This window comes from Vibrio sp. Of14-4 (genome assembly GCF_022347625.1).
GTDB classification, from domain to species: Bacteria; Pseudomonadota; Gammaproteobacteria; order Enterobacterales; family Vibrionaceae; genus Vibrio; species Vibrio pristinus.
Genome location: NZ_JAKRGI010000015.1, coordinates 1 through 57671 on the forward strand (window position 1 = coordinate 1; position 57671 = coordinate 57671).

52 protein-coding genes and 1 riboswitch are annotated in these 57671 nt (G+C 41.7%); of the genes, 28 read left to right on the top strand and 24 right to left on the bottom strand.

Annotated elements, in window-relative coordinates; translation table 11 throughout:
- From MHN79_RS14600 to MHN79_RS14615, 4 genes are all read left to right on the top strand, one after another.
- The coding region (locus MHN79_RS14600) for a BspA family leucine-rich repeat surface protein (protein ID WP_239173475.1) at positions 1-942 on the top strand (942 nt) is incomplete at its 5' end.
- A 225-nt stretch (positions 943-1167) separates the two neighbouring features.
- Entirely contained in the window at positions 1168-2349 is a 1182-nt protein-coding gene (locus MHN79_RS14605) for an amino acid aminotransferase (protein ID WP_239173476.1), read from the top strand.
- A gap of 72 nt (positions 2350-2421) precedes the next feature.
- Positions 2422-3057, top strand: coding sequence for an ATP-dependent zinc protease (locus tag MHN79_RS14610; RefSeq protein ID WP_239173477.1), 636 nt, complete (start codon positions 2422-2424; stop codon positions 3055-3057).
- Positions 3058-3278: 221 nt separating this feature from the next.
- Positions 3279-3689, top strand: a complete 411-nt coding sequence (locus MHN79_RS14615; protein ID WP_239173478.1) for an NUDIX hydrolase — start codon at positions 3279-3281, stop codon at positions 3687-3689.
- A gap of 62 nt (positions 3690-3751) precedes the next feature.
- On the opposite strand, the gene MHN79_RS14620 is transcribed toward MHN79_RS14615, so the two are convergent.
- Positions 3752-4225 carry an FKBP-type peptidyl-prolyl cis-trans isomerase gene (locus MHN79_RS14620; RefSeq protein ID WP_239173479.1) on the bottom strand — a complete coding sequence of 158 codons (474 nt, stop codon included), beginning with the start codon at positions 4223-4225 and terminating at the stop codon, positions 3752-3754.
- A gap of 18 nt (positions 4226-4243) precedes the next feature.
- Entirely contained in the window at positions 4244-4861 is a 618-nt protein-coding gene (locus MHN79_RS14625; RefSeq protein ID WP_239173480.1) for a thiol:disulfide interchange protein DsbA/DsbL, read from the bottom strand.
- A gap of 184 nt (positions 4862-5045) precedes the next feature.
- On the opposite strand from MHN79_RS14625, the gene MHN79_RS14630 reads away from it, so the two are divergent.
- From MHN79_RS14630 to glpK, 4 genes are all read left to right on the top strand, one after another.
- The gene (locus MHN79_RS14630; RefSeq protein WP_239173481.1) at positions 5046-5663 is read left to right on the top strand and encodes an OmpA family protein; all 618 of its coding nucleotides are present in this window, start codon (positions 5046-5048) and stop codon (positions 5661-5663) included.
- A 79-nt stretch (positions 5664-5742) separates the two neighbouring features.
- Positions 5743-6516 (top strand): transporter substrate-binding domain-containing protein, encoded by a 774-nt coding sequence (locus MHN79_RS14635; RefSeq protein ID WP_239173482.1) that lies wholly within the window; start codon positions 5743-5745, stop codon positions 6514-6516.
- Positions 6517-6944: 428 nt separating this feature from the next.
- Positions 6945-7796, top strand: a complete 852-nt coding sequence (locus MHN79_RS14640) for an MIP/aquaporin family protein (RefSeq protein ID WP_275436415.1) — start codon at positions 6945-6947, stop codon at positions 7794-7796.
- Positions 7797-7840: 44 nt separating this feature from the next.
- Complete coding sequence (gene glpK, locus MHN79_RS14645; protein ID WP_239173483.1) at positions 7841-9358, top strand: glycerol kinase GlpK; 1518 nt, start codon at positions 7841-7843, stop codon at positions 9356-9358.
- 67 nt (positions 9359-9425) lie between these two features.
- Here the strand turns inward: glpK and MHN79_RS14650 are convergent, their stop codons facing one another.
- Positions 9426-9746, bottom strand: coding sequence for a DUF496 family protein (locus MHN79_RS14650; protein WP_114786348.1), 321 nt, complete (start codon positions 9744-9746; stop codon positions 9426-9428).
- Between the two features lie 190 nt (positions 9747-9936).
- Between MHN79_RS14650 and MHN79_RS14655 the strand changes: the two genes are divergently transcribed.
- The 6 genes from MHN79_RS14655 to luxQ all read left to right on the top strand — a co-directional run bounded on the left by MHN79_RS14655 (position 9937) and on the right by luxQ (position 16296).
- A complete protein-coding gene (locus MHN79_RS14655; protein WP_152432018.1) occupies positions 9937-10131 on the top strand; it encodes a hypothetical protein in 195 nt (64 codons plus the stop codon).
- Between the two features lie 30 nt (positions 10132-10161).
- The gene (locus MHN79_RS14660; protein ID WP_239173484.1) at positions 10162-10818 is read left to right on the top strand and encodes a YceH family protein; all 657 of its coding nucleotides are present in this window, start codon (positions 10162-10164) and stop codon (positions 10816-10818) included.
- Complete coding sequence (locus MHN79_RS14665; RefSeq protein WP_239173485.1) at positions 10819-11133, top strand: GIY-YIG nuclease family protein; 315 nt, start codon at positions 10819-10821, stop codon at positions 11131-11133.
- A gap of 200 nt (positions 11134-11333) precedes the next feature.
- Positions 11334-12446, top strand: coding sequence for a conjugal transfer protein TraF (locus MHN79_RS14670; RefSeq protein ID WP_239173562.1), 1113 nt, complete (start codon positions 11334-11336; stop codon positions 12444-12446).
- A gap of 185 nt (positions 12447-12631) precedes the next feature.
- Positions 12632-13729, top strand: coding sequence for a substrate-binding domain-containing protein (locus MHN79_RS14675; protein WP_239173486.1), 1098 nt, complete (start codon positions 12632-12634; stop codon positions 13727-13729).
- The gene (luxQ, locus tag MHN79_RS14680; RefSeq protein WP_239173487.1) at positions 13729-16296 is read left to right on the top strand and encodes a quorum-sensing autoinducer 2 sensor kinase/phosphatase LuxQ; all 2568 of its coding nucleotides are present in this window, start codon (positions 13729-13731) and stop codon (positions 16294-16296) included. Before MHN79_RS14675 ends, luxQ begins: the two co-directional genes overlap by 1 nt.
- Before the next feature lie 57 nt (positions 16297-16353).
- On the opposite strand, the gene glpD is transcribed toward luxQ, so the two are convergent.
- From glpD to yccS, 5 genes are all read right to left on the bottom strand, one after another.
- A complete protein-coding gene (gene glpD / locus MHN79_RS14685; protein ID WP_239173488.1) occupies positions 16354-17886 on the bottom strand; it encodes a glycerol-3-phosphate dehydrogenase in 1533 nt (510 codons plus the stop codon).
- A 359-nt stretch (positions 17887-18245) separates the two neighbouring features.
- The gene (locus MHN79_RS14690; protein ID WP_239173489.1) at positions 18246-19505 is read right to left on the bottom strand and encodes a hydroxymethylglutaryl-CoA reductase; all 1260 of its coding nucleotides are present in this window, start codon (positions 19503-19505) and stop codon (positions 18246-18248) included.
- A gap of 88 nt (positions 19506-19593) precedes the next feature.
- Entirely contained in the window at positions 19594-19872 is a 279-nt protein-coding gene (locus MHN79_RS14695; protein ID WP_239173490.1) for a hypothetical protein, read from the bottom strand.
- A 58-nt stretch (positions 19873-19930) separates the two neighbouring features.
- Complete coding sequence (locus MHN79_RS14700; RefSeq protein WP_239173491.1) at positions 19931-20155, bottom strand: hypothetical protein; 225 nt, start codon at positions 20153-20155, stop codon at positions 19931-19933.
- A 146-nt stretch (positions 20156-20301) separates the two neighbouring features.
- Positions 20302-22458 (bottom strand): YccS family putative transporter, encoded by a 2157-nt coding sequence (yccS, locus tag MHN79_RS14705; protein ID WP_239173492.1) that lies wholly within the window; start codon positions 22456-22458, stop codon positions 20302-20304.
- A 192-nt stretch (positions 22459-22650) separates the two neighbouring features.
- Here yccS and helD point away from each other — a divergent pair, with 192 nt between their 5' ends.
- Both helD and cutA read left to right on the top strand, forming a co-directional pair.
- On the top strand, positions 22651-24732 hold the full coding sequence (helD, locus tag MHN79_RS14710; protein WP_239173493.1) for a DNA helicase IV: 2082 nt from the start codon (positions 22651-22653) through the stop codon (positions 24730-24732).
- Between the two features lie 4 nt (positions 24733-24736).
- Complete coding sequence (gene cutA, locus MHN79_RS14715; RefSeq protein ID WP_239173494.1) at positions 24737-25057, top strand: divalent-cation tolerance protein CutA; 321 nt, start codon at positions 24737-24739, stop codon at positions 25055-25057.
- On the opposite strand, the gene MHN79_RS14720 is transcribed toward cutA, so the two are convergent.
- On the bottom strand, positions 25021-25638 hold the full coding sequence (locus MHN79_RS14720; protein WP_239173495.1) for a DUF2238 domain-containing protein: 618 nt from the start codon (positions 25636-25638) through the stop codon (positions 25021-25023). The genes cutA and MHN79_RS14720 overlap by 37 nt on opposite strands.
- Before the next feature lie 236 nt (positions 25639-25874).
- Between MHN79_RS14720 and MHN79_RS14725 the strand changes: the two genes are divergently transcribed.
- Both MHN79_RS14725 and MHN79_RS14730 read left to right on the top strand, forming a co-directional pair.
- On the top strand, positions 25875-26714 hold the full coding sequence (locus MHN79_RS14725) for a 2OG-Fe(II) oxygenase family protein (protein WP_239173496.1): 840 nt from the start codon (positions 25875-25877) through the stop codon (positions 26712-26714).
- A 129-nt stretch (positions 26715-26843) separates the two neighbouring features.
- On the top strand, positions 26844-27461 hold the full coding sequence (locus tag MHN79_RS14730; protein WP_239173497.1) for a DNA-J related domain-containing protein: 618 nt from the start codon (positions 26844-26846) through the stop codon (positions 27459-27461).
- A gap of 52 nt (positions 27462-27513) precedes the next feature.
- Here MHN79_RS14730 and MHN79_RS14735 read toward each other — a convergent pair whose 3' ends face one another.
- The 3 genes from MHN79_RS14735 to MHN79_RS14745 all read right to left on the bottom strand — a co-directional run bounded on the left by MHN79_RS14735 (position 27514) and on the right by MHN79_RS14745 (position 32003).
- Positions 27514-29169 carry an ABC-ATPase domain-containing protein gene (locus MHN79_RS14735; RefSeq protein WP_239173498.1) on the bottom strand — a complete coding sequence of 552 codons (1656 nt, stop codon included), beginning with the start codon at positions 29167-29169 and terminating at the stop codon, positions 27514-27516.
- Positions 29170-29238: 69 nt separating this feature from the next.
- The gene (locus tag MHN79_RS14740) at positions 29239-31128 is read right to left on the bottom strand and encodes a bifunctional diguanylate cyclase/phosphodiesterase (RefSeq protein ID WP_239173499.1); all 1890 of its coding nucleotides are present in this window, start codon (positions 31126-31128) and stop codon (positions 29239-29241) included.
- A 275-nt stretch (positions 31129-31403) separates the two neighbouring features.
- Entirely contained in the window at positions 31404-32003 is a 600-nt protein-coding gene (locus MHN79_RS14745) for an arylesterase (RefSeq protein ID WP_160930836.1), read from the bottom strand.
- Here MHN79_RS14745 and MHN79_RS14750 point away from each other — a divergent pair.
- From MHN79_RS14750 to MHN79_RS14760, 3 genes are all read left to right on the top strand, one after another.
- Positions 32002-32676 (top strand): ABC transporter ATP-binding protein, encoded by a 675-nt coding sequence (locus MHN79_RS14750; RefSeq protein ID WP_239173500.1) that lies wholly within the window; start codon positions 32002-32004, stop codon positions 32674-32676. The two genes, MHN79_RS14745 and MHN79_RS14750, sit on opposite strands and share 2 nt — an antisense overlap.
- Positions 32676-35117, top strand: a complete 2442-nt coding sequence (locus MHN79_RS14755) for an ABC transporter permease (RefSeq protein WP_239173501.1) — start codon at positions 32676-32678, stop codon at positions 35115-35117. The genes MHN79_RS14750 and MHN79_RS14755 overlap by 1 nt, the downstream gene beginning before the upstream one ends.
- Positions 35118-35384: 267 nt before the next feature.
- Positions 35385-36845, top strand: coding sequence for an FAD-dependent oxidoreductase (locus MHN79_RS14760; RefSeq protein WP_239173502.1), 1461 nt, complete (start codon positions 35385-35387; stop codon positions 36843-36845).
- Positions 36846-36935: 90 nt separating this feature from the next.
- On the opposite strand, the gene MHN79_RS14765 is transcribed toward MHN79_RS14760, so the two are convergent.
- The 3 genes from MHN79_RS14765 to MHN79_RS14775 are packed head-to-tail and all read right to left on the bottom strand — an operon-like array spanning position 36936 to position 39318.
- Positions 36936-37868 carry a biotin-dependent carboxyltransferase family protein gene (locus MHN79_RS14765; RefSeq protein ID WP_239173503.1) on the bottom strand — a complete coding sequence of 311 codons (933 nt, stop codon included), beginning with the start codon at positions 37866-37868 and terminating at the stop codon, positions 36936-36938.
- The gene (locus MHN79_RS14770; RefSeq protein ID WP_239173504.1) at positions 37865-38572 is read right to left on the bottom strand and encodes a carboxyltransferase domain-containing protein; all 708 of its coding nucleotides are present in this window, start codon (positions 38570-38572) and stop codon (positions 37865-37867) included. The genes MHN79_RS14765 and MHN79_RS14770 overlap by 4 nt, the downstream gene beginning before the upstream one ends.
- On the bottom strand, positions 38569-39318 hold the full coding sequence (locus MHN79_RS14775; RefSeq protein WP_239173505.1) for a 5-oxoprolinase subunit PxpA: 750 nt from the start codon (positions 39316-39318) through the stop codon (positions 38569-38571). The genes MHN79_RS14770 and MHN79_RS14775 overlap by 4 nt, the downstream gene beginning before the upstream one ends.
- Before the next feature lie 212 nt (positions 39319-39530).
- Here MHN79_RS14775 and galE point away from each other — a divergent pair, with 212 nt between their 5' ends.
- Positions 39531-40541, top strand: coding sequence for a UDP-glucose 4-epimerase GalE (galE, locus tag MHN79_RS14780; RefSeq protein WP_239173506.1), 1011 nt, complete (start codon positions 39531-39533; stop codon positions 40539-40541).
- Positions 40542-40617: 76 nt separating this feature from the next.
- On the opposite strand, the gene MHN79_RS14785 is transcribed toward galE, so the two are convergent.
- The gene (locus MHN79_RS14785) at positions 40618-41253 is read right to left on the bottom strand and encodes a hypothetical protein (protein WP_239173507.1); all 636 of its coding nucleotides are present in this window, start codon (positions 41251-41253) and stop codon (positions 40618-40620) included.
- Positions 41254-41650: 397 nt separating this feature from the next.
- Here MHN79_RS14785 and MHN79_RS14790 point away from each other — a divergent pair, with 397 nt between their 5' ends.
- Positions 41651-42190, top strand: coding sequence for a cytochrome b (locus tag MHN79_RS14790; RefSeq protein WP_239173508.1), 540 nt, complete (start codon positions 41651-41653; stop codon positions 42188-42190).
- Positions 42187-42759: a YceI family protein gene (locus MHN79_RS14795; RefSeq protein ID WP_239173509.1), complete on the top strand. Its 573-nt coding sequence runs from the start codon at positions 42187-42189 to the stop codon at positions 42757-42759. The genes MHN79_RS14790 and MHN79_RS14795 overlap by 4 nt, the downstream gene beginning before the upstream one ends.
- A gap of 40 nt (positions 42760-42799) precedes the next feature.
- Here the strand turns inward: MHN79_RS14795 and MHN79_RS14800 are convergent, their stop codons facing one another.
- On the bottom strand, positions 42800-44431 hold the full coding sequence (locus tag MHN79_RS14800; protein ID WP_239173510.1) for an ATP-dependent endonuclease: 1632 nt from the start codon (positions 44429-44431) through the stop codon (positions 42800-42802).
- A 197-nt stretch (positions 44432-44628) separates the two neighbouring features.
- Between MHN79_RS14800 and MHN79_RS14805 the strand changes: the two genes are divergently transcribed.
- Both MHN79_RS14805 and MHN79_RS14810 read left to right on the top strand, forming a co-directional pair.
- Positions 44629-46374: a bifunctional UDP-sugar hydrolase/5'-nucleotidase gene (locus MHN79_RS14805; protein WP_239173511.1), complete on the top strand. Its 1746-nt coding sequence runs from the start codon at positions 44629-44631 to the stop codon at positions 46372-46374.
- A 651-nt stretch (positions 46375-47025) separates the two neighbouring features.
- Positions 47026-47214, top strand: coding sequence for a hypothetical protein (locus MHN79_RS14810; protein ID WP_114786377.1), 189 nt, complete (start codon positions 47026-47028; stop codon positions 47212-47214).
- A gap of 70 nt (positions 47215-47284) precedes the next feature.
- Here MHN79_RS14810 and MHN79_RS14815 read toward each other — a convergent pair whose 3' ends face one another.
- From MHN79_RS14815 to moeA, 4 genes are all read right to left on the bottom strand, one after another.
- Positions 47285-47998, bottom strand: a complete 714-nt coding sequence (locus tag MHN79_RS14815; RefSeq protein WP_239173512.1) for a riboflavin synthase subunit alpha — start codon at positions 47996-47998, stop codon at positions 47285-47287.
- Between the two features lie 215 nt (positions 47999-48213).
- Positions 48214-48355: riboswitch (FMN riboswitch) on the bottom strand.
- An 80-nt stretch (positions 48356-48435) separates the two neighbouring features.
- Positions 48436-49266, bottom strand: coding sequence for a sulfurtransferase (locus tag MHN79_RS14820; RefSeq protein WP_239173513.1), 831 nt, complete (start codon positions 49264-49266; stop codon positions 48436-48438).
- Between the two features lie 51 nt (positions 49267-49317).
- Positions 49318-50067, bottom strand: a complete 750-nt coding sequence (gene moeB / locus MHN79_RS14825; RefSeq protein WP_239173514.1) for a molybdopterin-synthase adenylyltransferase MoeB — start codon at positions 50065-50067, stop codon at positions 49318-49320.
- Positions 50068-50075: 8 nt separating this feature from the next.
- Positions 50076-51311, bottom strand: a complete 1236-nt coding sequence (gene moeA, locus MHN79_RS14830; protein ID WP_239173515.1) for a molybdopterin molybdotransferase MoeA — start codon at positions 51309-51311, stop codon at positions 50076-50078.
- Between the two features lie 253 nt (positions 51312-51564).
- Here moeA and folE point away from each other — a divergent pair, with 253 nt between their 5' ends.
- Both folE and dbpA read left to right on the top strand, forming a co-directional pair.
- Positions 51565-52218: a GTP cyclohydrolase I FolE gene (gene folE / locus MHN79_RS14835; protein ID WP_152431986.1), complete on the top strand. Its 654-nt coding sequence runs from the start codon at positions 51565-51567 to the stop codon at positions 52216-52218.
- Between the two features lie 108 nt (positions 52219-52326).
- Positions 52327-53703 (top strand): ATP-dependent RNA helicase DbpA, encoded by a 1377-nt coding sequence (dbpA, locus tag MHN79_RS14840; RefSeq protein ID WP_239173516.1) that lies wholly within the window; start codon positions 52327-52329, stop codon positions 53701-53703.
- A 70-nt stretch (positions 53704-53773) separates the two neighbouring features.
- Here dbpA and MHN79_RS14845 read toward each other — a convergent pair whose 3' ends face one another.
- The 3 genes from MHN79_RS14845 to MHN79_RS14855 all read right to left on the bottom strand — a co-directional run bounded on the left by MHN79_RS14845 (position 53774) and on the right by MHN79_RS14855 (position 57156).
- Positions 53774-54514, bottom strand: coding sequence for a MipA/OmpV family protein (locus tag MHN79_RS14845; protein WP_239173517.1), 741 nt, complete (start codon positions 54512-54514; stop codon positions 53774-53776).
- A gap of 155 nt (positions 54515-54669) precedes the next feature.
- Positions 54670-55803 carry a peptide-methionine (R)-S-oxide reductase MsrB gene (gene msrB / locus MHN79_RS14850; protein WP_239173518.1) on the bottom strand — a complete coding sequence of 378 codons (1134 nt, stop codon included), beginning with the start codon at positions 55801-55803 and terminating at the stop codon, positions 54670-54672.
- A 147-nt stretch (positions 55804-55950) separates the two neighbouring features.
- On the bottom strand, positions 55951-57156 hold the full coding sequence (locus MHN79_RS14855; protein WP_239173519.1) for an aromatic amino acid transport family protein: 1206 nt from the start codon (positions 57154-57156) through the stop codon (positions 55951-55953).
- Positions 57157-57671: the final 515 nt, after the last annotated feature.

A 57671-nucleotide genomic window follows, 5' to 3' on the forward strand; every position in this document is an offset into this window, starting at 1 on the left:
CCTGTCAATTCCGTGCTAATGGAAAATGGTAAAGTCTATGTGGTGGTCGACAACGATTTGATTAGAAACCAAACTCTGCTCGATAACCTAGAGCAAGGCTATATTGGCTTTTGTACCACCCAAGTCACCAATATGGATGGCGTGTTCTACGAAAGAACCACCTTTAATGCCGATATCAGCGATTGGGATACCTCAAATGTCACCTCAATGCACGGGATGTTTTCTGGTGCAAAGGCCTTTGATCAAGATATCGGTTACTGGGATACGTCTAATGTGACTGATATGGGGGCTATGTTTTATCTTGCAAAGGCTTTTAATCAAGATATCGGCCATTGGGATACTTCGAAACTTACCAGTATGCATAGCATGTTTATGAATGCCAAGGCCTTTAATCAAGATATCGGTCATTGGGATACATCTAATGTTACTAGAATGGTTCAGGTGTTTGCCTACAATAGCGCGTTTAACCAAGATATAGGGTATTGGGATACCTCAAAAGTAATTGATATGCATGCTATGTTTAGAGGTTCTGTATTTAACCAGGATATAAGCCATTGGAACACTTCGAGCGTGGTCAAGATGTCTTATATGTTCAATAACGCACGTGCTTTTGACCAGGATATCGGTAACTGGGATACCTCAAAGGTCAATAGTATGTTTGCCATGTTTGAATGGACTAGTGCGTTTAATCAAAATATAGGCCTTTGGGATACCGCTAATGTAACTGATATGACTAGGATGTTTAATGGTGCAAAAGCTTTTAACCAGGATATTGGCAATTGGGATACGTCAAGTGTTACCAATATGAAACAGATGTTTAAAGGCAATGCCATCTTTTCACAAGACCTAAGCAATTGGAATGTTAGCCAAGTGACTGAGCATACCGATTTTGCTAAAGACAGCGTGTTGACTGAGGAGCAGCTGCCGATATTTACCCAGTAGCGGGTGATCCTTTTAGATTTATGACTTAGCTTTGAGCCTCGCACAAGCGAGGCTTTTTACTTGGAACAGTAGAAAGAGAGAATGCTTAACTGATAACCTTCATTGTACTATGACAGTGATTTTTCCTCGGTAATGTGAGTCGAGGTTAAAATTTTATTTCGACATTTTTAGGTTCAATGCTAAGTTGAGCGTTGCAATCAAAATAGCAAAGGATTATTTCGTCACATGTTTTCTCATCTACCGACACCCGCTTTAGACCCTATTCTTTCTTTATCTGGTATTTTTCGCAGTGATCCTCGCGAACACAAGGTGGATTTAGGGGTTGGCGTGTATAAAAACAGCGCTGGCCAAACCCCGATAATGCAGGCTATTTCTCAAGCTCAAGATATTGTTGTCGCATCGCAAACAACCAAAGCTTATGTTGGCCCTGCGGGATGTGAGGAGTTTAACCAAGGTATGATTGACCTGCTCCTATCGGGTACTTCTGCGATGGAGAGAGTGGCGGCCATACAGACTCCTGGCGCAAGTGGGGCGCTAAGAATGTTGGGCGATTTAATCAAAGTTGCTCAGCGAGATACTTGCGTGTGGCTGTCCAACCCAAGTTATGTCAATCACAGACCAGTAATGGAAGCGGCGGGCTTGAAGGTTAAACAGTACACCTACTTTAGCCCGCAAACCAAGCAAGTCGATACGAGTCGTATGTTGGAAGAGTTGTCTCAGGCTGGCCCAAATGACGTGGTTTTATTGCATGGCTGCTGCCATAACCCAACGGGCGCAGATATTGATTTTGCTACGTGGCAAGCCATCACTGAGCTTGCACAGAAAAATGGGTTCGTGCCTTTTGTCGATGTGGCTTATCAAGGTTTTGGTGATGGCTTAGAGCAAGATGTTCAGGGGCTGCGCTTTATGGCCGATAATGTTGAAGAAATGCTTGTTACGACCTCTTGCTCGAAGAATTTCAGCCTCTACAGAGAAAGAACAGGGGCAGCGCTTGTGGTGGGTAAATCATTGGAAGAAGTGGGCAATGCCAAAGGGCGATTGCTCACACTAGCTCGTGCGACATACACCACACCACCAGATCATGGTGCGGCACTGGTTAGAACTGTATTACAAAACCAAGAGTTGACTAAGCTTTGGAAACAAGAGCTTAGCGAAATGCAACAAAGATTGGTGAGCTTGAGAAAGAGTTTATGCCAAGAGTTTCGAAATACTCATAACACGTCACAGTTTGATTTTATCGAAAACCACAAAGGTATGTTTACTATGCTAGGATTTAGCCAACAGCAGATGGTACAACTGCGCGAAGACTATGGCATTTATGGGGTTGCTGACGGGCGAATCAATATCGCTGGTTTAGCAGAAAAAGACATGGCATATGTTGCCGATGCGATAGTGAAAGTTTGTTAGGTTTTGTGTTAAGGCTCACACTAAAGTGGGCCTTTCTGTCAAAGACACGTTGTTAGAAAGTTAGGTGATCGAATGGATAAAGCGTCAAAAGCTTTGGTAGCTATGCTACTTAGTGGAGGATTGATGGCTTGTTCAACCACAAGTCAGAAGCCTGAGGAACCACAACCTAAACCCGCAATTGAAGAACCCAAAGACAAGCCTGATGGCTCTGAGGTAGATAAAGATAAGCAAATTGCTGAAAAGCCCGAACCCGTCAAACCCAAGCCTCAGCCAAAGAAAACTGGCGATGGCAAGCTGATTTTGGGTCAGCAAGAGTGGGTCTATGTTCCGGGGCTTGAAGAGAACTTTAAGGCGCGGATTGATACTGGTGCTACAACGTCTTCAATCAGTGCCACTGACATTGTCGAATTCGAGCGCGACGGACAAGATTGGGTCAAGTTTACCATTGAACATGATGGTAAAAAGAGTAAGCAGATGGCACTGCCTGTGGTGCGATGGGTTAAGGTTCGCCAGTCCAGCTCTGAAGAATCTCAGCGCCGTGCTGTGGTGGAATCTTGGGTTCAACTGGGCGATCTAAAAGAAAAAACCGAGTTTACTCTGGCCGACCGCACTCATCTCAACTACCCGTTACTTTTGGGTAGAAGTTTTGTCACCGACGTGGCGATTGTGGATGTGAGTAAAGAATTTGTGCAGAAAAAGCACAAGTAGGCAGTTTGAAAGTAAAACTCATCATTTAACGGCACCTTAAGGTGCCGTTTTTGTTATGGATATCGTGTTTTTTGAACGCAGTATCAGAACTCAGTAATATATTTCGCTAACCTTGCGGCTTGGATTTAGATGCAACGTCATAACGGCAGTATATTACTCGTCGTTTGTTCCCGTTTTTGTCGCTCAGCCGATAGTGTCTGCTTATTCTCAAGGAGTCTTTAATGAAGTATTTATCGATGGCGGTGGTCATCAAACAAGGTAAAGTTTTGATCCAAGAACGTTATCGCTCGAACCAAGGTATGGTGTTTGAGTTTCCCGGCGGGGAAGTAGAAACCAATGAGTCGGGCACTAACGCTGCTATCCGCGAGCTATACGAAGAAACGAACATGAGCGGCTTATCTCACGTTGCAACTTATAGCGATATTAATGAATACGGCGGTCGTATCTACTACGTGGTGTTACATGCCAGTCATCATGATGAGCCAAGCGCAAACGACTCAAGCCGCCAGCAGACTTTTCATTGGCTTTGCTTGGATAATTTACCCATTGATGAATTTCACAAAGCCGATGTGAGCTTCATTCGCCAACATTTAGCTAAGCATTTACAAAGAGAAGTAGGAGAGATGGCCTAGTAGGCGCATTATTGAGTTTTGGTGTGACCCTTCCACTTTGCCATGAAAGGGTCATAAGCCTTTTACTGGATCTCGAGTAGTTCTACATCAAAGATCAACGTTGATGCAGGTGGGATAGGGCCTGTGCCTTTTTTTCCATAAGCTAGGGTGCTAGGAATAAATAGGCGGAATTTATCGCCCTCAACCATATAAGTTAAACCTTCTTGCCAGCCTTTGATCACTTGATTTAAACCAAATGAAATCGGCTCACCTCGCTCCACTGAACTATCAAAGACAGTGCCGTCGATAAGTGTGCCATGGTAATGCACTTTTACCTTACTTTTGGGACTAGGGTTGCTTGTACCTTCGCCTTTCGAAAGCACTTTATACTGCAGGCCACTTTCGGTGGTAATAACACCTTCTTGTTTGCCATTTTCGAGCAAAAAGGCTTGACCCGCCGCGAAGTTCTCTTCTCCCGCTTTGCTTGTCACTAAAGTGCGGTAAATCATAAAGCCCGCGAGAACCAAGATGACGATAGGAATAATAATTTTAGACATAAGGTCTTTCCATAATTGTTAGGGTTGTTGGATAAGATAGTTGATAGTGTTTGCAATGCCATCGAGATCTTTGTGTCCGGCAAGGAGTACCATGTACTTGCCGTTAACAATAAAGGTAGGGACAGCATTTATCTGGCCTTTTTGAGATATTTCAGCAGCTTGCTGCATTTCGGCGAATAAGGTTCTTCGCTGATCCTCTGTTAATTTATCAGGGCTGGATAGATCTTGGTCGGTAAATGCTTTGTTGATGGCCTGCTTTTGTTGCTGCGCAGTTGCGCCTTCTATTTGCACCGCATTAAACATCGCATTCATCAAGTCATGGCTTGGGGTTGTTCCTAGTTGGGTTTGCGCGCTGTAATAGATCATGGCACTGACTTGGGCACTTTGATTAAAAATGACATGGACCTTACCAAATGTCTGATTGGTCGCGGCTTCAAGCTGGGGGATCGCAGACTCCATATTAGCGCAGTGACCACAATTGAGAGAGAAAACCTCAGTAACAACGGGAAGTTGATAAGCGGACAAATCGGTAGGTAAGCGTTCAAATTGTTTGCCTTCTTGTGGGTGTTCGCTTTTGCTGCAACCTGCCAGCAAAGCCACGAGGATAAGACCCGCAAAGGCTAGTATTTTTCTCATACTTGGTACTCTTTACCATTAAGGTGATGTATCAATCTTAGGTATTGATTCTACCTTGTCATGGCCCTGAAAAAAACTCTTTGAAGCTAGCATTTCAACGACAAAAAAGTCTTCATTTATAATTAAAGTATTTCCTAGTTCGCCGATATAAATCATGTATCGCAACAAAAAGTATGGTGGTTCGATGAAATATCTTGCTTTACCGCTTCTTCTGCTACTGACTGGGTGTGGCAACCTTGCAAAAGAAATGCGCTATATGACAGACGATATGCTAGAAACTGCGCCAAAAACAGATATGGACGTTCGTTATCCATCTTGGGGTAATGCGCCGAGAGTTGCATCTAGGTCAGGAGTGATGGGGCCGGTGGGACGTGAAGCCAGTTACAGCGATTTACAAAGCTTTTTGATGAAAAATGGTGTTGAGCATGAAGTTTTGCCTGGCGATCACCTGATGGTAAAGCTGACTGACACTATTAAATTTAATACGGGTTCTTCAATGGTTGAGCCGAGCTCAGCTTATTGGCTCAATAAAATGGGCAGTTATTTAGCCACCCAGCCAGGCATTGATATCGTCATTGATGGGCACACAGATAATACAGGGCCACCATCGCGCAATGATGTGTTATCGATGAAACGCGCAAAAGCAGTAAAACAACAATTGATTCGTAATAACGTGGCGATGGACGCTATCTTTACCCGTGGCTATGGTGAGTATGTGCCGGCATGTACCAATAGTACAAGGGCAGGTAAAGCTTGTAATCGACGTGTTGAGGTTCTTTTTATCGTCGCTAACCAGAGATAAAATTCGCACTTGCCAAAAGCCACAACTAGACTTTGCTATGTAGATTCAAGTCATTCATAGTACTTAGTGTGGAAAGTAAATGTCTAAAGGTTTTAAAGTTATCCCCAGATTCTTTTTGCTCTTAATCTTTTTGGTATCTCTACCTTCAGTGGTGTCTTCGAAGCCACTAACCATAACAGTGAGCGAATATCCTCCATATCATTCAAAAGATTTGCCGGGCTTTGGTATTAACGCTCAAATTGTCACTGCGGCATTTGAAAGCCAGAATGTTAGTATTGATTACAAGCAAATGAACACTTGGAAGGAAGCTTTTGACCATGCCGCACAAGGAAAAGCCGATGCAGCCGCATTGTGGGAGTATAACCAAGCGCACGAAGAAGATTTTTTAATCAGTGAGCCGGTGTATAAAATTAGTGCCCATTTTTTTTACAATAATTCGCTCGATTTTAGTTGGCGCAATGTTAGCGATCTTAAGGGCTATACTATCAGCGCATTAATAGGTGGCTATTATGGTGATGTGTTTGAAGCGGCTGAAAAAAGTGGTGAGATAAAGGTGGTGCGTGTTTATGATGAAACGGAGAATGTAAAAAAACTGCTTGACGGTTCTATCGATCTCGCGCCTTTGTACATCACCAGTTTCAATTATGTACTGAAAACTCAAGGTTTAGGCGATAAAAGGTCGGAGTTTAGTTATCATCCCAAGCCTTTGTTTACAAACTCAGTGCACTTGTTAATGCCAAAATCTAACCCTCAAAGCCAATCCAATATGGCGCTATTTAACCAAGGCCTTAAGGTGATTAAATCAAATGGTGCGATGCAGTCTATCCTTAATGATCATCTCAACTATCGCTAATCAATACCATTCAAATTTCTAAGTATTTGATTTTCGATATTCTTCGTTTTTGCTCGTTTATGCCATTCTCTAAAAGTCTAAGCGATAATGCCGTTTGAGAAACCCTATTAAATTACAACAGAGTCATTAGCTTTAGTTTATTAGTCGATAATCCTATTGACCAATTCAATCATTTCAAAGGAACAACGCCCGATACCATCAACTCTCTAGCTTTATCGTGTCAACTTTGTTTACCCATACTCAATTGTTAAAGAAGAGTATCAAAAGTAGAGTTAATTAACAAAATAGAGAACATAAATGAAACAAAATGTGCTCGAACGCTCATTAATGGCCTAGGAACGTTTCATCTGTTAGTCAGGTATGCAGAATACAATTCGCAATTATAACAAAACCAATCATACCCAATAATGTAAACAAGGACTCTTACTATGATGACAAGAAAACCCACCTTACTCGGTGAATGTATTGCCGAGTTCATAGGGACTGGATTACTGATTTTCTTTGGTGTTGGCTGTGTCGCCGCCCTAGTGTTAACAGGGGCTCAGTTTGGCCAGTGGGAAATTAGTGTGGTATGGGGCTTTGGGGTAGCAATTGCCATTTATTGTACTGCTGGTGTATCGGGAGCGCATATTAATCCTGCTGTCACTATTGCATTGGCAGCGTTTCATGGTTTTGATAAAACTAAGGTTGTGCCTTACATTGTCGCTCAAATGTTAGGGGCATTTTGTAGTGCTGCATTAGTGTATAGCTTGTACAGCAATTTATTTATCGATTACGAAATAACCCATGGTTTTGTGCGATCTAGTCAAGAAGCTCTTGCAACAGCAGGTATTTTCTCAACTTATTCTCATGCGTCTTTGTCATTTTCTGGGGCGTTGGCGGTCGAGTTTGTGATAACGGCCGTGCTTATGTTTGCGATTTTGGCGCTGGGTGATGAGAATAACGGTGCGGCTCGAGGCCCTATGAACCCGCTGTTGATTGGTGTGTTGATCGCAGTCATTGGTAGCTCGCTAGGCCCGCTAACTGGGTTTGCAATGAACCCTGCGCGTGACTTCGGACCAAAACTTTTTGCCTACATAGCGGGTTGGGACTTTGCGCTAACAGGTGCTAAAGACATTCCTTATTTTATTGTTCCTATTCTTGGTCCTATTGCGGGCGCATGTTTTGGCGCTTGGGCTTACCCTAGGGTGATAGCGCAATATCTACCGAATACGGGCACTGGCTGCACGATTCCTAATCAGTGTGATGACGCGGAAGAGAGTCAAGAGGCTCACGTTTAATACTAAAATTATTGCTATAAATATTGAATTAAAAGGAAACTATTATGACGGAGCCAAAGTATATTGTCGCGCTCGATCAAGGCACAACCAGTTCCCGCGCAGTTGTACTCGACCATGATGCCAACATTGTCAGTGTGTCTCAGCGAGAGTTTACGCAAATTTATCCTCAGGCTGGCTGGGTTGAGCATGATCCTATGGAAATCTATGCCACACAAAGCTCGGTATTGGTGGAAGCTTTGGGCAAATCGGGCATCCGTAGTGATGAAGTGGCGGGTATTGGTATTACTAACCAACGTGAGACCACTATCGTCTGGAATAAAGACACAGGAAAGCCCGTTTATAATGCGATTGTTTGGCAGTGCCGCCGCACAGCAGCCATTTGTGAAGAGTTGAAAAGTCGAGGTCTGGAAGAGTACGTCCAAGAGAATACAGGCTTGGTACTCGACCCATATTTCTCAGGCACAAAAATTAAGTGGATTCTTGATAATGTAGAAGGTGCGCGCGAAGACGCTAACGCAGGAAAATTGTTATTCGGCACCGTTGATACTTGGTTACTGTGGAAAATGACTCAGGGCCGAGTGCATGTGACCGACTATACCAATGCCTCCAGAACCATGTTGTTTAACATCAACACACTTCAATGGGATGAAAAACTGCTCCAAGAGATGGATATTCCTTTGTCCATGATGCCAGAAGTGAAGAAGTCGTCAGAAGTTTACGGGCAAACGAATATTGGTGGTAAAGGGGGGACGAGAATCCCGATTGCCGGTATCGCCGGAGATCAGCAAGCGGCTCTTTATGGTCAAATGTGTGTTAATGCAGGGCAGGCGAAAAATACGTACGGAACAGGCTGCTTTTTGCTGATGAACACGGGCCAAGAAAAAGTGACGTCGAAGAATGGCCTGCTAACCACATTGGCATGTGGTCCATCTGGTGAACCTGCTTACGCTCTTGAAGGTGCGGTATTTATGGGTGGCGCCTCTATTCAGTGGCTACGAGATGAAATGAAGCTTCTGGCCGATGCAAAGGATTCAGAGTACTTTGCCACTAAGGTCGACTCATCCAATGGTGTCTATGTGGTTCCAGCATTTACTGGCCTTGGCGCGCCATACTGGGACGCCTATGCAAGAGGGACCATTGTTGGCTTAACCCGCGGCGTTAACTCCAACCATATTATACGGGCAACGTTGGAAGGGATTGCGTACCAGACTCGTGATGTATTGGATGCCATGCAAGCGGACTCTGGGATAAAGCTTGAAGCACTTCGAGTGGATGGCGGCGCAGTTGCAAACAATTTTTTGATGCAGTTCCAATCTGATGTATTAGATACGCAAGTACTTCGCCCTCAAGTGACAGAGGTTACTGCTCTGGGAGCGGCTTATCTTGCTGGGTTGGCGGTAGGGTTCTGGCAAAGCCTTGATGAAGTTGCAGGTAAAGCCACCATAGATAAGACCTTTGTTCCTCATCATGATGAAGAAAAACGCAGCCGTCGTTATAAGGGATGGAAGCGCGCAGTAAAATGCGCTCAAGTTTGGGCACAAATGCATGACGAAGACGAGTAAATAACTCAGGGATGCTACAAAAATGCCCGCTTGAATTAAGCGGGCACACTTCAAGAAAAAACTGGGGTTATTTCTTTTTACCTTGTACCACTTGTTTATCTTCTTCAGTCAGTTCACGAATACGTCGGCTGATATCACGGCGCTCTTTGGAGATCTCCGCGCTTTTTATTATATGGTCGTCTACACGATCTTCGTAATCTGCTTTCATATTTTTGATGATGGCTACGATTTCATCAGGCGTCATGTCTGGTTTGATATAGTCCATCAAGTTATCCAGAAGATCGACTCTTTTACGGTTATCGCGAACTTTTTTTTCATTGTCGAGCAGTTCACGCTTCAGTTTATTCTTTCTGCGTGCTTGAGCTACGATTTCAAATACTCCACTCATAAGTGTTTTTCCTGCTTTTACTTACCTTAAAACTACAGAGATTAAACCACAACATTTCTGTCGATAACAGGTTTAAGATCAACAACTCTCTAATGATGACTAGTTTATCACCAAAAAGCCAATCCCGTCGTTGAGTGCAGGCAGCAGTCGGGATATTATTTCTTTATTAATAGAATAGAAAGATAAGGTTATGCGAGCGTCTGACATTGTAATTCCAAAGGTTGAAAAGGCAGAGTTATCTCAGCAGTCGAGCAAAATTGTTGAGGCTTATCGTAAAGAATGTCGCAGTCAAGAATTGACAGAAGTTGAATTAAATCGTAGAAAAATCATTATGATTGACGAGTATGGTAATATAAAAAAGCCATCGATTCTTTCTGAGCACTAAGCTAGAAAGGTATGACTTAAGGAAACGATAATGAATATAGAATTAAGCGATATTGAAGCGCGTGTCATTGGCTGCTTGATAGAAAAGGAAGTCACCACTCCAGATTATTACCCTTTGACCCTAAATAGCCTTACCAGTGCTTGTAATCAGAAGAGTAATCGTGAACCTGTTATGGCATTGTCTGAAACCGATGTTCAACAAGCAGTAGATGGATTAATTGCTCGAAGATTAGTAAGTGACGAGAGTGGATTTAATAGTCGAGCAAGTAAGTTTCAGCATCGCTTCTGCAATACAGAATTTGGCGATTTAAAGTTAACATCTCAGCAAAAAGCCATCGTCTGCTGTTTACTGCTTCGCGGCGCGCAAACTCCGGGTGAACTTAGAACTCGTACTAATCGCCTAGCAGATTTTTCAGATGTTAAAGAAGTAGAATCAATTCTCGAAAATATGGCTTCTGGTGATGAGTCGCCCTTAGTCGTAAAGTTGCCAAGAGAGGCAGGTAAACGAGAATCCCGTTATATGCATCTATTTAGCGGTGAGGTCGATGTTGACGCTATTGCTGCATTTTCTCCCGCTGTAAATATCAGCTCTGATAGTAAAAGAATCGAATTGCTTGAGATTGAGGTGGCTGAATTGAAAGCTCAGATTGAAGTACTTCGTCTGCAAGTAGAAAGCCTTGTTTCTTAAATGACATCTAAACAGGCAAAGAGATCGAGTCCGATATGGTATGTCTACTTGATTCGGACTCGTTTCAACTCCCTTTATTGCGGTATAACAACGGATGTATCACGCCGGTATTTGCAACACTGCCAAGGCTCAGGTGCCAAATCTCTTAAAGGTAAAGGCCCACTAACGCTCGAATGGTTTGAAGCAGTTGGGAAAAGCCGCTCCACGGCCTCTAAATATGAATACCGCATCAAAAAATTGTCCAAAGCACTAAAAGAAAAGCTGATACAGAAAGCGGTTGTTTTAGATGAGCTTATCGACATTGAGGAAACTTGAGTCAATTGGATCATTTTAACGCCTGATAGTTATGATTCTCTGTAAGCTGCGAGGTAATATTAAACCTTCCCCACAAAAATCACTTTGTAACACATTGTTTCTTTGTATGACCGTCAAATGAACAAATTTTGTATTAACCTTAAATTTGTAACTCTAATAAGGTTGGTATGGATATGAAACTGTTAATAAAAGCCACGATAATGTGGTCGGTAGCATGGATGGCTATAGTGGTGAATGCAGCAACCGTAGTCCCAGATGGGCGAGGTAACGGGATGGGGAATACGGGTGTAACGTCGGCTGACTACCTTTTGGCTCCTTTTTACAACCCTGCACTGGTTGCGCTTCACAGAGACTCAGACAAGTTTGGTGTTTTGTTTCCTGGTGTCGGTATAAGGCTAAGAGATACAGATGAGACTCTTGATACTGTTGATAAACTGCAAGATGAGATTAAAGCGTTCAAAGCTAACCCCTCAGATACTAGTGCAGAGGCGAGGCTGAATAGTTATTTAGACCAACTATCCGATGATAAACCACTTGGAGTAAATGGAGGCGCGGTTGCTGCCATAGCACTTCCTGTTGATGTCCTATCTACAAATATATTCACCCGTGGTTACGCTGAAATAATCGCCAAGAGTGACATTTCTAGTTCAGCAGACACTCAAACTCGTTATGAAAACTCAAGTGTTGATGTGATTGCCTTTGGTTACGGTGAGTTTGGTGTGGCTATTGCGAAACGAGTGAATTTCCTAGGGCAAGATGTTTCCGTTGGTATCTCTCCAAAGTTTCAAACCATGAGAACTTACAAGCAAGCAATCACGGTTGAAGATTTTGATATCAGTGATTATGACAAAAGTGAAACCAAAAAGAATGCATTTAACGTAGATCTAGGAGCTGTATGGTTATACGAACAGTTTCGAGCAGGCGTTGCGGTTAAAGATCTCTTCTCTCAAGAGCTCAATACGTTAAATATCGGTGGTGTCAGTCAATATAAATTAAATACCCAGATTACGGTATCAGGGAGTTATGCACTTGAATATTTTACGGCTTCCACAGATTTTGATTTAACCAAACAAAAAAGGTTTACGGATCAAAATGATGATACGCAATTTTTACGCTTTGGTGTGGAAGGAAATGCGATGGGTTGGGCGCAGTTGAGGCTTGGGTATGAAATTGACCTAGAAGATACGCTCGATAATTCCTTCACATTCGGTGTTGGTATAAGCCCTGCTGATTTGGTGAGTTTTGACTTAGCGGCTAGTTATGCCGGTGACAACCAATATGGACTATCCGGAAATTTAGCATTTACTTTTTAGACTCTTGTTTTGAACTTTAAATGGCTATGAATGCAAAGTTTGTATCTACTGGTTTTTAAATTTATCTAGGATACAACTTTGCTTAAAACAAAAACTTTCAAACATTTGATAATTCGGCTCGAAAGGTGGGCGAACCCTATGTAATATGTGCAGCAATATAAATATCTTTATTAAAAGGTTAAATCATGTTCAAGCTAGCGCTCATAACACTCGCCATAGTGGTCCCTGTAGTGACGTGTGCACATACGACCCAAGTGCTAAATGGGTATTGGCAATATGAGGAATATTTAGAAGCCAACCCAGAACAGAAAGGGCTAAGCCAAGAGTTAACGGAAGCTGTAAGAAATGCTCCAATCCCAATCTCAACCAAACAAACTACGCCTCTATCCATCTCGGTTGTCTATCCCGGACAGCAAGTCTCAGATTACTGGGTTAGAAACATTAAATCTTTTGAGGCCCGGCTTAAAGAGTTGGGTGTTAAATATGAGATTAAACAGGTGTTTACTCGCCCCAACTTAGACGTAAGACAGCAAAGCCTATCGCTGCTAGAAGCAGTGCAGAATAAAGCGGATTATTTAATTTTTACCTTGGACACTACCCGACACCGAAAATTTATTGAAAATGTACTCAGCTCCACTGATACCAAGCTTGTTTTACAAAATATCACTACGCCAGTTAGAGCATGGGGAGACCAAAAACCCTTTATGTATGTTGGCTTTGACCATGTTAAAGGCATGCGTCTACTCAAGAACTATTATAAAGAAAACGTGCCAGCTGGAAGTCGTTATTCAGTGTTATATTTTTCTGAAGGCTATGTCAGTGATGCTCGTGGAGATACTTTTATTGAAGAAATGAGTCACCACGATTCTTATCAACTGTCATCATCTTTCTATACGACTGCGACACAAGAGTCTGGCTATAATGCTGCTATTAAGGCTGTGGAGAAAGACCCCGAGATTTCCTTTATTTACGCATGTTCTACAGATGTAGCACTGGGCGCTGCTCAAGCCCTGAAAAAATTGAATAGGAATGACATTCTTATTAACGGTTGGGGGGGAGGCAGTGCTGAATTAGAGGCATTGAGTAAAGGGGACTTGGCGGTCACTGCGATGCGCATGAATGATGATACTGGTGTTGCTTTGGCTGAAGCGATTAAATGGGACATTGAAGGCAAAGATGTGCCAGATGTTTATTCTGGAGACTTTGAATTGGTAACGAGAACTGATATGCAAACCAAAATTGACAAATTAAAGCAGAGAGCTTTTAGGTATTCGGATCAATAATGTCATTTTTAGCTCGGCGAAGGACTAAAAAGCGTCTTGCCACTTTATTAACGCGTTCGATTTTTCTTACTATAGCGGTTTTATCCTTGGTGGTCGTATTACAGAATTACCAAGTAAATCGACAAGTCGTCTCACAAGAAGTAGCTCGCTCTAAGCTTCAAACCCAGAGTTTGGTTCAGCAGATTTTAAATTTTAGGCTCGAAGCCCTTGAAATACAGCAAGATAGTTACAGTCGTAATGGCTCACTTGTCGATGCCTTTATCGCAAAGGATACTAATCGACTCGCTCGATTTTTTAATGGTATTGATCAAGCGACTCCAGAGTTAGCGCCTGATTTTCGTTTTGTTACAGAGCAATCTCAAATAGTTTGGGATGATTCCAATTATCAGTTTTATGGCCTTTCAACGGAGCAGCTATCGCACATAAGCCAAGATATGACGACAGGGGGTAGCTGGCATTTATCTCAAACCCCTTCTTTACTGGGTACCCGTTATCTTATGGTACGTCGTGTTCCTATTATCAATATGGCGTCTGGAGAAGTACTGGGTTACTTACATATTGCGGTCGTACTAAACAACAACTTTTCTCTTATGAGTGCGGTGTTGAGAGGCAGTAATGCTGATCAAGTATTGCTTGCTGTCGGATCAGAAGTTATCGCATCAAGCACGAAAGATATCGATTTAAGTCATATCGAATGGTTGGAAGAGTCAGCAGTGGATTTTACTGCAAGTCAATATATGGTTTCGAAAACAGATTTGACCATCAGTGACGTTCCAACGTTTTTGTCTATCTATACCATTCAGGATAACAAACCCATTGTTATTATGGTGCGCAGCCACTATATGTGGGTTGCAGTGGCTGTTGTACTCCTTTTCTTGATCGCGGTATATGGCCGTTTATGGCTTGGTAAGCGAGTCTCAAAAGAACTGGTGAAGCTGATGAAATATACAGAAAGTTCGGTCGAAACGAAAGGAATGACTCGATTTCTTGGCTCACACATAGAAGAGTTTGACCAAATCGGTTCCTCTTTTGAGCTATCTTTCCAACGATTTCATGAGCAAGAGAAACAATTTGCGGACTTATTTAACTTCTCGCTATCGCCAATGACGTTATGGAATGCGCAAGGACAGTTATTAAGAAGTAATCCAGCCGCTGAAAGAAGCTTTTTGGTCAATAATGAGTCAGAGAATGGCGACTACCATTTACTCATTGAAAAGCTTGGCCCTCACATACGCTTATGTGCAAAAGGTGCGGCATTAAAAGGCATTAACATATCAATAAGAGACAAAACATATCGTTGGAACCTGTCACCTATATTTATAGATAAGGGAGTAAATAATGTTTTGGCTCAAGGGCAAGATGTGACAAGCTTTGTTGAAGCAGAGGTCCAAAGTCTTGCTGCAAGGAGAGAGGCAGAAGAGACGGCAAAAGCAAGATCTGAATTTTTGGCAAAGATGAGTCATGAACTGAGAACTCCCTTGAACGGTATTTTAGGCGTTTCACAGTTACTAAAAGGAAAGTTATCAGATACTCAAGATGTTGAGCACCTCGATGTACTGTGTAATAGTGGTGAACACTTATTGGCAGTACTCAATGATATTTTAGACTTTTCAAAAATAGAGCAAGGTAAGTTTCAAATCCAGTCTGTCGATTTCCGACTTGTGGAATTGGTCAGTGCCGTAGAAAAAATATACACACCTTTGTGTGAAGAAAAGGGTGTTAGTTTTGAAGTCGTTACTAATCTTAGCGATGAGACTTTTGCCTATAGTGATCAGGTAAGGCTTAATCAGATTTTATTCAACCTTGTGAGTAATGCTATCAAATTTACACACAGGGGGAGTGTAACAGTATCAATAATGTGTCGTAAGCAACCGACAGGGTACTATTTGAATGTCGGTGTAAAAGACACAGGAATTGGTATAGAACAAGAGCGGATAACCCATATTTTTGAACCGTTTGTACAAGCTGAATCGACCACCACAAGAGAATATGGAGGGAGTGGCCTCGGGCTTGCTATTGTCCATAGCCTAGTGGAAATGTTGAACGGTGAAATAGAAATAGAGAGTACTATCGGCAGAGGTACGTATTTACAGCTATCCATACCTATTGAACTCGTTGAATCTGCAGAGCAAGTGGAAACCAATACGTTAGTTGAACCAGCGAGTTTATTTGAGCGACCGCTAAACGTACTTTTGGTCGAAGATAATCATACTAATGCGTTCATTGCTAAGGCTTTTTGTGAAAAGTATGGCATGGATGTAATATGGGTCCAAGATGGTTATAACGCGATCGAAAAGCTCAAACAACAGAACGACATTGACCTAATTCTTATGGATAATCAATTGCCCAATTTAGGTGGGATTGAAACGACTAAAATAATTCGTGAAGATATGATGTTGGATACGCCAATCTTTGCTTGTACTGCTGATGGTATGCAAGATACCAAGCGTGCCTTTCTAAATGCAGGGGCTGATTATGTCATCATTAAACCAATCAAAGAACTCGCATTGAATCAAGCGTTTATTCATTACAAAGAAAATCACTTAAGTAATAATAAAGACTTTTAATAAATGGATAGTTGATGCATAAGCCCAATAAAATACTATTGGGCTTATGCTCTGTATTCAAGCACAGTATTTATTTTTCTCGTACTCGTGGCTTTCTAGGTAATTAGAGATGGCAAGATAACATTCATCATCACACAGCAAATGCAGTTTACTGCGGCGCTTAAGAACATCGTCAACGCCCACTGCGAACTCGTGTTTAACGAGATAATCAATTTCTTTTTGATAGATACCTGGCGCAAACATTATTCCTAAATCTTGTTTGGTTTTGACGCCACTTAGCAATCGATTCACTCGGCTGCCATAAGACTGAATCCAACGTGAACGTGTATCAGCGTCAACAAATGGAATATTAGCAGCGAGTTGGGATTGCATGGCTGGCCATGAGAAGTTCTCCCCTCCGGGTAAAGGAGTGTCTTTCGTCCATGGTTTGTTAAGGTCAAAATATGGAGATAATTGCTGTATTGCTGATTCAGCTAGCTTTCTATATGTTGTTAGCTTACCACCAAAAATTGACAATAGTGGCGCTTGGTTTTCTTTGTGATCTAAAGAAAGCGTGTAATCACGAGTAATCGCTTGAGGTGAATCCGACTCGTCATCGCAAAGTGGACGAACACCACTAAAGTCACAAACAATGTCATCCAATGTTAATTGTTTACGGAAGTGGCTGTTGGTGACCTTGAGCAAATACTGTTTTTCATCATCGCTTATCGATACGTTTCTGGGATCTCCGTGGTACTCAACGTCAGTGGTTCCTATGATTGAAAACCGACCCAAATAGGGAATCACAAAAACGATACGGTGATCTTCATTTTGCATAATGTACGCCTGTTCTTCATCGTGAACTTTGGGTACGATAATGTGCGATCCTTTTATTAACCGAATACCATAAGGTGAGTTTAACTCAGCATTTTCAGTGAGGAAGTCTTTCACCCATGGTCCGGTAGCATTAACTAAGGCTTTAGACCTTCTAATAAATGTTTGCCCTGAACGAAGATCATGTATCTCTACATGCCAAACACCGTTCTCCCGTTTTGCTTTGGTCACTTGGCAATAATTACTTACTTCAGCTCCCAGCTCACGAGCTTGTATAATGTTAAGCACCACAAGCCTTGCATCATCAACCCAGCAGTCTGAGTATTCGAATCCAATACTCAGTTCAGGCTGCATAACGTTTTGGTTATCGAGCGCAATCTTTTTACTCCCTGGTAGAGATGTACGCTTTCCCAGGTGATCATAGAGGAAAAGGCCTGCACGAATCATCCAAGCGGGGCGTAAAAAAGGGCGATGGGGTAATCTAAATCTCATAGGGAAAGCGATATGTGGCGCTTTTGCTAGTAGAACTTCTCGTTCTGCTAAGGATTCGCTGACTAGACGAAACTCATAGTGTTCTAGATATCTCAAGCCTCCATGTATTAGTTTTGAGCTTGCAGAGGAGGTGGCTCCAGCAAAGTCTTGGGCTTCATACAGTCCTACTTTGAGGCCTCGCCCTGCGGCATCGACCGCTATCCCAGCGCCATTTATTCCTCCACCTACAACAATGATATCCAGTAGTTCTTGTTCTTTTTGGTCACTTAAGCAACTATTAATCATAAAACCGCCATAGTAAAATGTTCGTTCGAGCGTTTGGTTTTCGTTATATAACCATATTGTAGCTTTTTATGTTAGTCTTTGTCTGACTAAACCCGATCAGGATCATCAAATTAATGATGATTCGAAAATAAAACGAACGTTAAATGTTGTTATGTGATAAAAATGGGATGAGAAATTAGTAGTGTGAACTATTTCTTATGAGTGACGTTTGATACTAGCCTTAAACTGTTAGCCAATAATATTAGTCGTTCAATAAATTGGTTTTTTCTTATGTCGGGGAGGGGAAAATAGTTTTAGACTATCACCACCATGCGCCAATTTTGTATTGGCGCATGATGAGCTGGTGGAGAAGAGAGCGTTTACCTTGCTAGTTTTTGGTGTGCTTTCGAGAAGTGACCAGCACAAAATGCTCCAACAATGGATAGTTCGCCAGCTAAGCAGAGGCCAGCAGTGACTTCGGCGAGCGCTTTTGATTTTCCAGTGCCATATAATCCCATGATTTCTAGACATGCTCTTTGGCTGGGTAGATGTGTGCCACCACCTACAGTGCCGACCATGATGTTGGGTAAAGTAACACAAGCATATAGACCGCCATCCATATTAATTTCCATACGCGTGATGCCAATCGCGGACTCAGCTACGCAGGCTATATCCTGGCCACATGCAGTATAGAGAGCGGCAAGTGCATTTGCATAGTGAGCATTAACGCCAATTCCGCCACTAAGTGAGGCGCCTGTTGTCGTCATTTGACCAAACTTAACCATTTTTTCTGGTGTGGTATGTAGATACTTCTCTACTAGATCTTTAGATAGGTTTATTTCAGCAGAAACCTTTTTACCCCTGACATGCTTTAATGTGCAAGTGTTGGGCTTTTTATCACCCGATAAGTTTCCATCAAGAAAAGCTTCTTGAGCTTTGATTGGTGAATGTGCACATATATAGTTAAACACCTCATTGGTTGCTATCGTAACCATGTTCTGCCCTGAAGCATCACCGGTATGAAACTCAAAGATAAGGTATACTCGGTTACCCTCTATATTTACACTGACATCATTCAACTGACCATGTGCAGTTGTCGATTCAGCAATCTTCTTACATTGTTCATACTGCGTTACCACCCAAGCTACAAATTGTCCTGCCTGAGCCAGGCTATGAAATTCAAACACTGGTGTTCGTGTCACGCCTTCGTTGAGCAATATCGCACTCGCACCACCGCCAGATGTAATGAGTTGGGCTCCACGATTGTATGATGCAACTAATGCTGCTTCAGTGGTGGCAAGTGGGATCAAGAAATCGCCATGAGCATGCAGGCCATTAATGCGAAGTGGGCCTGCGACTCCGACAGGAACTTTTACTGTGCCGATAAAGTGTTCAATGTTTTTGTTATACGTATCAGACAGACTTCTTGTGGTCGGGTCGAGTAAGTGCTGTTGTTCTGTCATGTCAGATAAAACGTTCCACCGCTTATCTAAGTTTTTTGCGGAGATATATGGACTTTGCGTCAGCGACTGCTCAATTGGGGCTGAGCTAGGCAAAAGCCTACTCTCTAGAGTAGCTGAACATAATTCTGTATTGAAGTTTGACGTTCTGTCATGACTAGACAAGTTGAGTTTGGGCATGGTGATGAAAAAAATAGTGTTGTCGAGCGATTCTAGCGTCTGTTACGAGGAAGACAACATTTATTCTTTAATGAGAAGTAAATTTAACCTAAACATGAATATCAAGCAATGTACCGATCATTTCTTGGTCTCTCTGTAATACATTGGTACCAATACGGCTATACTGCTCTGCTTGAGTGAGCTTGACCATAGGTTCTATCTGTGAGGTTTCAGGCGGCTTGAATTCCACCTCATTGAACTGGTAGGAGTTATCTTTTTCGATAGGGTTGGTCGCTTTGAGTTGGTATATTTCGCGCGCAGCTTCCTCTGCCATTTTAGATGACTGCTCGATTAGCTGATAGCCGGGTTGGACTGCAGATACTGCCATAATCACCCCCTATACCTAGTTAAAGCGTAATGTGGATTTGCTTTTTTAGCAAGTTATGCTAGCGAAATAAGCTCGCTATAAGTCGTTGCTCTTCATCAGTTAGTAGAGCGTTTTTAGGCTCTGATAAGGTTTGAGATATCTCAGTTTTTAGTGTTCTTAGCTGACAGGGTGTCATATTTTTAATTTGTTTTTTAAGAACTTCAAACTGCTTTGAATTCATGTTGGGTTGCCTCCGAATCAAATCAATTTTCTCATTCGAATAGCAAGAGATGTCTCCTTTCATCGTCTCACCTTGTTACAAGATTTAAGATCCCATCTTATGCAGAATTGCTGCATTTATGTCCGGAAAATGTCAGATGGACTTTATATCTTTGTGAATTATGCCATATAAACAAATGATAAAGATAACTTAATTGTCATTAAAGTGACTCAGTTTTTTGCACGAATTACGAATTTTTTAGCTAAAGAGTGCAGCTCAGGAAGCATTCGGTATATGAGGTAGAGTTGTTCTAATACCATTTTCACTTCGCTGTTATCTTGCTCTCTCCATTCTTCTAGTCGACTTTTCAGATCAAGATCAATAATATTACTTTGTGAATCATAGTGTTCAGAACCATCGAGCAACTTAGTCAATATTTCCAAGTGATGATGGATGACTTTGTGTGCGTCTAAAATCAGTTTGTGGGTCCCCGCTTCACTAATGCGTGTTCTATGGGCACCAAGAGCAGAGGAGTAACTCAATAAAGCGTGACTTAGTGTCAAGAAACGGAAGCTTTCGTCTGTGGCTGTCCGGTATCGTCCTGGTTCTATCAGCATTGAACTTATGGCATTGTTTAGCTTTGCATCGTGGTTGTGAGCCTTACGCCTTGCTATTCGGTAAGGCAAACTATCTTTCTTTCCGATTCGATATTGACCTATGATTTGTGCAAGGTACTCTTGGTTGGCTTGAATGGCTTCAGCCATTACTTTATGCAGTCGTTTTGATTGCCAATCTGGTAAGATGAAAGTGACTGATAATACCGCCAGCGCGCATCCAATAAGGGTATCAGTTAATCTTGGAATAACTATCGCGTAGCCGTCGCCGCGCTGATGAAAGCAGAATAGAACTAAAATTGTGATAAAGCCTGTCGCATATCCATAGTTCGCAAGTCGCAGCATAAAAAAAGCGACGCCTGAGACCACAATCAGCAGTAATTGACTTTCCTGTGAAGGGAACAGAATAAGTAAAGGCACACCTACTAATAGACCAAGTATGGTACCAGCCACTCTAGCAACCAGTTTATTACGAGTCGCACTATAGTTGGGTTGGCAGACAAATAATGTTGTCATCAGTATCCAATAACCTTGTTCAACATGTGTCAGCTGAACTAGACAATATCCCACCGTTAATGCCAAAGACATCCTCACTGCATGGCGAAATAGCATCGAATCGAGTGAAAAATGTGATATGACTCGTTGCCAGCCCTCTTTAAGGCTATGAGCCTCCGTGTCATCAAGTTCGGCTGTGTCGAGTATACCTGCGTTTGAAGTACAAATATTACTGAGTTGCTTTTCAACGGTGGCAAGATTATTAAAGAGATAGTTAAGCTGGTTAATCAATGACTTCTTATCACTCTTTATTTTTGTTTTTAGGTGTTCCAGTGAGCAAACTAATTCATCGAGCGCAAGTAACGACTGGCCAGTATGAACATATTCCTTACCTAGCTGGATTGACTTCGCTACTTGTTTACATGCCTGTGCTTGCGTTTCGAGTAGGTGCTTGAATCTAAAGAGTATGTCTGAACGACCAAACTGCTGACATAGCTCTTGATAGCGATAGTGGCTTGAACTGATGCGTTCATGGATGTCTTGAGCAAGGAAGTAAATGTTGAGATATTCATCACGAGACGATTGAACATAGCCCCGTTTAGACCGGTTTAATAAGGTTGTTTTACATTGGTTCAAAGCAGTCACTGTTGCTGCGTTGAGTGCCGCTTGTTTTATTCTATAGGGTTGGGGATCTAGACCAGTAACAGGGTGAAAGAGTTGGCTCCGCGACACTAAGTACTTCGAGAGGTGAATAAATACGTTAGCTAAACTTTGTTGAACAGGTTGGTGGGGCCATAGTGCTGACCAAGTTATCGATAATATGAAATACCAAATAGAGCCTGAAAGCAGCCAGATAGGTTGTTGCCAGATATTAGAGCTTTGCTCAGCACCCAACATGGTGTATACCGCGACGAGTAGTGAACCAAACGCGATACTTGCGTAGCTCGCACTGATTGCGCCAAGCATTATGAATCCGAAAGTAGAAATACATAGCCCTATCGCAAACAAAATAGGCGTGGAAAAGAGCAGTTCGATAGAAAATGACGCAATGGCGAAGCAAACTAACGTAATAAACGTAGCTTTGATGCGACCTAAGACACTATCATCCGTTTCTGATAATGCGGCTGCGATAACACCTAATATTAATGGAATAACAGAATTATCGATGGAATAAAACCAGCTGACGCCAACTACACCGACTAAAGCGACCAGAATCAGTAGGCCGTAATTGATGGTTTTGTTTGCCCAATAGAGGTGAAGTTGACTTAAAAGTTGCACAGTGATTGCTTTTCGTTCTTATTAATGATCATGTTAAATAATAATACATGTTAAATTTATGATGTAGATAAAGAAAAATGTTTATTTTCGAGAAATTAACTCGACGTGGATAGTTATCTATTGACAAGATCTTTTCATTGTATGCACTGGTTACGTTATTATGTGGATAATTAGGCCTGAGGAAATGTAAACATGCAGCTAACTGCAACCAAGACTGCACAATATTTGATACAAAATGAATATAACCGGGTTTCTCTAGAATCTGATGTCATCATACTCAGCTCCAAATGGTTTGAAGAACATATCCCGTTTAGTGTATGGAATGGTGAAGTTAAGCTAAAACGAGGCTTAATTTGGGGTGGTTTACAGTTTTTTTCTCACCCTAAAGACGGCAGTAGGCAGTCATGGTTAATTGAAGGCCTTTCATGGCAGAGCTGCTGTCAGTTTGCTCGCCTAGCGGTTGACTGCTATCAAAAATGGCATAACAAACAATGCCAACAGCTTTATGCACTTCTTCCCCAATGGGAAATGGCCTTACAGGGGCTAGAGCGTCAACCTGCGTACCTAACTCATTCTACCGTTGATTACCAACTAGCGAAGATTTTCGACGATCTAAAAACGGCTCAAATGACGCTGGAAGATGCCGTTTTGATGGCACCCCAGAAGATGGCCAATCTAGTGGCTTGGGTGACAGACACCGAAAATGTTATGCAATTACGAAACCAAAGGTGGATGGAAATCGAGCTGGAAAACTGGAAAGTGCTTTTTTCTCAAATAGAGTCGTCTCCACTGAATTTGTCTCAGCAACAAGCGGTTTTACTAAATGATGACACCAATTTAGTGCTTGCAGGAGCTGGCTCAGGCAAAACCAGTGTTCTAACCGCACGTGTCGCATACCTTCTTCAAAGCCACCTTGCCCAATCGGAAGAGATTCTTATGTTGGCATTCGGGCGCGATGCTGCATATGAAATGCGTCAGAGGCTAGAAAATAAAATCGGTTTGAGTGCTGATGAAGTGAAAGTTAATACATTTCACCAGCTTGCACTCGCTATTTTAAATGATGTTGAAGGCTCCTCAGTCACCATCTCTCCTATTGCCACTGACGATAACTTAAAAAATGCATGGTGTATGGCGTGGTTAAAAAATCATTGGGCTTCATCAACCGCATTCAAACGTTGGCAAAAGCACCTCAAAAAATGGCCAATTGCTTACATAACTGGAGACGATGAGTTAGCAAGTCATGCTGAAAATCCGAAGTTAATTAATTGGTTAGCAAAGCAGCTCGAACAACTGTCTGCATTAGGGTCTACCAAGAAAGATATCCAAGAGAAGTTAGTGACGTTTGATGACTATACACGTCTTAACAGTGAACTTGCCTTAGTTTGGCCTTGCTACCAAGCTTGGATGGCGAGGCTTAGTGAAGATGGGAATGTTGACTTCAATATCATGATTAGCAAAGCGACAGAATATGTTGAAAAAGGGAAATACAAGCCGTCATGGAAATATATCATGATTGACGAGTACCAAGATATTTCACCAAAACGCTTACAGTTAGTGGAAGCTTTATGCAATCAAAAAGGATCGCCCAATTGTGTATTGTTTGCTGTCGGTGATGATTGGCAATCGATTTATCAATTCGCGGGTGCGGATGTAGATTTAACGACAGGGTTCGCTAAACGTTTTCGTTATTCAACGATACATAAGCTTGATACAACTTATCGCTTCAATAACCAGATTGGTGAAGTGGCCAACCAGTTTATTCAGCGTAATCCTAATCAGTTGATAAAAACATTAAAAAGCTATAAACAGAAAAAATCTAAGTCTGTAACCTTGTCAGAGAGTAGTTCGGTAGAAAAGATTCTCGAAGAGTTAAACCGTAAAGCGAACAGCACTCAAAGCGTGTTGCTGCTCGCCAGAAATCATTATCACAAGCCTGAGCTTTTACCACAGTGGCAAAAACAGTTTGCTTTATTGTCGATCGACTTTATGACGTGTCACGCTAGCAAGGGACGTGAAGCTGACTATGTTATTATTTTATGTGTCGATGAAGGCCAGTTTCCTGCCAGAGTTAAGAGTTTACACATTGATGGTGCTTTGACCCAATCTACGGACCCTTACCCTTACCCTTATGCGGAGGAGCGCCGCTTATTTTACGTTGCTCTTACACGAGCCAAAAAGCATGTCTGGGTGACGTATTCAGGCTCTGGATCCTGCTTTATTCATGAACTTAAAGACCAAGACTATCCAGTTAATGTTAAAAAGCGCGGTGTGTAACACGATGAAAGAAGAATTATGTATTGTCTTAACGACAACAGATTGTCAGAAAACGGTGCAAACAATCATAGAAACAGCATTACAGCGGGAGTTGGCTGCTTGTATCCAAACTTTGCCCATTCAAAGCAGTTATAAATGGGAAGGTAAGCTACACCAAGATAGTGAAACTTTACTTATTTTTAAAACGAAAAAGGTCTGTTACAAGAAACTAGAAGACCTGATTAGTTCGCTCCACAATTATGAGGTACCGGAAGTGATTCAACTGTCAATCACTGAGGGATTCAACCCCTACCTGACATGGTTGAAGGAGTCGACACGTTGCTGAGCTAAAAGAAGAGTCAGTGATGTCAGTGCTCCAATAGTGTCCATTAACATGTCTTTTTGAGCATCCCAGATGTCCCCTTGAGAACCCAAGAAAGCTATTCCTTCATCACCTCCAGCAAGGGCAGCATACCACCATTCAACGATTTCGTAGCCTGCAGCCAGTGACATGATAGCAAATAAAGCAAAACATACAGCGAGTTTAACACTCATCAATTGGCGTCGGATTATGTACTCAGCGATGGGGTAGGCATATAACCCGATAGAAAAATGCGCGACACGGTCGAAGTTATTACGTTCTGAGCCGATAAGCTGATTGAACCAATTGAATGGAACCTCGGCAAAGGTGTATTTGGCTCCAATAGTGTGCAGTGTAAGCCAGATAAACATCAGAATGTAGGCTGTGTTAGAGAAATTGAACTGTTTTGATATTATCCAAATAAAAAACAATATTCCTAAAGCGGGAATTATTTCAGCGACCCATACAGTATAGGAAGTTGGGGAAATGGCAGAAAAGGCAAATACGACCGCATAACCAAGTGTTAACCAAAATAAAATTGATAGTGAACTATTGTTGGTATCCATTTGATCATCGCCTCTTTAGTCAGTTAACATGTGTATAATGGCACCTAATAAAACGCTGTACAATTAAAATTTAACGGTTTAACTCTCACATTTTACTAACTGATAATGTTGAAATGTATAATAAACACACAGATAAAATCTGTGTTATTGCGTTGGGCCTCGGCAAAGTTTGCTTTACTGGGCCACGAGATTTAGAATCCTGCTTCAACCATAGCACAATGAAATAAAGTGAAGCCATGAAACTGGAAACCGTCGATTATAGGGCCGAAGATGCGGCGCAAAAATTTGTCAAATCACTTCGCGAAACAGGGTTTGGAGTACTGAAAAACCATCCAATTCCCAAAGAGCTCGTCGAGTCAATTTACGAGAACTGGTATCAGTTTTTTATGACAGATCGGAAGAATGAGTTCACATACAATGTTGAGACACAAGACGGTTACTTTCCTCCTTCTGTTTCTGAAGTAGCAAAAGGGCATGCGGTCAAAGATATCAAAGAGTACTTCCATGTTTACCCTTGGGGACAAATACCGGAGGAACTAAAAGCGCAAATTTTGGATTACTATCAGCAAGCAAATAAATTTGCTGAAGAGTTGTTAGGGTGGGTCGAAGCTCATGCACCAGCCGAAATTCAGGACAAGTTTTCTGTGGCACTATCGGAAATGATTAATGGTAGTGAAAAAACCTTGCTAAGAGTGCTCCACTACCCACCGATGACTGGCGAAGAAGAGCCTGGAGCGATCCGAGCTGCGGCTCATGAAGATATAAACCTACTTACTGTTCTTCCTGCATCTAATGAGCCTGGTCTCCAAGTCTTGGGCAAGGATGGGCAATGGATTGATGTGCCCTGTGACTTTGGTAGTTTAATTATTAATATCGGTGATATGCTTCAGGAAGCATCAGGTGGCTATTTCCCTTCGACGACTCATCGTGTTATCAACCCAACAGGTGAGCGCCAAGAAAGTTCAAGAATTTCATTACCTTTGTTCCTCCATCCCAAACCTGAGGTGGTACTCTCAGAGCGCCATACGGCAGATACATACCTAACAGAGAGACTAAAAGAGCTTGGAGTGCTTTAGCAAAATTTGTTTAGCGGGCCAGTGAGAACTGGCTCTTTTTTTGGGTAATGATCGTTAAATCTTAGATATTGGCTCGACAAATCGATAATTTTAGCTTTGTATTAAAAATAAACGCTGAATAATTTGGATATGAACGAACATCAGGAAGTCGCCGCCCAATTTGAACAGTATATGGAAAACCCATTGCTGTGGCCCATAATGGAAGTTTTAAAAAAACAACCTTCTGGATGGAAAGTTCACACACTTTCGTCCCATCTTTGCGATCTAGAACTTTTGCCTATTCTCGATGCTTCACCGGAAAAAGATCTTTTCAAACGCAACTTTCTAATCATGAACGCTCTATATCAATTGCAAGAAACACTGTACCCAGAAAACTGGCTGCAGGTACAAGCAATGGATATTATGTTGATGCCTCAGTCTCAAGTTTTCGGCCATGAAGTCGATCATGCAGACCCGCTTAGAGACTATTATCTTGATTGGCACAATTACGAAGCGGAAGAAGGTGAGGTGAAACGCTTGTTGAACGAGTTTTGGACGCGATATAGAGAGTTTGTTGGTAGCATTGATGTAAGCGATATGGATCGGACTAAAGCTTTGTCGCTATTCGAGCTTCCCTTAGACGCAAGTCAAACTGAAATTCGAAAAACGTGGCGAAAGCTGGCGTTAAAATGGCACCCTGACAGGGAAAATGGCAATAGCGAACGATTCAGGGTATTGTGTGAAGCTTGGCATGTATTGAGGCATTGATAAGTGTGGCTAGCACACTTATCAATCCAAATTTATGTTAAGTCGGCCTAATCTACTTTTTTTGCTGAAATCTTGCTCTTCTAAAACGATTCAGAGCTGCAATCACATCCAGTGCTCGTGGTTTTGCGAGATCACCATGCTTGGGCATGTTGCTTAACCAATTTTTATCAAGTATCGTCTGAATTTCTTTAGTTGGATCATCAGATAGGCCTGTTTTATGGGCAAGCTCAAACCAAATCCAGCCTATGGCGTTTATCTCACAACTCGACTCTAGCTGTTCTAATGTAGAAAGATCAGTAAACTCCTTCCCAAAACGTAGCGCATCTGTTCCTTTTGCAGACACCCTAAACTTACCCTCAGTAAGAATTTTTTGTAGAGCTGCTCGATTGAGCTGGCGAGGTGAAAAAGTAGACAAAGGAGTTAATGACTCATTAGTACGCTCAGTTGGATGCTGTTTGATCACTTCTTTCGCTTTTTGAGTGACATCTATAGCTTGATAATCATGCATTTGGATAACGTTGTCGGCAACATCAAAGTAGTCTCCTGAGCCACCCATAACCAAAATTGTTGACGTGTTTAGTGAGTCTCTAAGTTGGCCTATACGATCGACTAGTGGCGTTATCGGCTCTGCATCTTTGCTGACTAACGCTTGCATCCGTTCATCACGAATCATAAAGTTAGTGGCTGATGTATCCTCATCAATCAAGATTGCTTGAGCGCCAGCTTCTATAGATTCTTGGAGCCATGCAGCTTGAGAAGTTGAACCGGAAGCATCTTGAGTAGAGAAGTCACTCGTATCTCGGCCCATAGGTAAGCAGTTTATATAGTTAGATAGGTTTAAGCTATGGACACACCGACCATCTTCTGCACGAATTTTATTCGTATTTCGGTTAGTGACAATATACTCTCTTCCGTCTCCGGGGATATGGTTATAGATAGAACGCTCTATCGCGTTTAGTAGCGTTGACTTGCCATGAAAACCTCCACCTACAATCAAGGTAATACCTTTTTTGATACCTAGGCCCGTCACTTTTCCTTTATTTGGAGTGATGATGTCGACTTCCATCGAGCTTGGAGCTGTAAATGGTTTGGCATCCTGCATAGGTAGATCACTGTTTCCAGCAATTCTCGGAAGTATTGACCCGTTACCTATAAAAGCAATCAAACCGAGCTTATCAAGCTCATCACGCATAAAGTCCTGGTCTTCCACAACCTGACAGTGGAACTCGAGTGCTTGCTTATCGATTTCTCTCTCTAATGTGGACCGCCTAATGTACTTAGGCAGGTGAAAAGTAAGTAGGTTGTCAGCTTTCTTACCAAGTACTGAGCGTCCTTCTGCTGGGAGATTAATGCGAAATCTGAGTTCGATTCCTTCTTCAGTGAATAGGACCGCTGTAGAGTCTAATACTGTTTGCCCTGTTAAAGATATATCAAGGCTGTTTTCTTGTTTACAAAGCTGAGAGAAATAGCGTGCAATGAAATCACGCGCGGCAGTCTGATAAGATAGAGACTTTCCTTGCAACCATTGTAGCCCTGTCAGTGACCATGGGCGAATTGCTCGTACTCTTGAAGCTGATGCATAGGGATCGGGCTGTACCTGATCGATCAGGAACCTGTAGTCACCAAAATCATACTCACCTTTGATTTTTTGGTAGGCACGATAGTTTTGTTTTTCAATTTTTTTTAGCGTCGCGGTTAACTGTTCCATAGAGCGATCTCAAGCGCGGTTCATTAGAAGCGAGGATTATAAGAACCGCATGCTACAGAGTAAAGAGAATCAATGCTCTTGAGGAGTAACTTGACGGTAGAGATTGTATTCAAACTCATTGCTAGGTATTGGTTTACAATATAAGTAGCCTTGGCCATACTCACAGCCTTCATTCACGATAAACTCTTCGTGCTTTTTATTTTCAATACCCTCGGCTGTGACTTTCATATTAAATGCATGGGCTATCGCTATGATGGAGCGAACTATTTCTTGATCCTTGCGACATTCATCGATTTTTTCAATAAAGCTCTTATCTATTTTTAGGGCATTAAATGGGAATTTTTTTAGATAATCATAAGAGGAATACCCCGTGCCAAAGTCGTCTAATGACAGTGTCACCCCCAATTCGCGTAAACGCTTGAGAGATTTTTCCATCACAACATCATCAATCACGATACCGCTTTCAGTAATTTCTAGCTCAATGTTTTTGGCAGAAAGTTGGTGAGTAATGAGTAAATTTTCGAGCTCTTGTACAAACTTCAAGCTGTTGAGTTGAACAACGGAGACGTTGATAGCAATTTTAAATTCCGAATTCCACTCTACCCATTTAGCGCCTTTTTTGATTGCTTCGCTTAGAACAAAACGTCCTATTTCAAAAATAAGTCCGTTTTTTTCGGCTATGTTAATCAAAGTTTCACTGGAAATGTCTCCCATTGTGGGGTGCCTCCAGCGTAAAAGAGCTTCTGCACCTATCCAAGAACTGGTTTTTGTACAAACCTTGGGTTGAAAATGAAGAAGTAGATCATTGTCTCTTATCGCTTTGAGTAAATAAGACTCCATTTTTTGAGTGTCTGATGAGAAACTTGGTAAATATTGTGAGTAATAGCGGTAGCTTTGTCCGCTATCTTTACTTGATAGAGCAATTTTTGAAGCAAATTGGAGCAGGCTATTTGGGCATAATGTATCTTTAGTAGTACAAACTCCAATGTAAGCATTAAGATGAAATGACTTTCTATCAATCACAAATGTCGATTGGCTCAACTGCACTATATGTTTACACAGGTCATCAAGCTCGTTTTGGTCTTTTAAATCACTAACAACTAACACTATATCGGTAGACGTAGGTAAAGAAGTAATAATCTTGCCATTTCCTTTATTTTTGATCTTTCTGTCAAATTGAATGAGAAGTTGTTTCCAAGTTATACTGTCGGCCTGTTCTTGAATCAGCTGTCCGTTGATGAAGTTAATGTGTATAACAGCACCAAACTGTGTGTTGTTTTGGGTCTTTTTTGCAAGTTTGGTCACCTCTTTTTCAAGAGCGTGGCGATTTAAGAAACCCGTTCTAATATCGTGCCATCTCTGGTAATCAATGATTCCCTCGGCACGCTGTCGTTTCTTGATTTCTTGTTCAAGATAGCTATGGACCATGTCCATATCACGGTTGCGTGCATCAACTCTGTTTCTCAGTTCTATGTTAGTGTTCTTTAACTTTTCTTTCTGATAAAGAGTCGATAACTGTAGCTCGATTGAATTACGAAAGCTCAAGATAAGCTCTTGGTAACAAAACTTGGACGAATAAACGTCGTTACCCCAAATACAGATCGTGCCGAATATATTGCCATTGGGCCATTTAATTAGTAAGCCTTGACAAGAATCTGACCAGCTCTCACGAAACAAAAAAGTTTCTGAGCCTGGGGTAAGCATGTTTTGTTCGGCGAGCATTATATGCTCACCTTCTGCCCAACAGCATAGATCTTTATTTTTAACCCTAGATTTACTAATGTTGGATGAGCTCCATGCATTTTTATTTGATTTGACGGCTCTGGCTTTTTCTTTTTGGGTGTCTATTATCAGTGCAGTAGGAATGGACATGATTTCAGCAATTAAGTTTATATTGTTTTGCCAGCTACTTGAGATATCTTCTGGGATAACTAAGTTGGCTGTATTGATGTGTGACATTTGTACCGAATCCTTTGCTGCTAACCGCTTTTATATAATAACTTTAAAGTCAGTAGCATTTGCCCATAGATGTTTGTCTAGTTGACTGACAGGAAGTGATACATAGACTGCATACTTCTGTGTTCTTAATGTTAAGAGATACCAATCCTACTGGTTTGTCGCAAAGAGGTCAGCTATATGAGCCTTTTGTTATACACTGTCTCATAATTGAGATATTTTCTTGCAAAGAGTTTAGAATTTGAGATAGGCACGTTGGCCGAGATTTGATCGTAGGCTCAGAGATATTTGATCAAATTTTGGGCGACAAATTCTGCAATCCAAGGCTGTGCTTTTTCGTTAGGATGAAGTCCGTCATCCATCATCCATTTAGTGTTAGTGATTACGCCTTCTAAGAAAAAGGGCAACAGTGGAACATCAAGTTGCTTCGATAGCATAGGGTATAAATCAGCAAAGGCTTGAGTATAGCGTTTACCATAGTTGGGCAGGATATGAATTTGCATAAGTAACGCTTTTGCCCCTCGTGATTGAACTAACTGGATAATCTGACGTAAATTATCTTGTATGAGTTTGGGTGAGAATCCCCTAAGACCATCGTTTGCCCCAAGTTCTATAAGAACGATATCGGGTGTGTGTGTGTTTAATAAGGTAGGTAAGCGGTCTAATCCATTGCCAGTGGTATCACCAGACACACTGGCATTGACCACAGTTAGTGTTCTGCCTGTTTTAGCGATGACATTTGGTAACAATGTAGGCCAAGCTTTATCAATCGACATTTGATAGCCTGCACTTAGGCTATCACCCAACACAAGAAGTTTGGCAGCGTTCAGTGGATTTACGTAAGTGAGCAACAAGAGTAAGGAAAGTAATCGAATCATGCATCCATCCGTAATCAAAGCAGAGTCATTATCGAAACTAGTCTCTACTAAACAAGAACAATTAACAATCCTAGAGAACATAAATTTGGATATCAAGGAGGGTGAAAGCATCGCAATTGTTGGGACATCTGGAGCAGGCAAATCCACTTTAATGACTCTTCTTGCGGGTCTTGATACACCCACAGCAGGAAGTATCTCTCTTTTGGATAAACCGATAAGCGAAATGAGTGACGAAGAGAGAGCGCTTATTCGTAGTGAATCAGTTGGGTTTGTGTTTCAAAGTTTCCTCTTAGTACCAAGTTTAAGCGCTTTAGATAACGTGACGTTGCCGTGTTTACTAAAAGGTGAACTGGAAGACAGAGAACGTGCTCAGCAGTTATTAGCTTCAGTTGGTTTGGAACACAGAATGCGGCATTTTCCTACGCAGCTATCTGGAGGGGAGCAACAACGTGTTGCCTTGGCACGAGCCTTTATGATTAAACCTAAAGTGTTGTTTGCTGATGAGCCAACCGGAAACTTGGATCAAACAACAGCTGAAAAGGTGATTCAGCTTTTATTTGACCTCAACAAGCAGCACGGTACCACATTAGTTTTGGTGACTCACGATATGCAGCTAGCTGACTTGTGTGATAGGCGACTTCACATTCAATCTGGAAGATTGGAGGAATGCTGATGTGTTCATTTAGGCCTCTCACAAACATCAGCAGAATGGTTTCTTGGAGTTTCAGTGAGATACGCAACGCCCACTTGTGGCCAATCTCAGTTGCTATTACTCTAATTATTGCCTGTATATTTGCAATAACGGCTCTTGCAGAAAGAGTTGAGCAAGCTGTTGTTATGCAGGGAAAGGAAGCTCTAACGGCCGATACTGTTTTTGTGTCTTCTAATCCTATCCCTGAGAAACTTTACGAACTCACCCGTTCACCTGATATTTCTACCTCATTGCAAACTCGTTTTGCAACCATGGCGTTTAGCGACCAAAACATGAAGTTGGTCATGGTTAAGTCAGTCGATAGTCGTTATCCACTTCGTGGCAATTTTATCCTAGCTGACAACGAAGGTACAAGATCGAGTGTACATCCAAGAGAGTTATGGCTAGATGAGCGGTTATTTACTATCCTGGACATTTCTATAGGTGACAATGTCACTATAGGTGATGCAGACTTTCAAGTGACAGGGCGTGTTGTTGAAGAACCAGGATTGAGCTTTAACCCATTTCAGCAAATGCCTTCAGTATATATACACCGTTCAGATCTTGAAAAAACAGGAGCTATTCAACTAGGGAGCAGAGTTCGTTTTAGTCTCTTTATTAATGCTCAAGATTCATCAATTGAGTCTATCAAGCAAAATCTGACTTTGACCCCAAGTGATAGGTGGAAGGATCAGAATACCGCTAGTCGAACCAATGAGGTATTTCAACGCACCGAGCAATACTTGTCTTTAACGGTTGTGATTGTGGTTCTAATGGCCGCAACAATATTAGCATTTACTTGCCAGCATTATGTTGAATCTCGGCGTAAAACTATTGCTATGTTAAAGAGTTTGGGTGCAAGTAAAGTTTGGCTTATTCGCTGGATCTCAATTCAAATATTGATTTTGTTTTCAGGAGCGATTTTCGCAGGTGTATGTGTCGGTATTGCGCTTGAGTATTTTCTTCGTATCCCCTTGGTTGATGTTTTACCAACCCCTCTTCCAAGCTATGGACTAAGCCCTCTCTTTATCTCCGTTTTGACTAGTGTTTTGATCTGCATACCGGCACTTGGAATTCCTCTACAAAGACTATTGAACATTAATGCATTGGAGGTAATGCAACCTAAAGGTGACACAAACTGGAGTTATTGGACCTTTTCGTTGCTGTTGGTCCCCATAATACCCATGGTATGGGTCTACAGAGACAACACGCTAATATGGGTAGTGTTAGGAGGAGTTGTGTTGCTACTTATACTGCTCGCGTTTATCAGCGTTTTTATGATGAGGTTACTGACGAGTCTCAGGTTACCGACGTCTTTCAAGCTAGCTTTGAGCAGAATGAATCGTTCGCCAATAGCGACAGGCTTACAGTTTGGCGCGCTTGCACTTTCACTGATGCTGCTATCGGTAATTTGGTTAGTGCGGAGTGATTTGCTATCGGATTGGCAAAGGACAGTTCCTGTGGACGCTCCCAATGCATTTGCACTTAACATTGCTCCCTATGAAAAAGACGCGTATCTCGATGCTCTTGATGATAATAATGTCGAAAGATCCGATGCGTACCCTATTATCAGAGGTCGATTAAGTAAAATAAATGGTCACGAAGCAAAAAAAGTCGCTCAAGGTAGAGAAGGCACAGATGTTCTGCGCCGAGAGATAAATTTCACCTATGCTACTGAGGTTCCAGGTCATAATCTTTTACTCCAAGGCAGTTGGACGACACATAAGGGAGTATCGGTTGAGTCTGATGTAGCGAAAGACTTGAACTTAGAAATAGGGGATAGCCTAGAGTTCGTCATTAATGGCCAAGTGGTGATAGCTGAAGTTAACAGCATACGTGAGGTTGAGTGGCGGGACATGAAGCCCAATTTTTACTTCATCTTTACCCCTGACGTGCTTAAAGATATCTCAGCTACTTACTTGGTGAGCTTTCGAGTTGAAAGCGATCAAGATCTATTTCTTAATGGCTTATCAAGAAACTATCCGACAGTAAGCTTGATGGATATTCGACAGATGGGAGCAAAAATTCAGCAGCTGCTTGAGCAGATGGTTTGGTCAATCACTCTTCTCGCAGCATTGGGTGTTGTTGCTGGTGTATTGCTGATCTTTACACTTCTTCGTCTGAGTTTGAGCCAAAGACAAAAAGAAATAAGATTATACAGAACTTTGGGTGCGAGTAAGAGGCGAGTTATGAGAACCATTTGGGCTGAGTATGGATTACTGGCAATCATAGCAGGCTTGATTGCCGTACTTGGGGCTGAGTTAGTGGTCGCAGGTGTGGTTTCATTCGGCTTCGACCTCTCGCCAAGCCCTCACTTTGTTATGTGGGTGGTGCTGCCATCATTAACTTTTTGCACACTTGTCTTGGTAATAAATAGTTTACTCAATCAGCTGTTAGCCCCCACAAATAAAGAATTTGGTTAGGTTTGTATATGCTAAGTTATCCAGTTATCCACAAAAACGGTGGATAAACTTTGGGATAACTTAGCCTGTAGATAACTTAGTATTGCTCTTGAAGCCTGCTGGCATAATGTGTAGGGATGTTTTGTTATTCACAGTACTGATTTTTACGTTTTTCATGAGATATTAGTCAAGTGCTTTTTTGACTTTTTTTACTTGAAATAAGTTCGTTTATCCCCTTTAAAAAATGTGATTTTTTTCACCGAATAAACTCAGTAAAATGTACTGATAATGAGCAAATTAGCAGCACATATGTTAGAAGAAAACAAAAAATCAGATAGGCCTACCATAGCAATCATCGGAGGTGGTATTGCTGGCTCTACGTCAGCTTTGCATCTTGCTGAGATAGGTTTGAACGTTGTGCTGGTTGAAAAGTCTCCCTCGTTAGTTAGTGGTCCTCCTATTTGTCATTTGCACGCTGGAGGAAACTTATACAGAGATATCTCGGCCGATCAGTGTATAGAGTTACTAAAGCAATCTATCGACTCTGTACGTCTATATCCTCATACAATCAATCGTCGTCCTACCGTTATCGCTGTGCCTAAAAGTGACAGTGGGAATCCACACGACCTTATTGAGCGCTTAGAGACAATCAAATCTTGTTATCAGAAGTTGGTCGATGCCGACAAAAGAAATCAAGTCCTGGGCTTGCCAGCAGATTATTATAAATTGTACAGCTATGATGACCTTCAAAGAGTGGCAAAACTTAATCAGAGTGTTCAACCTAAGTCTTTTGAAGATTGGATAATTCCTTTTGCCAAGTCTGTAGATATTGACTCCTTGCAGTTTCCGGTGATAGCCGTACAAGAGTATGGTTGGAGTGCATTTCGTGTGGCGTCGTCGGCAACCATTGTCTTAGAGTCATTGGACAACTGCCAACTGTATACCGACACACAAGTTGTTGATTTGAATAAACATGATACGGGTTGGCAATTAGAATGTTTAAATGCTGAAGGTAAAAAAATCCATATAGATGCCGACTATTTAGTTAATGCATGCGGCTACGAAACGGGTAAGATTGATGATTTAGCGCTCGCGCCGCGTGAGAGATTGGTTGAATTTAAAGCCGCCTATGTGACATGTTGGGACGAATGTAATGAGCTTTGGCCTGAAGTGGTTTTCCATGGCCCTAGAGGCACGCCAAATGGTATGGCACAGCTCACTCCATACGCAGGTGGTGTTTTTCAATTACATGGAATGACAGAGGACATAACTCTATTTAGCGACGGACTGGTATCATCTAATATTATGAGTTCTCAACCTCAGTTGCCTCAGAGACTGACCAAGAAACTCCACTCCGGTTGGGATAAATCCATGGCGTTAGAAAGAACTTACCGTGCAATTGATCATATGGCGAAGTTTATTCCTAGCTATAAATCGGCACATGAACTTGGTACCCCTCTATTTGGAGCGCAACAAATCCCTGGTACTGACCAAACCCTTCGTGCTGCGGATGTCTCCTTTGAAGGGGAAAACTATGCAAGAGTTGAGGTAGTGAAGGGCTCTTCAGCTCTTGAGGCCGCTATGAGAATCGCTGATAAGTGGGAGTTATTTAGCTACGGGGACTCTAGCATAGAATCTCTTCATCCGCTTAGCATGTCACTCACGGCTCGTGAGGTAGAGCTAAAAGCAGAAGAGCTTGCGATGCAGCGCAATTATCCTGTTGAACTAGCAGTAATATATGGCAATTAAACTAATCCGTGTATCAGCTGATTTGATGAATCCATGCGCTGATGGTTAAGGCACCGTTATTCAAAGTGGTGGCGACCCCTCTCGTGCATGTTAGTAACCAAAAAATCTTGCCCATTGGCACCAAACTTCTTGTAGGCCAAGTAGATCTCCTCTTACAAATTTAACTTTTTGCCCTGGTTTGGATTGTGCTAGTCTGGGGAGATCTATACGGGCGACGCAGCCTACTTTTGGATAACCGCCTATTGTCTGTCTGTCGTTAAGTAATATAATAGGTTCACCATCTGGAGTTATTTGAATTGAACCTAGTGCAATACCTTCACTCAGATATTCTCTTTGTGGCGGGGCAACATAACCGTCACACAGCCTATATCCCATCCTGTCAACCAGTTTACTAACGCAAAATGTTTGACTGTATAAAGAATTTAATGCGTCCGTTGAAAAGTCGTTTGCTTGATAGCCTTCAATTACTCTCAGCTCAAGAGGTAAGTTATAGTCGGGTTTGTATCTAAAGGTCATCTGTTTGGTTGTAGCTGTCACCTCATGCGGCTCAAAATGAATCATATCCCCAGAGTTGACCGGCTTTCCATTCTTGATACCGCCAAGTTGATCACGCATGACTGTCGCCGTACTCCCCAAATGAACGGGTACTTTAAACCCACCCTTCACCGCTAAATAGCTTCGTAGCCCATTCTTGGGCAGAGAAAAAGAGAGAGTTTGCCCTTGGCCTGCGATAAAAGTAGACCAATTATCAATAGGTTGACCATCTAATTTAGCATTCAAGTCACCACCTGCGATCGCCATTTCACAGTTTGAGTGAATGAGAAATTCTGCTTGTCCCAATGTAATTTCCAATGATGGGCAATTAGTATGATTACCAAGCAAATGATTTGCCCAGCTATAGGCATAATCATCGACGGGGCCACCTTGAGTAATTCCTAAATGGGCAAGTCCGAAACGTCCAAAGTCTTGAATAAGCGTTTGTTGGCCTGGCTTAACGGCTGTGATCGCACAAATGTTAGTCACTGCCACCCCCTCGTAATGCGTCCACCAAGATGAAGAAATTCGTCGTTAGTAATTGACTTAAAGCGTACCTTTGTTCCTATAGAGAAAGGCAGTACATTTGATTTATCAGGCGTGTATAAATCTATTGGGCAGTTTCCTATTATGTTCCACCCCCCCGGTGAGTCTGATGGGTAAACCGCTGTGTTGTTATTGGCTATTCCGACACTTCCTTTTGGTAATTTGACTCTAGGGGTAGATTTACGCGGTAAACGAAGCGCTTCAGTTATTGAGGAGAGGAAGGCGAAACCGGGAGCAAAACCAATTGCGCATACCGTATATTCCTCCTCAGTATGTAACCCAATTATATCGTCTAAGCATAGACCTTTAGCTTGATACAGACTAATCTCAGGACCCACATCTTGATGATAATATACGGGAAGCTCGACTACTTGAGTGTCGATACTGTCCGGAAGGGCTTTAATGGCCTCCTTAACTAGTTTTTCTAGATAAGGGATAAATTCAAAAATAGAGACTCGATGGGGAAGGTAATCAATCAATATAGAGTCCATTGATGGCGTAACATTCATAATGATAGCGCCAAGCTGATTGGAAAGATATCTGCTTATCTCACCAATTAATAAAGAAAGTTTATGACTACACTCGGCCTCAAAGCGAATGAGTATTGAGCATTCCGCTACAGGGTCAACAGAGGTTTCTATATTCACCTTAAGCTTCCCCATAGAGCATCTCTAATTTTATGAATCATTCGAATAGCTTGATCATTGTCACCGTGCACGCAGATAGTATCAGCCTCTATTGGGATTAGACATCCATCTATGGTTCGAACTTTTCCGTACTGAGCGATTTGTTTTACTTGATCGAGAATCTCTTCTTCTTGGGACAGCACCGAGCCTGACATTGAGCGAGGGGCAAGTTGGCCATTCGATAAATACGCTCTGTCTGCAAATGCCTCAAACAACAAAGGTAATTCATACTTATCGGCAATGTCGAGAAGCTTTTCATTGTCACTCATGGCTAAAGTCATAAGTGGGACTCCAAAGCAAGCCACAGCATCAGCCACGGCGTCAAAAATAGCTAAATCACGCAACATACTATTATACAAAGCGCCATGCGGCTTTACGTAACTAATCTGAGTGTTTTGACTTTCAGCCAGTGCTTTCAGAGCACCAACTTGATAGATAACCATGTTTGTAATTGAATCTTTATCCATATCTAACTTACGTCTACCGAAGCCTTGTAAGTCGGGATAGCTTGGATGAGCACCTATTTGAGTGTTGTGCTTGATTGCAAGCTTTATCGTATTCAGCATAATATCTGGGTCAGATGCATGAAAACCGCAGGCTAGATTCGCCATATCGACCCATGGCATAACAGCTTCATCATTGCCCATTTCCCACATCCCGAAACTCTCACCCATATCGCAATTGAGAGTTATAGTTTGTTTTGTCATAGAGTCGATCCCAATAGTCATGTATATTCAATATGTTATAAAAATAACAGACAATCAGTGATTTTTTCATGATTTTTGTAACCAAAAAGAAATTTTCAGTGCTTTTATGGCTTATAGTAAGTTTAGATGTGGTAAATAGTGCAAAGCGAAGCTCTATATTTTGTAGCAAACATCTTTTAGTATCCAATTAAGATAATGACAAGGTTATTACTATGAATGTTTTAGTCACTGGTGGGTTAGGTTATATTGGTAGCCATACCTGTATTCAAATGTTAGAAGCAGGCATGACACCGATAATTTTGGACAATTTGTACAACAGTAAAAAGTCTGTGCTTGAGCGCATTGCGAAAGTTACTGGTGTTGAGCCTTTGTTTATCGAAGGTGATGTACGAGACAAAGAAAACTTAGTTAAGGTTCTGAAGGAGCAAAATATTGGAGCTGTTATTCACTTTGCAGGGCTTAAAGCTGTGGGTGAATCGGTAGAGAAACCACTCGAGTATTACGACAACAATGTTAATGGCACCTTGGTTCTCGTAGATGCAATGCGTCAAGTTGGTGTCAAGTGTTTGGTCTTTTCTTCGTCTGCAACTGTTTATGGTGATCCTGCGTCCGTGCCTATTACAGAAGATTTTCCTATTAGTGCAACAAACCCTTATGGTCGCAGCAAACTCATGGTGGAAGAATGCCTCACAGATTTTGAGAAAGCGAATCCAGATTGGAGCATCACCTTACTGCGCTATTTTAACCCCGTTGGATCTCATCCGTCAGGCGATTTAGGGGAAGACCCATCGGGTATACCGAACAACCTAATGCCATTTGTATCACAGGTTGCTGTAGGAAGAAGGGAGTATTTATCTGTATTTGGTGATGATTACCCAACGCCCGATGGAACGGGTGTACGTGATTATATACATGTCATGGACTTATCAGATGGTCATGTTGCTGCGCTGAAGAAAGTAGGGAGCAAGCAGGGTCTTCATGTTTTTAATTTAGGTACGGGTAATGGTTACAGTGTTCTAGAAATGGTTGCTGCCTTTGAAAAAGCATCGGGAAAGCAGGTGCCATACAAAATTGCGCCAAGAAGGCCTGGTGATATCGCGGAGTGCTGGGCTGACCCATCGAAAGCAATACAAGAACTTGATTGGAAAGCTGAGAGAACTTTAGAACAAATGACGACAGATACATGGAGATGGCAGTCGAGTAATCCCGAAGGTTACCCTTAGCCATAGGAAGGCCGCTATCTAATTACTCCTCCCTAAGCTAAGTGATTAGCTCTGGGAGGTACAATAAGTTGCGACGCTAACTCAACTGTGCGACACAATACAACTGGACGTATTTGCGAAGGGCTTGTTTATCTATTGGACGTTGCAGAGGGTGAGTGCATTTAACAAAATATGGACTCAGGGAAAAACAATCTTCCAATAAATGGCCCAATAGACTGTCAGCTTCTGATAGTTTTACACCTTGTGTTGTATATTGTTCAACATCATCTGGTAGCTGTCCTGTCCACCAATGAATCAGCTCTCTGCTCTGTCTATTTCGTGAGAACCAATGATCGCCAATCAGTAGAAGTAGATCATTAGGTTGAATGGCAAATGAGTATTCCCCTTGCCAATGATCTATGGCTTGAAGAAACGTTTTTCTACACATATTACCACCTGTGACCATATGAGATGCTAAGACCCATACTGTTCCTACTTCAGAGGTGATTCTGTAGTGATGGATAGGGTTGAAATGAGTAGTGGAGCCTAAGGCTACATATTCACAGTCGTGGCCGAATTTCGTCAATGTACGGGATAGCCTGCGAGAGAAGGCTAAACTCAAGTGGTGTTCATCCATCCCCTCACTATGAATATTTGGGTAATGTTTCTGGTAGAGCCTCATACAATCTGTCTGAAACTCATTAACACTCTTGATCAACAAGTCCAACAGCAAGGTGATTCTCCAAAATGTTGCGATACTATCAAAAATGTTAGCACGTGAATTTCGTAATTAGTTACATTTGGATATAAAAATATTAAACATTTTTAGAGGTTTATGGTTAAGATTGAAGTTGCGTCACAACACTACAAAGAGTGTTATTTGTTATGTTGCTATATCTCCAATATCGACTAAACATTTATCGTCTTTCTTGATCACAGTTATAACCATGTCAGTTCTGGGTAACATGGCTCGGTACTAGGGGCCAAAAACTAGTCATCAATTTTTTTGAACAACTTGATCAACTCAGGATGATTTTATGAATGTAAAGATGGGTAAATAATCTGTGATAGGAATAACCTAGACGATAGTCTAGTTGATAAAGAGATGCGTTTACTATTGGATAAGAGCTATGAGTTCAGAAGTTAAAAACTACAATCTAGTTACCAGAGCTATCCATTGGACATCTGCGGTTGTTGTTGTCGGTATGTTTGCAGTTGGACTGTGGATGGTTGATTTAAGTTACTACAGTGAATGGTATAAGACTGCGCCTCATTGGCATAAGTCTATCGGGATACTTCTTGCAGGGTTGACCATATTTCGTATCGCATGGAAGAAAGCAACAGTTTCGCCCGATATTGAAGGTAAGCTGTATGAAGTTATTGCCGCCAAGCTAGTCCATTTCTTGATGTACTTAGTCTTGCTGACACTCTTTATTTCTGGATACCTAATCTCTACAGAGGATGGGCGAAGTATTGACGTGTTTGATTGGTTCTCAGTCCCAAGCCTTGGGGCGTTGTTTGAAAATCAAGCTGATATATCTGGAGAAATACATTTCTATTGTGCTTGGGCGCTTATTCTGATGGCAGGAGCACATGCTGCGGCTGCGATCAAACACCACGTGATAAACAAAGATAATACTCTACGTAAGATGATAGGAGCTTTAAAATGAAAAAAAAGGTATTCGCTACTGGACTAGCGGCTTTCGTTATGTGGCTGCCATTTGGGGCCAGTGCAGCGGACTACGTTATTGACACTAAAGGTGCTCACGCATCGATCAACTTTAAAGTAAGTCACCTAGGGTATAGCTTTATAAAAGGTCGATTCAATGACTTTGGAGGTGACTTTTCTTATGATCCTAAAAACGTGAGTGCTTCTAAAATATCAGTCACAGTTGATACTACCAGCCTAGACTCTAATCATGCAGAACGAGACAAACATATACGTAGCGGCGATTTCATCAATGCATCAAAGTTCTCTAAAGCGACATTTAAAAGCACAAGTGTTGTCGATAAAGGAGATGGTAAGCTCGAGGTTAATGGCGATTTAAATCTACATGGCGTTACCAAACCAATCACAATAGACGCTCAGTTTATTGGAGCGGGACCGGATCCATGGGGTGGTGAAAGGGCTGGCTTTGATGGCAAAGTTCGTCTCGAGCTTGCTGACTTTAAGATTCCGGTAGTGGGTTCTTCCAGCTATGTTGACATGGAACTGCATGTCGAAGGTATCAAAAAGTAACAAGCAAGGTGCCTCTGATTATTTTGTCAGAGGCATAATTCTATGTATTTCCGTTCGCCATCGTGACAACACGTTTTAAAGTCCACCTAATCAATAATGGTATGCAATCCATCCCTTTCGTTTCGCAATATGAAACAATAGCAAGTGCAAGGTCAGGTTTCGCAAATTTTTTCAGAACTCGGGTGACCACTTTTTTGGGTGGAATTGGATGATCTAAAGGTATACGGACCATATCTTTAAAAAACGCCTCGAAACCATTGTTATATAAATAATGTTCAATATCTCGATCTGGCAGTTCTGTTAAGCGATGCCTCTCTTGATCATTGTCTAACTGCGCTCTAACTGCGGAAGCGTATTTTTTACCTGCGGCATCACCATCCGTGACCACATGCCAATCAATTCCAAATGCTTTTGCGATTTTCACCAAGGATTTTAACCCTGACTGTGCGAACTCGATAATTTGTACACCTTCAGCTGCGAGGTTGTAACCGCACTGATTGGCAAGCTCATTGAATAACCAAACCTCTGTTTCTCCTTCTACTAGAAGCCAGCACCTAGCGAAAAGTGCACCAGAGCGATGGAATCTTATGTGGAATCCAATTCGTCTAAGTTCATCTTTGGAGAAACCCTGAGCGGGAAGATAAGTGGTAATGGTTCTATCAGACTGCCTTACCAAACGGCGGATACTGTTAAGGGGGACTTGTCCGAGTAGGTCACCGCTATTGGTAGTAAGTATTTTTTGCATTGGTAATAATTGAAGCAGGCTCCAAGCTCGGGCTAAGTGGGTCGGGTGAAGTCGACCTTCGGGATCTTCAAGAATCAGTAATGGTCTAGCACATCGACGCAACTTATTTGGCCCTTTTGCTTGCAAGTAAGCGTTAAGCAAACCCATAAACAATAACCTAGTTTGTTTGCTTTGAGTTTCTTCGACAACTTGAGAAATACTTTTGTTGTTCGGTGAGCTGTTAAAGAAAATGCCATCTCTCTGCTTGCGAAGGTTTTTACGCGTGTTGGATTTGAATGAAAAATAGTGCTCAACCAATACATTCATCGAATTTAAGCTGCTTTTCATCTCGCCCTTATTTACGTGGCCGGGAACTGCCATCAAGCGCCGACATGTATTGTTGATTCGCTTTTCGATTCGGTCATTATCATCACCGTTAAAGCTTATAGGCCTTTCAAATCGGCGAGAATCTTTCAGTCTTATGACAGGGTGAAGGGTCATCAGTTCTTGAGCAAGTTTTTCTGAGTGATGTAATGGAAGTGTGTTCCCTTGGTTATCCAGAAATGAGTATCGCGTTTTTACTTCATGCCCATTTCGACTCGCACTCAAACAATAAATGATTTTATTTGTCCCTTGAGCGTTTTGAATCCATACAGGCCTGACTTTTCGGTAACGACCGGAATTTATTTCTTTTTTGTCAGTAGAAACTAGACTCAATACAATTTGTAGATGTTGTGTTTGAGGATGAGCAACGGAGTAATCGACGTGAAAGTCCGCCATTTCGAACTGATAAGGTGTGCCTTTAGGTGGTAGTGCAACCGCAAGAGCATCCAGTAGTGATGATTTACCCCAGGTATTTTCTCCAATAAGGGTAGTGAGTTCTTCAAATGCGATGGAAAGTCGCTTGATTCCACGAAAGCCGGAAATTTCTATCCGCTCTAGAAGCATTAACCGATCCCAAGTGAGCTATCCTTCTTATGAGCATAATAGAAAAAGCTCTATGAAGCAGAAGGTTAGTTCACAAAGTTAAAAATATTTATCCCCTTAATCTAGCCATATGTATTTTGTAAACCAATAAAAACATGAAAGTTAATGAATTTGTCATAAGTGTCCATGTATTATGTGTGCGAAAATGAGAGATAAATATGAAATATAAAAAGAATAAGATGTCAAAAATTAGACTTGTGCACATAAATGATACCCATTCACATTTCGAACCTACCTCACTTCAATTATCGATTAGTTTGCCAAACCAAGATTTATCACCCTATGTTAGCGCAGGGGGCTTTGCCAGAATCGTTACTCGAAAAAAGCAGCTAGAATCCACTCTTTGTGATTCCAGAGAAATGGTGTTTCTTCATGCGGGTGACTGCTTTCAGGGCACTTTGTATTTCACTTTGTTTAAGGGAGAGGCGAATGCAGAAATGCTTAATGCACTTGACCTTGACGCTATGGCTTTGGGCAATCATGAATTAGACATGGGTAACCTGCCTGTCGCCAAATTTGTAAAGCAAATTAATTTTCCTTTACTCGCGGGCAATTGGGATCTTTCTGGAGAAATGCAAGACAAAGCATACAGGCTACGACATAGTGAGAATGTGCATTCATTTGATCCTAAAACTCGAACGGCCAGTTGGATTATAAAGCATGCTCAGGGAGAGCCCATCGCTATCTTCTCGTTAGCGATTGATAAAATGTCCGATATATCCAACCCTGACCATGACACGCCCTTTACTGATTCAATACAAACAGCGAAAAATACGGTTGAGGCAATTAAATCTCAGGGAATCAACAAAATAATTTTACTCAGTCATATGGGCTATGAAGCCGACTTTGATTTGGCCGAAAAGGTCGATGGGATAAGTATTATCGTTGGTGGGCATAGCCATCGTTTGCAAGGTGACTTCAGCACTTTAGGGCTTAAAAAAGACGATGACTATGGAATGGTCGTTAATGATACTTACATTGTTCAAGCAGGTTACCACTCCCTTAGCATGGGACATTGTGATATTGACTTTGATGAGGAAGGTAAAGTTACTAACTTTACCGGAAAAAACGAACTCTTACTTGGTCGGCGCATCTTCTTGGACGCCAGCATGACGAATGCAACGGATCAAGCGCCATATAATCTTGCTCGTCAATTTATTGACAATCACCCTAATGTGATTGTTTGTAAGAAAGATCTCAATGTTCAGGCGATTTTGAATAATAGATACTTACCTCGAGTTCGAGAATTGCAGAACCAAATCATTGCGGTGGCAGGTCGACCAATGCGTCATGTCAGAGTTCCGGATGAACTTGGTGCAAGTGAATTGGCACCTATTGTTGCTAAGTCTTTTGCTTATTCAATGAGTAAGCTTGGCTATAGTGTGGACTTCGCTATTCATAACGCAGGGGGAGTAAGGAACTCTCTGCACCAAGGTAATGTTTCCGTTGCTGATATTGCCGGAAAACTGCTCCCATTTGCCGTCCCTGTTGGCGTTTATAAAGTGAAAGGGAAGGATATTGCCGCGGCACTCGAAGGGGCAATAAACAATGCGCTGAGTAATGGAGTTAAGGGGACTGGTGATGGTTCTTATCCATATACACACAACCTTAATTTTAAATATTTAAGCCAAGCACCGATGGGGAAGAGAATTGTTGAACTTCAAATATACACTCCAATGGAAGGCTGGCAACTAATTGATAATAATAAATATTATTTAGGTACATCCTCAGCTTATACAATGAAAGGCAAGGAAGGATTCGATGCCTTATTGAATATGGACGGAGAAGAAATTGTTACAGATTGGTCCATGACGGATTGCTTTATTGAACTACTCAAAGATAATCCAAATGAGCTCAATGAAGCTCAACTGACACAGCAAAATTGGTGGCACAAAGGTTGCTAGTTATACATTGAGCTAATGTTAACTTGGGGGACCTATGCTAAAGAGAAATTGGTTCGATATCGTGGTTGTAGTCAGCTGGGTAGGAGTTTGGTCAGCGCTGGTTTACTTCATCCCGTCTGGCGGCATATAAATGCCAAAGGTTAGTTTGTGGGGAGGTACTCCCTGCAAACCGTTTAGTCTCTGTTCTGTTTTTATCTAATGCGGCATTTCTTTAGCACTTCCCACTTAGAAGTAGATAAATATATCTATTCCATTTTCTTGCTCCAAAAACACTTAAATAGCGGCGCTTGAGTTGTAATAGTCATGTCATGATTCTGTCATCAGGCTGTAACGCTTCGGTGATTTTAAAATCACTATTCGCAAACGCTTCATTCATCAGTAAGTATCGATTAACTAAAGCTAAAATATCTTATGTAAACAAAATGTGAACAGATATTCCACCGAGCTGATAGAGAAATATTCTATGCATAAGGTCTATATTTATCTTCATAATTTTGCAGTTTTAGTGCATTTTATTTTTACTTAATGTTAATGCCTTGTTTCATTAGAAAAACTAATGCCAAAGTTGAAAATTTGTCATTTTTTGAACAGCAAATTATTGGCTAATATTCACGCAACGAAACAAGTTAACTAATTTATAGAGAGGAAATCATGGCTCAAGCAATGCACATCGGAACTATTGAAGCACCTATCTCTATGGACAAAAAAACCTATACGGTTTCATTCAAAGGATTGATTGCACACCTATTCGATATTCTTTTTACAGACAATACTCCTCATACGTACTACGCAGGTGATATGTCTGGTCATATTCAAAAAGATATAGGTCTGTATCGATAGCAACAGTAATGCTATCGATAGTGAACTTAAGCGCCAGCAGTAATGTTGGCGCTTTTTATTTTTGGTGAGTTTATTTTTTAGAAATATGCCTGACTGTGTTACTCGTCAGGGAATCAATACTGCTATTTTTAGTCGTTAAATAGCGTTCAAATTCAGGCAAAAGCGGCCCTAGAGCATCAGTTAATGTGTTTCTGATAGTATCGACCACCACTTGAGTCCCTCGCTCAATTTCAATATTGACATAATCTCCAAGATCTTTTTCTTCAAATGTCGTTTGGCGGCGAGTTTCAGGGATAAGCCAAACCTCAAACCAATTGCTTGATTTATCGACTTCAGAAACTGTAAGGCTAGCACCATTTATCGCAATGTATCCTTTAGGGAAAATATAGGGCTTAAGTGATGGTGGAAGCTCAAGCCTAAGGCGGTAATTATCTTCTATTGCTTCAATTTCAGCGACCTTAGTTTTGTCATCAACATGGCCTGAAAGAGGATGACCTCCAATTTCTGCCCCATCTTTCGCTGCTCGCTCCACATTTACCTTTGTGCCTGCATTGCAGCTTCCAAGAGTGGTGAGCTGAATACTTGGCAGCATCACATCAAATGAGGCTTTAATGGGCGAGAGCAGCTTGGTGACGGTTAAGCAAACACCATCGACAGCTACACTTGCTCCTATATCAAGGTCATTGCAAAAGCCTTGTTCAAACTCAATGTCGAAAGTACGGATACCATTATGGTCCTCTATGTCCTGAATAACGGCGATTGAGGAAATAATTCCAGTAAACATTAGTGCTGCTCCGATTTGATTTTTATGAAGGTATAGAGGCTCTGACAAAGCTTGGTAGCTATGGTTGATAGAACAAGCTTGAAAGCTATGAAATATGCAATTCGAAGTATGAACTGAATCTGATTCATGGTGACTCCTAGATAGTTAACCTGAATCAAGGCGATGTGATACAAGAGCCATCATAGGCACTCCAATATGTCAGAGTTAGTGTTGGCTCTTATTCTCTTTCATCCGGACTATAACCGTCGGCTCTGGTTTCTCACCAGATCTGCTGACCTCGAAACATCGAGCGCTCGCGGGCTCATCTCGATGAGATTTACCGCCGGTGGGGAGTTTCACCCCGCCCTGAGAATAGTTGTAAGGTCCAAGTTTGGACTATGGCAGAATAATAGATTTATCCCTAATTGGGAAGTTAGGCTGGTATAAGGCTATGATTTCTAGCTCTCAATGGGCAAATCGGAATTTGCTCCCCATTCTGTCCAAGAGCCATCGTATACCAATAAGTCATGGTAACCTGCAATTTGAGCGGCAACTAAAACAATAGCGGCGGTGACACCAGAACCACAGCTAAATATATACTTTGTTTTTGCTTGATCAAGTGAGGTAGACAAGATTTGTTTTAGCTCTGTGGGTGATTTGAGCTTATGCCCATCTATTAACTCAAGAAATGGCTGACATATGGAGTTAGGGATATGTCCGGATCGTAAGCCCACTCTTGGCTCATCAACTTTTGCGTTAAAGCGCTCATGAGAACGAGCATCAACGATTTGGCAAGTTGAGTCATCTATATGGCTCAACACAAAATTAGAGTCGACAAAATAATTGGAGTTTAGTTGACCATTAAAATTACCTTTTAATGAAATCTTCTGATAAGAAGTCGTTGTTTCGAGACCTGAGTTTTTCCATTCTGTTAGGCCGCCATCGAGTATATACACTTCTTTATGTCCCATTGCTTTAAACATCCACCAAGCTCGCGGTGAAGCGAAGGTCCCGCTGTTGTCGTACACAACGATAATAGAGTCTTGATTTAATCCTAAGTCGCATGCAAGCGTATTAAAGCGCTCTTCCGTGGGCATCATGTGCGGAAGGGATGAATTAATATCACAAAAGACTTTATCGTAATCGAAACGAATGGCACCTGGGATAATGTTTACTTTGTCATTTTTAGGGGTCGATGGGACTTGGAAATCAATACTTGCGTCGAGGATAGAGAGCTTTCCAGTATTACGCAGTTGGTTTAACTGTTTTGGTGTGATAATGGGTGACATAAATTTCCTTATTTACACTTGGTGAGCTTGTGTTTTGGCCGTTTAAAGAAATTAACTACATACAATGCAGTTACTTTGTTTGGATACTTTCAGTTCTTGCCATGACATGGTCATGCCATCCATAAGTAACAACATGCCTTCTTTGGGTTGACCAAAATTCGCGATAAGTTTGATTGCTTCTAGTGCTTGTATTGTACCGATAATACCGACGATAGGCGACATGACGCCTGACTCCACGCAGCTCAAATTAGTGTCTCCAAATAGAGAGCTGAGACATTGATAACATGGCTGACGTTCATCCTTATAGGTAAAGACACTTATCTGTCCTTCCATTCTTATCGCTGCGCCAGATACGAGGGGGATTTTGAGTTTGTAACAAATTCGGTTGAGCTGGTTTCGAGTATCAAGGTTGTCAGAACAATCAAGGACCAATGTATGCTGGCTAACCTCATACTCTAAATCTGGTTCATCTAATCGCTTGGCTATGGAGTGAATATTTAGGTGAGGATTCAATTGTTTGAGCGACTCAGTTGCAGAGTTCACTTTGTATTGCCCTTGGTTACTGTCTTGATGTAAGACTTGCCGATGAAGGTTAGATAATTCAACCACATCGTCATCAATAAGCGTTAAGCTACCGATGCCGGCGGCGGCTAAATACTGGCTAGCAGCACACCCTAGACCGCCAAGGCCAATAATAAGTATTTTGCTTTGCTTTAGCGCTTCTTGCCCCTCAAAATCAAAGCTTTTAAGAGTAATTTGGCGATTATAGCGCAGCATTTCTTGATCAGAGAGAATGGTCAAATCAATTCCTAATAGAGTGAAGGATTAAACAGTTGAATGTTGACAGTGTCACCTATTTCAACATGCCCACGATCTTGCTCAAGTACTGCAAAGCAATTGGCGAGACTCATAGAACGGAATGCTCCTGAACTTTGATTGCCCGTACTTTCAACAAAGAATTGACCATTTTCAATACTATATATGGCTCTTTGGTAATCTGTGCGTCCGGGAACTTTTCTAAAGGAAGAGCGCGACTCAGCCGGTATCGATTCAGGTGCTTTCCATTGAGAATGTCCAGCTAATTTTGCTAGCAGAGGTTGAACCAAAACGTACATAGTGACGACCGCCGACACCGGATTTCCTGGAAGTCCGCAGAACCATGCGTCTGCTAAAGAGCCGAAAGCGAATGGCTTACCTGGCTTGATCGCTAGTTTCCAAAAATCAATATTTCCGATTTCTGCTAATATCTGCTTTGTGTAGTCTGCTTCACCAACACTGACGCCACCAGAAGTCACGACAACATCAGCTAATGCTTGGGCCTTTTCAAAAGTAGACTTTAGCTCGCTAGGACTGTCAGGAATAATACCGAGATCTATGGCCTCACAACCGAAGTTTTCAATTAAAGGTTTTATACCATAGCGATTGCTATCATATATTTGCCCTGATTGGAGAGGTTCACCCAATGAGACTAATTCGTCACCGGTAGAGAAAAAAGCAACGCGTGGCTTTCGAAAAACATTAACATGGCTAATGCCCAAAGATGCAATCATTGGGATATCTCGAGCTGTCAATCGAGCGCCTTTGGGCAAAACCAAGTCACCCTGTTTTATATCGTCTCCTTTTGGTCGAATATTGCTTTGTGGCTGGATGTTCGATGTCTCAAAGATAGCGCCTTGGTCTGTCACTTGTACTTTTTCCTGCATAATGACGGCGTCACAACCCTTAGGAACTGGGGCTCCGGTCATAATTCTCACACAGGTATTTTTCGGCCAAGTCCCGTCAAAAGGTTGCCCAGCATAAGATGTACCGGCCACAGGTAAGGCTATGTTTTTACCTAAATCCTCGATGCGTACAGCAAATCCATCCATGGCAGAATTTGCAAAAGGTGGGACGAAAATGGGAGAGTTAATATCTTCTGCGAGCACATGGCCAATCGCATCGAGCAACGGGAGTGGTAAGTTTGTTTGAACTGGTTTAATTGATGCTAGCATCTTAGATATCGCATCATTGATTGGCATTAAGCCAGGCGCGTCACAGCAACCCATCGTATCGCCTCTATATTATCGTTGTTTTGTTACTAATGTCGTTAATGATTATCGTACCATAGATAATGGTGGCTACAATAAAAGCCATTGATAAAATATGGGTGTAATTGTGCAAAAATACGAGTATCCTGTCTTTACCAAAATCTTACCCATTAGGGTGAGGTTCGTAGCCACTCAGATTGAGTGACTTTTTGGAACAACAGATACCATAGGTTGATGTTAAAACGGCAAACAAACTTTGAGAGGAAGTAGGATGTCAGGTCTGAGTGAATCTGCAAAATTGGTAAAAGAAGCGCTAGAGAACCGTGGGTTAGAGACGCCGATGTTGCCAAATCAAATGAACCGAGAAGAGAAAAAAGAAAAAATTCAGCATCATATGCGTGAAATTCTTACTCTATTGGAACTCGACCTTACAGACGATAGTCTTGAAGAAACACCACATCGAATCGCCAAAATGTATGTCGATGAAATTTTCTCTGGTCTGGATTATTCTAATTTTCCTAAAATCACTGTCATTGAGAACAAAATGGACATGAGTGAAATGGTACGTGTTAAAGGTATCACAGTGACCAGTACGTGCGAGCACCACCTCGTTACCATAGACGGACTGGCGACCGTTGCCTATATTCCCCGAGGAAAAATAATCGGCTTATCTAAGATTAACCGTATTGTGAGGTTTTTCGCTCAGCGCCCTCAGGTCCAAGAGCGAATGACCCAGCAGATCTTGGTTGCTCTGCAAACTTTGCTCGAATCTGATGATGTTGCTGTGACTATTGATGCCACTCACTACTGCGTTAAATCACGCGGAGTCATGGATGCAACTAGTGAAACTACGACTACAGCCCTCGGTGGTATTTTCAAGAGCAATCCTGCAACAAGACATGAGTTTTTGCATGGGATACGCTAGGCATTAAGTTGAGCCAACGATTTTATGAGCCGCTTCTTGTATGAAGCGGTTTTTTGCTTTTTACGGTTAGCGCCAACAAAAGGCCTGACCATTCTTAAAGGTTTTTCTATGACCAACACATTTAAGAGTCTTAACCTAAAAACTGAATTGATTGAGACACTAGATAGTTTAAATTATTTTGAAATGACACCGATTCAACAGCAAGCATTACCTATTGTATTACAGGGGAAAGATGTCATAGGGCAGGGTAAAACTGGTTCGGGAAAAACGGCGACTTTTTCTTTGGGGTTACTCAGTAATCTTAAGGTAAAACGCTTTCGCGTTCAGTCATTGGTGTTGTGCCCAACTCGGGAATTAGCCGACCAAGTCGCTCAAGAAATTCGCATGCTTGCTCGTGGAATCCATAATATCAAAGTATTAACTTTATGTGGCGGGATGCCCATGGGCCCACAAATTGGTTCTCTTGAACATGGAGCCCATATATTGGTGGGCACCCCAGGGCGAATACTTGATCATTTATCAAAAGGTCGTATCAATTTAGATGAGCTTAACACTCTAGTGTTGGATGAAGCTGATAGAATGTTAGAAATGGGCTTTGAAGAGGCCATTGATGCGATTACTGCACAAGCTCCTAAAACAAGACAGACGCTATTGTTTAGTGCTACTTTTCCCGCCAATATTGAGACGTTAGCATCAAAAGTAATGCAAGAACCACAAATGGTTAAAGTTGAGTCAACTCATCAGCTAAGCACTATTGAACAGCAATTTTTTCTACTTGAGACGCTAAAAGAACGTGATGAAGCACTTGAAGCTTTGCTTTTGACCCATAAACCTGAGTCTTCAGTCGTGTTTTGTAATACCAAAAAAGAAGTTCAAAATGTCACCGATGAACTGAATTATCGGGGCTTTAGTGTCACAGAACTTCACGGTGATATGGAGCAACGTGACCGTGAACAAGCGCTGACCATGTTCGCCAATAAGAGTATCTCAATTTTAGTTGCAACGGATGTGGCAGCTCGAGGTCTGGATGTCGATAACTTAGACGCGGTATTTAACTATGAGTTGTCTCGTGATCCAGAGGTTCATGTCCATCGCATTGGAAGAACAGGGCGTGCAGGGGCGAAAGGTATGGCATTTAGCTTTTTTAGTACTAAAGAGTCGTATCGTGTTGCTCAAATTGACGAGTATATGGACATTGAAATTTCACCAGTCAATCTACCTGAGAAGCCTATTGAAAAACCTTTCTACCCCAAGATGCAAACCATTCAAATTTTGGGCGGCAAAAAACAAAAAGTTCGAGCTGGTGATATCTTAGGTGCGCTAACTAAGCAAGCGGGTTTGGATGGAAAGAAGATAGGCAAAATAAAAATCTTACCTATGGTTTCATATGTTGCGGTCGAGCATGAACTTGTAAAGCCAGCCCTCAAACAGCTTCAAAACGGAAAGATGAAAGGGCGGAACTTTAAAGCTCGCGTCATGAAGTAACCGCAGCAAGCTAATGGTTCCATTACAAATATAAGACTTTCTTATCGAAAGTCTTATATTCTGAATTCTGCTAATCGGTAAATTTGTAGCTTATCCCGATACTGAAAGACCAACCGAGATCATTCTGGATCAAAGGGCTGCTTGAATCATGATGTTCAAACTCTAGTTTGGTCAGAATCATCCACTGCGAGCTTATGTCATATAAGCCAATTACGCCTGTCTGGTATACCCAAGTGTCATCGGCATCGAATTGTTTAAGGTTTGAATTCAAAGACTCTACATTTGAAACAGAATATAAATGACGAGACAGCTTTTTGTCTCTATAGTCGACTTCAAAATAGGGCGTTAATGAAAACGCATCGAAAGGTAATGGTAGGGTTTTACCAAGATGAAGTTGTACTTCATAGCCATTGTGCTCAGTGGTCACGTCATGAAGATAGGTCAGTCTAGCTCCTACACTACCCAGTGTTATGCCAAGCTCTCCGTTTCCATCACGATCTTGGATGCCATTTGGAATGTCATCAAATTGAGAGTCAACCTCGGCAAACCGCCAATGACCCGTTAATCCTACATATGGCAAAACGGAAACGTTGACTAAGCTACCATCAATAAAACCATATTCGCCGTTATAGAAAAGATTGGGTTCAACAGAAAAACTACCTTTTTGATCGTTTGAAAAAACGGACTCGCCAAAAGCACCACTTAATCCGATAAAGCCAAAATCATTATTTTGGTCTTCTTGTGCTGCCACATTGAGAGAAAAAGCACTTAAGCAAAAAAAATAAAGGGTGCAGTGTGATTGAATATACATAAGATTCTCCTTGTTCCTAACAAAAAGAACGCTCATTTTCAAAAAAGATTACAACTCACTATATAGCCAATGTATAGAATTTATAATTCTATCATAAAGAAAAATTAAGCCACCCTAAATCGGATGGCTTGGCTTATTCTTTAAAAAATTATCTTTTAGCTATCAAATAAATACAGGTACTCGCCATAACCTTGTTGCTCTAATTCTTCCTTGGGAATGAACTTCATTGCTGCTGAGTTCATACAATAACGCAATCCTGTTGGGGCAGGGCCGTCTTTAAATACGTGACCTAAATGAGAGTCCGCAAAGCGGCTTCGAACCTCGGTCCTTGGGTAAACAAGGTAGTAATCGGTTTTAGTCACTATATATCCCTCGTTAATCGGTTTGGTAAAGCTCGGCCACCCTGTACCTGATTTGTATTTATCAGTTGAAGAGAATAGCGGCTCGCCAGAGACTATATCAACGTAGATGCCTTCTTGTTTGTTATCCCAATATTTATTATTGAACGCTTTCTCAGTACCTTCTTTCTGTGTTACGTAGTACTGCAGACTGGTTAGCTTGTCTTTAATTTCTTTATCCGATGGTTTCTTATACGGCTTCACGTTGGCAACGGCGTTATGTTCATCAATCAATTGACGCAGTGTTTTAGGGTTTTTCTCTCTGTCATCACCAAAGATATCATTTAGATACTGATCTCGCCCTGATGCATAGCGATAGTAGTTATAACGAATTTTGTTATGTTTGTAATAGTCTTGGTGGTAGGCCTCTGCTGGCCAGAATTTAGAGAACTTGATCAATTCCGTTTTGAGTGGTTTTTTAAAGATTCCAAGGCTTTCAATTTCATCCATAAAATCTCTCGCAGTCTGCTTTTGCTCATCGTTATGATAAAAAATCGCTGGGCGATATTGAGGGCCTCGGTCAACAAAGGACCCTTTGTTGTCTGTTGGGTCTATATGACGAAAGAACTGATCGAGCACTTGTTCGTAGCTGACAGTGTTTGGGTCAAATTTCACTTCAATGACTTCAATATGCCCTGATTTACCAGAAGATACCTGTTTGTATGTCGGATTTTCCAGCTCACCACCTGAGTAGCCGGACACTACATCGATAACACCATCAAGCTTTTCTAGATCAGACTCAGTGCACCAGAAGCAGCCTCCCGCTAGAGTCGCTATTTCATAATCAGAAGCACTTTTAGTGTTTACTTCCGTTTTAGCAGCGCCTAAAAATGACGCTAGGGCTGCCGTTAGAGCAAGGGCAGAAAGGACTATCTTCGACTTAACTTTCATATCAACCTCTTCGAATACTTTGTCTTTGACTAATAAGAAAGGTCAGGGCAAGAAAAAATTGCATTTAATATGACTTTTTAACAATACGAGTCATAGGGTACAAAAAAGGCAACCTAAGGCTGCCTGTATTTGATTGAGATTATTGGGCTAGCCCAAAGAGGGGAGAACGCCAGTAGTAATTAGGATTTGAGCGGTAATTATCACTAATCCGACTGACCCACTAATCATCAGTCCTAGATTACCGCCAATAACCTGATATGTTTCCTGATTGTTTTGACTCACACGGGCTTTTTTAACCATCAATACAGGAAGAAAAATGGCGAGTACCGCGAGAGATATGGCAGCGTAACCCAAGGCCATAATAAAGCCTTGTGGGTAAAACAGAGCGAACCCCATAGGTGGCAAGAAGGTTATTGCGCCTATGATAACGCGGTTGGATGACTCTTTCTTTTTGTTGAAGGTGTCGCCCAAAAACTCGAATAAGCCTAAGCTAACACCCAAGAATGAAGTCAATAGAGCAAGATCTGCAAACACACCAATAGTCTGGCTTAGGTTTGACTCATGAACTTTGGTTGATAAGGTCGCAATAAGTCCACTTAAGCCTTGGTTCTCTATTAATGTATCTTGGCTGACAACCCCTAAGGTTACGATTTGCCAAAAAACATAAACGATTAAAGGAATTGAAGAGCCTATGATGATGGCTTTTCGAAGTGATGGCGTGTTGCCATCTAGGTAATTGACGATCGCAGGAATGCTGCCATGGAAGCCAAAAGAGGTAAAAATAACCGGTATCGCAGCCACAATTAAGCCTTGCTCTATTGGCATACTGAGGAGATAAGATTCAGTAACGTTTGGTGCAAGAAAGCTAAGTGCTGTCGCCATAGCGATCAGCTTAACAGCAAATAGGACTCGGTTTACCTTATCTACGGTGCTTGTACCAATGGTTACCACTGAAGCTACGATAAAGGTAAATAAAATTGTCGATGAAGTACCGCTTAACTCAAAACCCGTAAAATAAGCTAGGCGTTGACCAAATTGAACACCACCTCCGGCTATGTAGGCTGCGCATAAAGAGTAAAAGAGAAAAAGCATAGAGAAACTGGCTACCCATTTACCTTTACTTCCCAAAAACTGTTTAGCAAGAGTGTGCAGAGTAGCACTTGAATCCGCATGTTGGTGTAACTCAACCATTAATAGAGCTGTGTATGACATCAATGCCCAAAGTGCAAACATAATAATCAGTGATGACGAAAACCCTATTCCAGCAGAAGCCAGTGGTAGAGCGAGCATTCCTGCTCCAATGGTCGTCCCGGCAATGATCAAGGTGCTGCCTAGTACTTTTGATTTCTTCATGTATTATTTTCTTTACAGTGATTTGTTATAGTTATTAACGCTTTTGTATATGACAAGTTACGTTTTATATCTTATTGAATAACGCATTTTGTAAAAAAAAGACGTTCATTTCAAGTGCTGTGTACATGTTTTTGTTCATTGGTGTAATTAATACTTTACATCATTTCACAATAAAGTGGGGTTCATCCTGCCTGGGCTGTTCAAAAACCAACCTATGGCTCAAAGCTTCTTAGCATCATTTTTTCAAAAAAATGTCATAAAGTTAGTGTAAAACGATTGGGTAGACTTTATAGTCGAGTAGAGACTTGGAAATAAGTCTTTAGAAACGATGTATACAAGGGAGGTCAGAATGAGTGACCAAATCGTAAACGATGAATGTCTTGAGTTAATAGATGCGATGGAAATAGGTTTTGCCTTGTCAGACTATGAACGGGTAACCGACGAATCGATAGATGAAGCGTTAAATTAATCATCATATATACATTCATACCAAGAAAGAGCCAGTGCAAAAGCGC

What these genes read in the sequence shown, in the direction of transcription:
- MHN79_RS14605 (WP_239173476.1), top strand. Translation starts at nt 1,168, where the DNA reads ATGTTTTCTCATCTACCGACACCCGCTTTAGACCCTATTCTTTCTTTA.
- MHN79_RS14610 (WP_239173477.1), top strand. Translation starts at nt 2,422, where the DNA reads ATGGATAAAGCGTCAAAAGCTTTGGTAGCTATGCTACTTAGTGGAGGA.
- MHN79_RS14615 (WP_239173478.1), top strand. Translation starts at nt 3,279, where the DNA reads ATGAAGTATTTATCGATGGCGGTGGTCATCAAACAAGGTAAAGTTTTG.
- MHN79_RS14620 (WP_239173479.1), bottom strand. Translation starts at nt 4,225, where the DNA reads ATGTCTAAAATTATTATTCCTATCGTCATCTTGGTTCTCGCGGGCTTT.
- MHN79_RS14625 (WP_239173480.1), bottom strand. Translation starts at nt 4,861, where the DNA reads ATGAGAAAAATACTAGCCTTTGCGGGTCTTATCCTCGTGGCTTTGCTG.
- MHN79_RS14630 (WP_239173481.1), top strand. Translation starts at nt 5,046, where the DNA reads ATGAAATATCTTGCTTTACCGCTTCTTCTGCTACTGACTGGGTGTGGC.
- MHN79_RS14635 (WP_239173482.1), top strand. Translation starts at nt 5,743, where the DNA reads ATGTCTAAAGGTTTTAAAGTTATCCCCAGATTCTTTTTGCTCTTAATC.
- MHN79_RS14640 (WP_275436415.1), top strand. Translation starts at nt 6,945, where the DNA reads ATGATGACAAGAAAACCCACCTTACTCGGTGAATGTATTGCCGAGTTC.
- glpK (WP_239173483.1), top strand. Translation starts at nt 7,841, where the DNA reads ATGACGGAGCCAAAGTATATTGTCGCGCTCGATCAAGGCACAACCAGT.
- MHN79_RS14650 (WP_114786348.1), bottom strand. Translation starts at nt 9,746, where the DNA reads ATGAGTGGAGTATTTGAAATCGTAGCTCAAGCACGCAGAAAGAATAAA.
- MHN79_RS14655 (WP_152432018.1), top strand. Translation starts at nt 9,937, where the DNA reads ATGCGAGCGTCTGACATTGTAATTCCAAAGGTTGAAAAGGCAGAGTTA.
- MHN79_RS14660 (WP_239173484.1), top strand. Translation starts at nt 10,162, where the DNA reads ATGAATATAGAATTAAGCGATATTGAAGCGCGTGTCATTGGCTGCTTG.
- MHN79_RS14665 (WP_239173485.1), top strand. Translation starts at nt 10,819, where the DNA reads ATGACATCTAAACAGGCAAAGAGATCGAGTCCGATATGGTATGTCTAC.
- MHN79_RS14670 (WP_239173562.1), top strand. Translation starts at nt 11,334, where the DNA reads ATGTGGTCGGTAGCATGGATGGCTATAGTGGTGAATGCAGCAACCGTA.
- MHN79_RS14675 (WP_239173486.1), top strand. Translation starts at nt 12,632, where the DNA reads ATGTTCAAGCTAGCGCTCATAACACTCGCCATAGTGGTCCCTGTAGTG.
- luxQ (WP_239173487.1), top strand. Translation starts at nt 13,729, where the DNA reads ATGTCATTTTTAGCTCGGCGAAGGACTAAAAAGCGTCTTGCCACTTTA.
- glpD (WP_239173488.1), bottom strand. Translation starts at nt 17,886, where the DNA reads ATGATTAATAGTTGCTTAAGTGACCAAAAAGAACAAGAACTACTGGAT.
- MHN79_RS14690 (WP_239173489.1), bottom strand. Translation starts at nt 19,505, where the DNA reads ATGCCCAAACTCAACTTGTCTAGTCATGACAGAACGTCAAACTTCAAT.
- MHN79_RS14695 (WP_239173490.1), bottom strand. Translation starts at nt 19,872, where the DNA reads ATGGCAGTATCTGCAGTCCAACCCGGCTATCAGCTAATCGAGCAGTCA.
- MHN79_RS14700 (WP_239173491.1), bottom strand. Translation starts at nt 20,155, where the DNA reads ATGAAAGGAGACATCTCTTGCTATTCGAATGAGAAAATTGATTTGATT.
- helD (WP_239173493.1), top strand. Translation starts at nt 22,651, where the DNA reads ATGCAGCTAACTGCAACCAAGACTGCACAATATTTGATACAAAATGAA.
- cutA (WP_239173494.1), top strand. Translation starts at nt 24,737, where the DNA reads ATGAAAGAAGAATTATGTATTGTCTTAACGACAACAGATTGTCAGAAA.
- MHN79_RS14720 (WP_239173495.1), bottom strand. Translation starts at nt 25,638, where the DNA reads ATGGATACCAACAATAGTTCACTATCAATTTTATTTTGGTTAACACTT.
- MHN79_RS14725 (WP_239173496.1), top strand. Translation starts at nt 25,875, where the DNA reads ATGAAACTGGAAACCGTCGATTATAGGGCCGAAGATGCGGCGCAAAAA.
- MHN79_RS14730 (WP_239173497.1), top strand. Translation starts at nt 26,844, where the DNA reads ATGAACGAACATCAGGAAGTCGCCGCCCAATTTGAACAGTATATGGAA.
- MHN79_RS14735 (WP_239173498.1), bottom strand. Translation starts at nt 29,169, where the DNA reads ATGGAACAGTTAACCGCGACGCTAAAAAAAATTGAAAAACAAAACTAT.
- MHN79_RS14740 (WP_239173499.1), bottom strand. Translation starts at nt 31,128, where the DNA reads ATGTCACACATCAATACAGCCAACTTAGTTATCCCAGAAGATATCTCA.
- MHN79_RS14750 (WP_239173500.1), top strand. Translation starts at nt 32,002, where the DNA reads ATGCATCCATCCGTAATCAAAGCAGAGTCATTATCGAAACTAGTCTCT.
- MHN79_RS14745 (WP_160930836.1), bottom strand. Translation starts at nt 32,003, where the DNA reads ATGATTCGATTACTTTCCTTACTCTTGTTGCTCACTTACGTAAATCCA.
- MHN79_RS14755 (WP_239173501.1), top strand. Translation starts at nt 32,676, where the DNA reads ATGTGTTCATTTAGGCCTCTCACAAACATCAGCAGAATGGTTTCTTGG.
- MHN79_RS14760 (WP_239173502.1), top strand. Translation starts at nt 35,385, where the DNA reads ATGAGCAAATTAGCAGCACATATGTTAGAAGAAAACAAAAAATCAGAT.
- MHN79_RS14775 (WP_239173505.1), bottom strand. Translation starts at nt 39,318, where the DNA reads ATGACAAAACAAACTATAACTCTCAATTGCGATATGGGTGAGAGTTTC.
- galE (WP_239173506.1), top strand. Translation starts at nt 39,531, where the DNA reads ATGAATGTTTTAGTCACTGGTGGGTTAGGTTATATTGGTAGCCATACC.
- MHN79_RS14790 (WP_239173508.1), top strand. Translation starts at nt 41,651, where the DNA reads ATGAGTTCAGAAGTTAAAAACTACAATCTAGTTACCAGAGCTATCCAT.
- MHN79_RS14795 (WP_239173509.1), top strand. Translation starts at nt 42,187, where the DNA reads ATGAAAAAAAAGGTATTCGCTACTGGACTAGCGGCTTTCGTTATGTGG.
- MHN79_RS14800 (WP_239173510.1), bottom strand. Translation starts at nt 44,431, where the DNA reads ATGCTTCTAGAGCGGATAGAAATTTCCGGCTTTCGTGGAATCAAGCGA.
- MHN79_RS14805 (WP_239173511.1), top strand. Translation starts at nt 44,629, where the DNA reads ATGAAATATAAAAAGAATAAGATGTCAAAAATTAGACTTGTGCACATA.
- MHN79_RS14810 (WP_114786377.1), top strand. Translation starts at nt 47,026, where the DNA reads ATGGCTCAAGCAATGCACATCGGAACTATTGAAGCACCTATCTCTATG.
- MHN79_RS14815 (WP_239173512.1), bottom strand. Translation starts at nt 47,998, where the DNA reads ATGTTTACTGGAATTATTTCCTCAATCGCCGTTATTCAGGACATAGAG.
- MHN79_RS14820 (WP_239173513.1), bottom strand. Translation starts at nt 49,266, where the DNA reads ATGTCACCCATTATCACACCAAAACAGTTAAACCAACTGCGTAATACT.
- moeA (WP_239173515.1), bottom strand. Translation starts at nt 51,311, where the DNA reads ATGGGTTGCTGTGACGCGCCTGGCTTAATGCCAATCAATGATGCGATA.
- folE (WP_152431986.1), top strand. Translation starts at nt 51,565, where the DNA reads ATGTCAGGTCTGAGTGAATCTGCAAAATTGGTAAAAGAAGCGCTAGAG.
- dbpA (WP_239173516.1), top strand. Translation starts at nt 52,327, where the DNA reads ATGACCAACACATTTAAGAGTCTTAACCTAAAAACTGAATTGATTGAG.
- MHN79_RS14845 (WP_239173517.1), bottom strand. Translation starts at nt 54,514, where the DNA reads ATGTATATTCAATCACACTGCACCCTTTATTTTTTTTGCTTAAGTGCT.
- msrB (WP_239173518.1), bottom strand. Translation starts at nt 55,803, where the DNA reads ATGAAAGTTAAGTCGAAGATAGTCCTTTCTGCCCTTGCTCTAACGGCA.
- MHN79_RS14855 (WP_239173519.1), bottom strand. Translation starts at nt 57,156, where the DNA reads ATGAAGAAATCAAAAGTACTAGGCAGCACCTTGATCATTGCCGGGACG.